At 73.6% G+C, this 56,702-nt stretch carries 52 protein-coding genes (2 of these 52 running past the window's edge); 25 read left to right on the forward strand and 27 right to left on the reverse strand.

Going from position 1 to position 56,702, the window contains the following annotated elements:
• From AB8735_RS06715 to AB8735_RS06740, 6 genes are all read left to right on the forward strand, one after another.
• Window positions 1-78 carry the final stretch of a hypothetical protein gene (locus tag AB8735_RS06715; RefSeq protein WP_372406019.1) on the forward strand. The gene continues 111 nt to the left of window position 1, outside the view, so the window shows 78 of its 189 coding nt (coding positions 112-189); its start codon lies beyond the left edge, outside the window; it ends in the stop codon at window positions 76-78.
• Window positions 72-680 (forward strand): sigma-70 family RNA polymerase sigma factor, encoded by a 609-nt coding sequence (locus AB8735_RS06720; RefSeq protein ID WP_344022488.1) that lies wholly within the window; start codon window positions 72-74, stop codon window positions 678-680. The genes AB8735_RS06715 and AB8735_RS06720 overlap by 7 nt, the downstream gene beginning before the upstream one ends.
• A complete protein-coding gene (locus AB8735_RS06725; protein ID WP_372406022.1) occupies window positions 677-2,617 on the forward strand; it encodes an IclR family transcriptional regulator C-terminal domain-containing protein in 1,941 nt (646 codons plus the stop codon). Before AB8735_RS06720 ends, AB8735_RS06725 begins: the two co-directional genes overlap by 4 nt.
• 130 nt (window positions 2,618-2,747) lie before the next feature.
• Window positions 2,748-3,089 carry a hypothetical protein gene (locus AB8735_RS06730; protein WP_372406023.1) on the forward strand — a complete coding sequence of 114 codons (342 nt, stop codon included), beginning with the start codon at window positions 2,748-2,750 and terminating at the stop codon, window positions 3,087-3,089.
• Window positions 3,090-3,093: 4 nt separating this feature from the next.
• Window positions 3,094-5,709 (forward strand): substrate-binding domain-containing protein, encoded by a 2,616-nt coding sequence (locus tag AB8735_RS06735; protein ID WP_372406025.1) that lies wholly within the window; start codon window positions 3,094-3,096, stop codon window positions 5,707-5,709.
• Between the two features lie 47 nt (window positions 5,710-5,756).
• Window positions 5,757-7,199: an extracellular solute-binding protein gene (locus AB8735_RS06740; protein ID WP_372406027.1), complete on the forward strand. Its 1,443-nt coding sequence runs from the start codon at window positions 5,757-5,759 to the stop codon at window positions 7,197-7,199.
• Window positions 7,200-7,249: 50 nt separating this feature from the next.
• On the opposite strand, the gene AB8735_RS06745 is transcribed toward AB8735_RS06740, so the two are convergent.
• The 4 genes from AB8735_RS06745 to AB8735_RS06760 form a co-directional block, all read right to left on the reverse strand.
• Window positions 7,250-10,813, reverse strand: coding sequence for an ATP-binding protein (locus AB8735_RS06745; RefSeq protein WP_372406030.1), 3,564 nt, complete (start codon window positions 10,811-10,813; stop codon window positions 7,250-7,252).
• Window positions 10,814-11,006: 193 nt separating this feature from the next.
• On the reverse strand, window positions 11,007-11,765 hold the full coding sequence (locus AB8735_RS06750; RefSeq protein ID WP_372406033.1) for a PE-PPE domain-containing protein: 759 nt from the start codon (window positions 11,763-11,765) through the stop codon (window positions 11,007-11,009).
• 121 nt (window positions 11,766-11,886) lie between these two features.
• Window positions 11,887-12,645 carry a DUF6585 family protein gene (locus AB8735_RS06755; RefSeq protein WP_372406036.1) on the reverse strand — a complete coding sequence of 253 codons (759 nt, stop codon included), beginning with the start codon at window positions 12,643-12,645 and terminating at the stop codon, window positions 11,887-11,889.
• Window positions 12,642-13,742: a BTAD domain-containing putative transcriptional regulator gene (locus AB8735_RS06760; protein ID WP_372406038.1), complete on the reverse strand. Its 1,101-nt coding sequence runs from the start codon at window positions 13,740-13,742 to the stop codon at window positions 12,642-12,644. Before AB8735_RS06760 ends, AB8735_RS06755 begins: the two co-directional genes overlap by 4 nt.
• Window positions 13,743-13,904: 162 nt before the next feature.
• Between AB8735_RS06760 and AB8735_RS06765 the strand changes: the two genes are divergently transcribed.
• Window positions 13,905-16,304: an NACHT domain-containing NTPase gene (locus tag AB8735_RS06765; RefSeq protein WP_372406040.1), complete on the forward strand. Its 2,400-nt coding sequence runs from the start codon at window positions 13,905-13,907 to the stop codon at window positions 16,302-16,304.
• Between the two features lie 44 nt (window positions 16,305-16,348).
• Here the strand turns inward: AB8735_RS06765 and AB8735_RS06770 are convergent, their stop codons facing one another.
• The gene (locus AB8735_RS06770) at window positions 16,349-17,062 is read right to left on the reverse strand and encodes a ricin-type beta-trefoil lectin domain protein (protein WP_372406042.1); all 714 of its coding nucleotides are present in this window, start codon (window positions 17,060-17,062) and stop codon (window positions 16,349-16,351) included.
• Window positions 17,063-17,224: 162 nt separating this feature from the next.
• Between AB8735_RS06770 and AB8735_RS06775 the strand changes: the two genes are divergently transcribed.
• The 4 genes from AB8735_RS06775 (at window position 17,225) to dhaK (ending at window position 20,332) form a co-directional block, all read left to right on the forward strand.
• Window positions 17,225-17,650, forward strand: coding sequence for an XRE family transcriptional regulator (locus tag AB8735_RS06775; protein ID WP_344022466.1), 426 nt, complete (start codon window positions 17,225-17,227; stop codon window positions 17,648-17,650).
• Entirely contained in the window at window positions 17,647-18,126 is a 480-nt protein-coding gene (locus tag AB8735_RS06780; protein ID WP_372406044.1) for a ParH-like protein, read from the forward strand. Before AB8735_RS06775 ends, AB8735_RS06780 begins: the two co-directional genes overlap by 4 nt.
• Entirely contained in the window at window positions 18,123-19,241 is a 1,119-nt protein-coding gene (locus AB8735_RS06785) for an MAB_1171c family putative transporter (RefSeq protein WP_372406045.1), read from the forward strand. Before AB8735_RS06780 ends, AB8735_RS06785 begins: the two co-directional genes overlap by 4 nt.
• A gap of 98 nt (window positions 19,242-19,339) precedes the next feature.
• The gene (dhaK, locus tag AB8735_RS06790) at window positions 19,340-20,332 is read left to right on the forward strand and encodes a dihydroxyacetone kinase subunit DhaK (protein ID WP_372406047.1); all 993 of its coding nucleotides are present in this window, start codon (window positions 19,340-19,342) and stop codon (window positions 20,330-20,332) included.
• A gap of 4 nt (window positions 20,333-20,336) precedes the next feature.
• Here the strand turns inward: dhaK and AB8735_RS06795 are convergent, their stop codons facing one another.
• The 4 genes from AB8735_RS06795 to AB8735_RS06810 form a co-directional block, all read right to left on the reverse strand.
• Window positions 20,337-21,737: an NADP-dependent succinic semialdehyde dehydrogenase gene (locus tag AB8735_RS06795; RefSeq protein ID WP_372406048.1), complete on the reverse strand. Its 1,401-nt coding sequence runs from the start codon at window positions 21,735-21,737 to the stop codon at window positions 20,337-20,339.
• A gap of 143 nt (window positions 21,738-21,880) precedes the next feature.
• Window positions 21,881-23,314: an MFS transporter gene (locus tag AB8735_RS06800; protein WP_372406050.1), complete on the reverse strand. Its 1,434-nt coding sequence runs from the start codon at window positions 23,312-23,314 to the stop codon at window positions 21,881-21,883.
• A 542-nt stretch (window positions 23,315-23,856) separates the two neighbouring features.
• Window positions 23,857-24,444: a hypothetical protein gene (locus tag AB8735_RS06805; RefSeq protein ID WP_344022453.1), complete on the reverse strand. Its 588-nt coding sequence runs from the start codon at window positions 24,442-24,444 to the stop codon at window positions 23,857-23,859.
• Between the two features lie 53 nt (window positions 24,445-24,497).
• Window positions 24,498-25,286 (reverse strand): glutamate racemase, encoded by a 789-nt coding sequence (locus AB8735_RS06810; protein WP_372406051.1) that lies wholly within the window; start codon window positions 25,284-25,286, stop codon window positions 24,498-24,500.
• Between the two features lie 131 nt (window positions 25,287-25,417).
• On the opposite strand from AB8735_RS06810, the gene AB8735_RS06815 reads away from it, so the two are divergent.
• Window positions 25,418-26,590 (forward strand): glycosyltransferase, encoded by a 1,173-nt coding sequence (locus AB8735_RS06815; protein ID WP_372411784.1) that lies wholly within the window; start codon window positions 25,418-25,420, stop codon window positions 26,588-26,590.
• Between the two features lie 7 nt (window positions 26,591-26,597).
• Here the strand turns inward: AB8735_RS06815 and AB8735_RS06820 are convergent, their stop codons facing one another.
• Window positions 26,598-27,929, reverse strand: a complete 1,332-nt coding sequence (locus AB8735_RS06820) for a TerD family protein (RefSeq protein ID WP_372411785.1) — start codon at window positions 27,927-27,929, stop codon at window positions 26,598-26,600.
• Between the two features lie 260 nt (window positions 27,930-28,189).
• Between AB8735_RS06820 and AB8735_RS06825 the strand changes: the two genes are divergently transcribed.
• From AB8735_RS06825 to AB8735_RS06840, 4 genes are all read left to right on the forward strand, one after another.
• Window positions 28,190-28,684, forward strand: coding sequence for a DUF6643 family protein (locus AB8735_RS06825; protein WP_372406052.1), 495 nt, complete (start codon window positions 28,190-28,192; stop codon window positions 28,682-28,684).
• 65 nt (window positions 28,685-28,749) lie between these two features.
• Window positions 28,750-29,580 (forward strand): MOSC domain-containing protein, encoded by an 831-nt coding sequence (locus AB8735_RS06830; RefSeq protein ID WP_372406054.1) that lies wholly within the window; start codon window positions 28,750-28,752, stop codon window positions 29,578-29,580.
• A 199-nt stretch (window positions 29,581-29,779) separates the two neighbouring features.
• A complete protein-coding gene (locus tag AB8735_RS06835; protein ID WP_372406056.1) occupies window positions 29,780-30,391 on the forward strand; it encodes a hypothetical protein in 612 nt (203 codons plus the stop codon).
• 155 nt (window positions 30,392-30,546) lie between these two features.
• A complete protein-coding gene (locus AB8735_RS06840; RefSeq protein ID WP_372406059.1) occupies window positions 30,547-32,916 on the forward strand; it encodes a right-handed parallel beta-helix repeat-containing protein in 2,370 nt (789 codons plus the stop codon).
• Window positions 32,917-34,393: 1,477 nt separating this feature from the next.
• On the opposite strand, the gene AB8735_RS06845 is transcribed toward AB8735_RS06840, so the two are convergent.
• Entirely contained in the window at window positions 34,394-35,287 is an 894-nt protein-coding gene (locus AB8735_RS06845) for a DUF2797 domain-containing protein (protein ID WP_372406061.1), read from the reverse strand.
• Window positions 35,288-35,301: 14 nt separating this feature from the next.
• The gene (locus tag AB8735_RS06850) at window positions 35,302-36,522 is read right to left on the reverse strand and encodes an MFS transporter (protein WP_372406064.1); all 1,221 of its coding nucleotides are present in this window, start codon (window positions 36,520-36,522) and stop codon (window positions 35,302-35,304) included.
• Between the two features lie 17 nt (window positions 36,523-36,539).
• Between AB8735_RS06850 and AB8735_RS06855 the strand changes: the two genes are divergently transcribed.
• Window positions 36,540-37,748: an ROK family protein gene (locus AB8735_RS06855; RefSeq protein ID WP_344022433.1), complete on the forward strand. Its 1,209-nt coding sequence runs from the start codon at window positions 36,540-36,542 to the stop codon at window positions 37,746-37,748.
• Between the two features lie 16 nt (window positions 37,749-37,764).
• Here the strand turns inward: AB8735_RS06855 and AB8735_RS06860 are convergent, their stop codons facing one another.
• The 4 genes from AB8735_RS06860 to AB8735_RS06875 all read right to left on the reverse strand — a co-directional run bounded on the left by AB8735_RS06860 (window position 37,765) and on the right by AB8735_RS06875 (window position 39,547).
• The gene (locus AB8735_RS06860) at window positions 37,765-38,163 is read right to left on the reverse strand and encodes a hypothetical protein (RefSeq protein WP_372406066.1); all 399 of its coding nucleotides are present in this window, start codon (window positions 38,161-38,163) and stop codon (window positions 37,765-37,767) included.
• Window positions 38,160-38,444: a hypothetical protein gene (locus AB8735_RS06865; protein WP_372406069.1), complete on the reverse strand. Its 285-nt coding sequence runs from the start codon at window positions 38,442-38,444 to the stop codon at window positions 38,160-38,162. Before AB8735_RS06865 ends, AB8735_RS06860 begins: the two co-directional genes overlap by 4 nt.
• A gap of 70 nt (window positions 38,445-38,514) precedes the next feature.
• A complete protein-coding gene (locus AB8735_RS06870) occupies window positions 38,515-39,012 on the reverse strand; it encodes an ATP-binding protein (protein ID WP_344022427.1) in 498 nt (165 codons plus the stop codon).
• A 205-nt stretch (window positions 39,013-39,217) separates the two neighbouring features.
• Complete coding sequence (locus tag AB8735_RS06875; RefSeq protein ID WP_372406072.1) at window positions 39,218-39,547, reverse strand: hypothetical protein; 330 nt, start codon at window positions 39,545-39,547, stop codon at window positions 39,218-39,220.
• Window positions 39,548-39,713: 166 nt separating this feature from the next.
• Between AB8735_RS06875 and AB8735_RS06880 the strand changes: the two genes are divergently transcribed.
• On the forward strand, window positions 39,714-40,841 hold the full coding sequence (locus tag AB8735_RS06880; protein WP_372406074.1) for a PLP-dependent cysteine synthase family protein: 1,128 nt from the start codon (window positions 39,714-39,716) through the stop codon (window positions 40,839-40,841).
• On the opposite strand, the gene AB8735_RS06885 is transcribed toward AB8735_RS06880, so the two are convergent.
• From AB8735_RS06885 to AB8735_RS06895, 3 genes are all read right to left on the reverse strand, one after another.
• Window positions 40,804-41,346 carry an SRPBCC family protein gene (locus AB8735_RS06885; protein ID WP_372406076.1) on the reverse strand — a complete coding sequence of 181 codons (543 nt, stop codon included), beginning with the start codon at window positions 41,344-41,346 and terminating at the stop codon, window positions 40,804-40,806. The two genes, AB8735_RS06880 and AB8735_RS06885, sit on opposite strands and share 38 nt — an antisense overlap.
• Window positions 41,347-41,697: 351 nt before the next feature.
• Window positions 41,698-41,889, reverse strand: coding sequence for a hypothetical protein (locus tag AB8735_RS06890; RefSeq protein ID WP_372406078.1), 192 nt, complete (start codon window positions 41,887-41,889; stop codon window positions 41,698-41,700).
• A gap of 858 nt (window positions 41,890-42,747) precedes the next feature.
• Entirely contained in the window at window positions 42,748-43,899 is a 1,152-nt protein-coding gene (locus AB8735_RS06895; protein WP_372406080.1) for a helix-turn-helix transcriptional regulator, read from the reverse strand.
• A gap of 237 nt (window positions 43,900-44,136) precedes the next feature.
• Here AB8735_RS06895 and AB8735_RS06900 point away from each other — a divergent pair, with 237 nt between their 5' ends.
• From AB8735_RS06900 to AB8735_RS06915, 4 genes are all read left to right on the forward strand, one after another.
• Entirely contained in the window at window positions 44,137-44,304 is a 168-nt protein-coding gene (locus AB8735_RS06900; protein ID WP_372406081.1) for a hypothetical protein, read from the forward strand.
• A complete protein-coding gene (locus tag AB8735_RS06905; protein ID WP_344022413.1) occupies window positions 44,301-44,486 on the forward strand; it encodes a hypothetical protein in 186 nt (61 codons plus the stop codon). The genes AB8735_RS06900 and AB8735_RS06905 overlap by 4 nt, the downstream gene beginning before the upstream one ends.
• The gene (locus AB8735_RS06910; RefSeq protein WP_372406083.1) at window positions 44,483-44,605 is read left to right on the forward strand and encodes a hypothetical protein; all 123 of its coding nucleotides are present in this window, start codon (window positions 44,483-44,485) and stop codon (window positions 44,603-44,605) included. The genes AB8735_RS06905 and AB8735_RS06910 overlap by 4 nt, the downstream gene beginning before the upstream one ends.
• A 360-nt stretch (window positions 44,606-44,965) precedes the next feature.
• Window positions 44,966-45,550: a hypothetical protein gene (locus tag AB8735_RS06915; protein WP_372406086.1), complete on the forward strand. Its 585-nt coding sequence runs from the start codon at window positions 44,966-44,968 to the stop codon at window positions 45,548-45,550.
• Window positions 45,551-45,554: 4 nt separating this feature from the next.
• Here AB8735_RS06915 and AB8735_RS06920 read toward each other — a convergent pair whose 3' ends face one another.
• From AB8735_RS06920 to AB8735_RS06935, 4 genes are all read right to left on the reverse strand, one after another.
• Complete coding sequence (locus tag AB8735_RS06920; protein ID WP_372406088.1) at window positions 45,555-45,959, reverse strand: hypothetical protein; 405 nt, start codon at window positions 45,957-45,959, stop codon at window positions 45,555-45,557.
• A 41-nt stretch (window positions 45,960-46,000) separates the two neighbouring features.
• On the reverse strand, window positions 46,001-46,156 hold the full coding sequence (locus AB8735_RS06925; RefSeq protein ID WP_372406091.1) for a hypothetical protein: 156 nt from the start codon (window positions 46,154-46,156) through the stop codon (window positions 46,001-46,003).
• Window positions 46,157-46,333: 177 nt separating this feature from the next.
• On the reverse strand, window positions 46,334-46,492 hold the full coding sequence (locus AB8735_RS06930; protein ID WP_372406093.1) for a hypothetical protein: 159 nt from the start codon (window positions 46,490-46,492) through the stop codon (window positions 46,334-46,336).
• A 349-nt stretch (window positions 46,493-46,841) separates the two neighbouring features.
• Entirely contained in the window at window positions 46,842-48,086 is a 1,245-nt protein-coding gene (locus AB8735_RS06935) for a geranylgeranyl reductase family protein (protein WP_344022402.1), read from the reverse strand.
• A 257-nt stretch (window positions 48,087-48,343) separates the two neighbouring features.
• Here AB8735_RS06935 and AB8735_RS06940 point away from each other — a divergent pair, with 257 nt between their 5' ends.
• Both AB8735_RS06940 and sigJ read left to right on the forward strand, forming a co-directional pair.
• Window positions 48,344-49,723 (forward strand): dipeptidase, encoded by a 1,380-nt coding sequence (locus AB8735_RS06940; RefSeq protein ID WP_372406096.1) that lies wholly within the window; start codon window positions 48,344-48,346, stop codon window positions 49,721-49,723.
• A gap of 84 nt (window positions 49,724-49,807) precedes the next feature.
• Window positions 49,808-50,695: an RNA polymerase sigma factor SigJ gene (sigJ, locus tag AB8735_RS06945; protein ID WP_344022398.1), complete on the forward strand. Its 888-nt coding sequence runs from the start codon at window positions 49,808-49,810 to the stop codon at window positions 50,693-50,695.
• 239 nt (window positions 50,696-50,934) lie between these two features.
• Here the strand turns inward: sigJ and AB8735_RS06950 are convergent, their stop codons facing one another.
• From AB8735_RS06950 to AB8735_RS06960, 3 genes are all read right to left on the reverse strand, one after another.
• Window positions 50,935-51,972 carry an NUDIX domain-containing protein gene (locus AB8735_RS06950; protein ID WP_344022359.1) on the reverse strand — a complete coding sequence of 346 codons (1,038 nt, stop codon included), beginning with the start codon at window positions 51,970-51,972 and terminating at the stop codon, window positions 50,935-50,937.
• A gap of 168 nt (window positions 51,973-52,140) precedes the next feature.
• Complete coding sequence (locus AB8735_RS06955; RefSeq protein ID WP_372406100.1) at window positions 52,141-53,748, reverse strand: APC family permease; 1,608 nt, start codon at window positions 53,746-53,748, stop codon at window positions 52,141-52,143.
• A 271-nt stretch (window positions 53,749-54,019) separates the two neighbouring features.
• Complete coding sequence (locus AB8735_RS06960) at window positions 54,020-54,985, reverse strand: ROK family protein (RefSeq protein WP_372406101.1); 966 nt, start codon at window positions 54,983-54,985, stop codon at window positions 54,020-54,022.
• A 205-nt stretch (window positions 54,986-55,190) separates the two neighbouring features.
• Here AB8735_RS06960 and AB8735_RS06965 point away from each other — a divergent pair, with 205 nt between their 5' ends.
• Window positions 55,191-56,192: a LacI family DNA-binding transcriptional regulator gene (locus AB8735_RS06965; RefSeq protein WP_372411786.1), complete on the forward strand. Its 1,002-nt coding sequence runs from the start codon at window positions 55,191-55,193 to the stop codon at window positions 56,190-56,192.
• Between the two features lie 79 nt (window positions 56,193-56,271).
• Here AB8735_RS06965 and AB8735_RS06970 read toward each other — a convergent pair whose 3' ends face one another.
• Window positions 56,272-56,702: the 3' portion of a dihydrofolate reductase family protein gene (locus AB8735_RS06970; protein ID WP_372406104.1), read on the reverse strand. The gene runs 160 nt beyond the window's last position; only the last 431 of its 591 coding nucleotides appear in the window; its start codon lies off the right edge, out of view — the gene reads right to left on this strand; the stop codon is at window positions 56,272-56,274.

Here is a 56,702-nt window from a genome sequence, read left to right on the forward strand (position 1 = left end):
GGCATCGCGACCCCGGGCGGTACCGCGCGCCGCGCCCCGGCCGGGCGGGAGGACGACCGCCCCGAGGTGAAATGGTGAAGGACGCCGGGCCGGAGGAGACCGGCGGAGCGGTGGGAGGCCTGCCCAGCCCCCGGCAGCCCACGCCCATGCGCGAGTGGAAGCCCGCCGACCAGGTCTCCTTCACGGCCTTCTACACCGACCGGCACCGGCCGTATCTGCGGTTCGCCTATCTGCAGTTGGGGTCCGACGCGGACGCGGAGGAGGCCGTGGACCGGACCTTCGACGCGGTCATGGATGCCTGGCAGCGCATGCTGGAGATGGACCACCCGGAGAAGTACGCCTGGACCATCCTCAAGCACCGGATCGTCGACCAGCGGCGCAAACGGAAGCTGCGCCCCCGGCCGATGGACCTCATGGCCTTCGAGGCCGCCGTGCGGAACTCCGGTGCCGATCCGTACGAGGTCCTCACCGACACCATCCAGTTCTGCGCCGCCGTGCGGGGGCTCACCGAGCGGCAGCGCGACGCGGTGGTCCACGTCTACGGCCTCGACTTCACCGTCCGCCAGACGGCGGCGGTCATGGGCATCGAGGAGTCCTCGGTCCGCTCCCTCCTCCGCCTGGCCCGCAACCGCCTGACCCGGCGGCTCAACCTTCCCCGTGGGGACAAGAAAGCAGGATGATGAGGGACCCCCAGCTCTCCCGGCGCCGGGACGGCTTCGCGGCCCGGGCCGCGGCCGAGGGCCGGTGCCTGGACGACTTCGCGGCCCGGGCGAAGGTCGCGGAGCGGTACGCCCCCGACGACGCGTCCGCCGACGCGTCCGCCGCCCGGCGCCGCCCGGACACCCGCCCCGCGCGCACCGCCGCCCGGACCGGCCGGCAGCCGGACCCCGGACCGGACCGCGCGTCCGGACCGCGGGAGTGGCTCGACCCGCGACGGGACCCCCTCGTCGACGCCGAGGACGCCTGGCGCAACCTGAACGCGGTCGCGCTGCTCGTCCTGCGCTCCCCCGACGCCGCGGACGGGCTCGGCCGCCTCGCCGCGCACGGGCCGGTGGACGAGGCCGGCGTCCTCGTCCTGGCCTGTCTGCTCTATCTGCTCGGGGAGCACGAGGGCGCCCGCTTCTGGTGGCAGCTCGCCGCCGGGGCCGGCTGCGACCGGGCCGTCTACTGCCTCTTCCTCGACCACGCCCGCGAAGGCGCCTACGACGACGCCGAGTTGTGGGCCCGGCGCCTGGCCCCGTCCGGCGCCTCCCCCGGGGACCTCTTCGGCGAGCAGCCCCCCGCCCCGGCCGCGACGGCCCTCCCGCCGGACCTGCTCGGCCACCTCGCCCCGCACGACCACGAGGACCTCGGAGCGGTCCCCGTCCCCGGCGACGGCCTCCCGGCCGCCGTCCGGGAGCTCACCCGGGGCCCGTCCGCCCCCGGACGGCCCTGGCCCGCCCTGCCCCTCGACTCCCCCGGCGCGCCGTCCCCCTGGTCCGCGCTCCCGCTCCGGCACCCCGGTCTGACCGCCGCCGGCCGGCAGGGCGCCGCCCCGGCCGCCGGGAGCGAAGCCCTGGACCGGGCCCGCCGCGCCCTCGACGTCCTCACCGTCCTCCAGCGCCACCGCCGGGGTGTCGGCGGCGGCCAGCTCGCCCGCGAAGCGGGGCTCACCCCTCACCAACTCGCGCCCTTCCTGGACATGTTGTGCGAGGAGGAGTTCGCCCGTCCGCTCTCCGACGACGTCTACGCCCCCGGCGCCGCCGTCGACAGACTCGCCTCCGCCGACGGGACCGCCCGCCAGCTCCGGCGCACCCTCGCCCTGGCCCGCGACACCCTCGGCGCCGCCGTCTACCTCGGCCGCTACGCCGACGGCGACGTGCACATCACCCAGGCGGTCGGCGGACCGCTCACCCCGGCCGTCCGCCCGTGGGTCGACCTCCGCCTGGCCGCGCACGCCAGCGCCGTCGGCAAGTGCCTGCTCGCCCAGCTCGGCCCCGAGCGGCGGACCGACCACCTCGCCCGGTACGGACCCGCCCCCCTCACCCCCCGTACGGTGACCGATCCCCGGGTCCTCTTCGACGCCCTCGACCGCCTCTCCCCCGGCGAGCCCGTCCTCGACCTGCGCGAGTACTCCCGCCACGTCGTCTGCTCCGCCGTCCCGCTCCCCCTCGGCACCGGGGCCGGCAGCCTCGCCCTGTCCCTGCCCGCCGCCCGCGCCGGACGGCTCGGGGCCTCGGCCGGGGCCCTGGCCCGCCGGTCCGTGCCGGTCCTGCTCACCCTGCTGCTGGCCGGGGCGATCCCGGCCGAGGGCCCGGCCGGGGGCGCCGGAGGGCTCCTCGACCCGGTCGGCAGCGGCACCGTGCCGGGCGTCGGCTCCCTGCTCCGGGCCCCGTTCGCCACCGCGGAAGCCGTCCGGCGGACGCCCCGGCCGCCGGCCCCGGCCGCCCATCTGGCGGCCGATGTGTCCGGCTCGGCCCTGTACCTCTTCGAGGTGCCGCCCACGGACGAACCGGCGCTCGCGCTCCCCCGCGCCTACCCCGCCGTCCCGCCGACGCCGGCGGAACTCCCTTGCCCGTCAAGGGGGTTCCCCTCCGGCGCGGCGGACGCCGCGAGGCTCCTCGTCTACCGGATCTGAGCGCCCCGCCCGGCGGCGGACGCGGGGACGGACACGAGGCCGGACACGAGGCCGGACACGACCGGCGCCCGGAAGGAAAGACCCGTCGAACTCTCCTCGAACGCCGACGTCCGTGCCACCATGTCGAGTTATGGCGCAGGGCGAGGACGAGGACGACATACGGCACGGTGTGCGCGTCACGGCCCCCGGGGACGTCCGCGAGGAGGACCTCACCTCCCTGGAGGCCTGGCTGCGGGACGAGCCGGAGCTGACGCACCGGGTGCGGGTCGGACGGATCGCCCGGCGGGCGGGGCCCGGCGTCGCCATGGGCCCCCAGCTGGAGGTCCTCCTCGAATGGCTCGGCGGCGCCGCGACCTCCGAAATCGTGCGGCTCGCCACGGAGTCCATCAAGGAATGGCGCACGAGCCGGCGGGCCCTCGGGGATCCGGATCCACCCGATTTCCGGGCACGGCCGGACGACGAACGGGACTAGTCCCGTGTCCGGACCCGAGCGGCCCCGGCCGGTCAACCGCGCCCTGCTCGTCTGTGTGTCGCGCTACGCCCGGGAAGGGCCGCACGAATGGGCCGACGTCCTGGGGGACATCGCGGCCGCCGAACGCAACCTCACCGTTCTGGAAGGGGTGTTGCGCGCGGGCGGGGTCTTCGCCGAGGTCGTCCTCCTCTCCTCGCCCGACATCAGGGAGTTCGAGCAACGGCTGGGCGAGGTGCGGGACTCCACCGACGGGCTGCTCCTGGTCTATTTCGCCGGGCACGGCATCGTCGACACCTGCACCGGCGAACACAGCCGGCTGCTCCTCGGACTGGGAGGAGCCAAGGTCGAACACGGTCCCGCGTTCCCGGGCTGGATCCACTGGGAGGACAAGGTCCTCCACCGGCTGCGCGCCGGCGAGCACCGGCCCCGCCACACCGTGGTCGTGCTCGACTGCTGCTACGCGGGGAACGCGGCCGCCGCCTGGGACCGGCTCGAACCCCATGACCAGCGGAGGATCTCCCTGCTGCTGGCGGTGCAGCGGAACCAGCGCATCGACGCGGGCGACCCCGCGACGCCGACGCCGTACACGGCGCTGCTGGCTGAGGCCCTGACGCCGGGGCGGGGGGCGCCCGAGGGGGACGTGACCGTCGAGGTGCTGCACCGGCGCCTGGTGGACGGGCTGAGGGCCGCCCGGACCGTGGCCGGCAAGGAGTGGCTGCCCCAGCGCCGTTGGCAGGACACGGGCGAGAAGGTCGTCCTCCTCCCGGAGCGGGCCCCCGTGCCGGATCCCGCCCCGGACCCCGGCCCCGTCCCCCCGTGGTGGCACCGCCCGCTCCCGCCCGGGCCCCGCCGCCGTCTGATCGCCGCGGCGCTGGCGGTGCCGGCCGCCCTCGCCCTCCTCCTGTGGTGGATCGCCTCCGGCGCCTCCGACGGCCCCGGCCCCTCGCCCTCCTGCGCGCACCACCCCCCGCTGGAACTGCGCCTGCTCACCGACCCGGATCTGGCACCGGCCGTCCGCAGGGCCGCGGATGGCTTCGTCGCCTCCGGGGCGAACCGGGACGGGGACGGCTGCCGCCGCACCGGCGTCACCGTCTACAGCGCCGGGTCCGCCGACACCGTGGAGGCGTTCCGCACCCAGTACGGCGAGTGGGCCCGCGGCAGTTCGTCCGGTTTCAACCCGGTCGGCAGCGTCGGGCCGCAGCCGGACGTCTGGATCCCCGCGTCCTCGGCGAGCGCCCGCCGGGCCCAGGACGAGACGAGCAACCAGCAGTCCGTCCTGTCCCTGGAGTTCGACGACGGACGGCCGCTGGCCCGGACGCCCCTGGCCCTGCTGGTGCCGGAACCGCTCGCCGAGCCGGAGGGCGACCGCGCCGGGCGCAGGCTCGCCGAGCTGACGAAGGCGATCACGGGGAAGGCCAAGGGGGCGGAGTTCCGCCGGGCCGACCCCCGGTACACCGACGCGGGGCTCGCCGCGACGGCCGGGCTCTACCGGGTGGACGCCCCGCGCGCCGTCGAGGAGCGGCAGCGGTCGGCGGCCCGGTCGTCCGGCCGGGTGGGCGGCAGGGATCTCGTGTGCGGGCTGGCCCGGGGCGACCGGGACGCCGACCGGCGCACCGCGGTCCTCGTCGCGGCGCCGGTCCTCGGCCAGTACCGCGGCTGCGCCGGGCGGACCGGGGTGGCGCGGGTGGCCGAGTACCCGGACGACGTGCCCGCGCTGGACCCGGTGTTCGTCCACATCCGCTGGAACGACGCGCGCCGGGACGAGGACGAGCGGGACCGGGCCGTCCGGCGCTTCGGGGACTGGCTGGCGTCGGAGGACGGCCGGGCGGTGTTCCGGGAGGAGGGGCTCCGGCCGGTGGCGGCCCCCTCGTCGTCATCCGGCCCCTCGCCGTCACCCGGACCGTCGGCGGAGACCGGACCGTCGGCGGAGACCGGACCGCTGCCCCGTCCGCTCTCCGCGGGCGAGGCGGCCGACACGCTGGAGAAGTACCGGCAGGCCAACGCCGCCGGCCGGGTGCGGTTCCTGCTCGACAGCTCCGGCTCCATGAACCGGTGGTGGGACGGGGCGAACGGCGCCCGCGAGATCGTCGAGCGGGCCATGACGCGCTTCGGCCCGGAGGACAGCTACGGCGTGTGGGGCGTCGCCTCGGAGGGGACGGGCCCGCCCTACCGCGAACTGCTCCCGTTCGGCACCCATGGCTCCTCGTCGAGGACGGCCGGGAAGGACGACCGGGACAAGGCCGCGGCCGCGGCGGGGAAGGTGGACGCCGCCGTGCCCGCGCCGTCCCTGGAGGCCGACGTCGGGGGCGCGCTGCGGGCGGCGCTGGACGGCATGCCGCACGGCACCGAGGACGACGGGCACCCCCAGCTCGTCGTCCTCCTCACCGACGACGAGGACAACGACCGGCTGGACGCGGCCCGCCGGGACGAGCTGGTGAAGTTCGTGGCGGACCGCAAGGTGCCCGTGGTGATGGTCTCGTTCGACTCCGGCGGCTGTCTGGAGGGCCGGCTGGACCTGCGGGTGGCCGAGGCGAGCGGCGGCAGGTGCCTCGACTCCCGCGGCGACCTGGCGGGGGACCTGGCCGGCGAGGTCGCCAAGGTCGCGCAGGGGCACGGATAACGGATGACGGGCAGCGGGGCGGGCAACGGTACGACGGGGGCGACGGGATGGAACGTTCGCTGTGGGCACGGTCGCTGGTCTGGTGCGCCGCCCTGCTGCTGGGCGCGGCCGCCTGCACGAGCCGGGGCGGGTCCGGGCCGCGGGCCACGGAACGCCCGGTCACCGGAACACAGTTGGTGATCGCCACCGGCCTGGACGTGACTGGCAAATACGGCATCCGCAAGCGGCTGGTCGACGCGTGGAACGCGCTCCAGGAGAAGCAGGGCTCGCCCTGGCGGGCGCGGGCCGTCCTCCTGCCCGGCTCCGCCGACCTGCAGCGCAGCCAGCTCCTGGCGGCGCTGCAGTCGGGCAGCGCGGCCTACGATGTCGTGAACCTCGACGTCACCTGGGTCCCGGAGTTCGCCGCGGCCGGTCTCGTCGGGGAACTGCCCGCGGAGTACGCCGACGACGGCGACGTCCTCCCCGGGGTCGCCGCGACCGCCCGCTGGAAGGGGAAGGTCTACGCCGCCCCCTACAACAGCGACGTCGGCCTGCTCTACTACCGCCGCGACTACCTGGTCCCCGGCGCGGGGATCGACGAGGAGAAGATCAAGGCGCTGTCCCGCCGGGGCACCCCGTGGGACGAGCTGGCGGGGCTGATGGACACGGCGGACGCCTGGGCGCGCGCCGAGAAGTCGGACCGCAAGGGCAACTACCGCAACGCGTGGACGAGTCAGCTCGCCGCCTACGAGGGGCTCACCGTCAACGCCGTCGAGGCGTTCGCCTCCGCCGGCGTCCGGCTGACCGACGACGGCGGCGTCTACCGCGCCACGCCCGGGGAACTGGCCAAGGGCGTGGCGGAGTTCCGGCGGCGCACGGAGAGCGCGCACACGCTCGACGGCGCCTTCGAGTCCGACGAGGCGGGCACGCTCAAGGACTTCGCGGAGGGCCGCACCGCCTTCCTCCGCCACTGGCCCTACGCGTACCGCACGCTCCACGCGGCGCTGGGCGAGGAGAGGCTCGGCGTCGTGCCGCTCCCCGGCACCGCCGTGCTGGGCGGCCAGGACCTCGCGGTGGCCGCCGGTCCGGCGATGCCCGGGGCGCGGGTGGAGAAGGCCCGGGAGCTGGTCCGGTTCCTCACCGGCCCGGCCAGTGAACGCTGTCTGCTGGACGCCGGCTTCGCCGCGACCCGCCGGTCCGCCTACACCGACCCGGGCGTCGTGTGCGACGACCGTCGCGCGGCCCCCGCCGCGGGCGCGCCCTCGGAGGGCGGCGAGCGCGACATGCCGCGCGACGCGGACCACCGTCCGCGGTACGCCCGGACCACCTTGCTGCCGGCCCTGGAGTCGGCGGCCCTGCGCCCGCGCACCCCGCTCTACGGCGCGTTCACCCAGGCGTTCACCGGGGTGCTGAGCCGGCTGCACTCCTCCGCGGCGGCCCGGCGGGAGGCGGACGGGGAGGTGGCGGAGGAGCTGGACGCGGCGTTGCGGGGGGTGCTGCCCGGGGGTTGAGGGAGCGCGGGGCCGAGGAGGCGCGCGGCCAAGGCGGCCCGGGGCCCGCCTCACCCCCGGAGGCGCTGGGCCATCTTGTCCCAGAAGTCGTCCAGTTCGGTGACGCGCATGCCCACCCAGTTGGGCGTCTTGCGGTGGCGGCCCCGTGGCAGATGGCGCGTCAGGCGTCCCGGCAGCAGGGCCTGTTGCTGGCGACAGAAGGGTTCGCGGAGTTCGGCGCGGAGCCGGGCGCCCCGGGGCGGGTAGGGGCAGAGCTGGAACCGGCAGCTGGGCAGACAGCCGCTGCCCGGCATGGGCGGGACCGACGTACCGGTCCTGAGCCGGGGGGCCAGCGGGGTGCGGTCGGTGGTCATGCAGGGCGGGAGCTGGGCGTTCGCCTGCTGGGAGCGGCCCAGCCGGTCCTGGACCTCGTCCGGCTGCCCGTCGCGCTCGATGAGGTTCAGCATCACCAGCACGTCGGCGGCCAGCCGTTGGGCGCGGGCGTCGAGGGTGCTCCAGCCGACCGAGGGCGGAATCCACAGATGGTGCTTGCGGTGGAGCTGGGGGCCGCTGTTGCGCGAGCCGATGTTGTCGGCGACGCCCTTCTCGTCGATCCACAGGAAGCGCTCCGGCCTCCTGGTCTCCAGGGCGAGGGCCGCCAGGTCGCCGGCCTCGGCGACGAACGGGTGCAGCGGCGTGCGCGGCCCGGCACCGTTCCCCGCGACGCGGACGGCCGACGCGTGCTCCGTTCCGGCCGTGGACAGCCAGCGCCGGACGGTCTGCACCGCGTTCGCCGGGCGGGTGCGCGTACCGTCGTCCCCCCGGTCCGCCGCGGCGGTGTCGGGCAGTTCCCACAGGCACAGGGCCTGGAGCAGGATCAGCTGCGTGTACCAGCAGCGGCTCCGGCGGAGCATGGTCTCCGCGTGCCGGATCAGCTCCTTCCGCCCGCCCGGGACGGCGAGGGGGTGGCGTTCACGGCGGTTGGCCGCGTACTTGAACCCCTGGGCCAGGGCGTTCTCCAGGGACAGCGGCAGGTCGACGGGTTCGGCCGGGTCGAGGTGACGCAGCCACAGCGTCAGACGGACGCGGGCGTCCTCGCGGAGCTCGTCGCTCACGGAGCCGAGCAGCATGGGGATCATCCAGGCCCGCATGATGAACTCGGTCAGGAGCTTGACCTGTTCGTCCCGGTATTCCTGGAAGATGTCCGGGCGCTCGCGGGGTCTCCGGCCTCCCTCGCCGGAACGCCGCGCCGGCCGGGGCATCGTCGCCCGGCGCCGCTGCTCCCTCTCCCACTCGTCCAGCTCCGCCCTCTTCCTGCCGACCAGTCCGGCCTTCCGCGTCTCGTACTCCTCGACCGGGTCGCGGTCGACGTCGATGATCTGCCGCCGGATCACGGCGAACGCCGAGTCGCCGCCGTCGCCGATCTCCTGGGCGGCCGCGAGGCGGACGGAGTAGGAGGGTTCCGCTATGCCGAGCTCGAAGAGCTTCTGGTACAGCGACGTGACGTCGATCCCCTTGGGATGCTTGCTGTCGGCAGTGCGCAGGGCCTCGCCCAGTTGTCTGACGACGCGGAGCTTCGCGTCCTCGAGGGTGCGTGGATCACCGTCGATGCCGGCCCAGCGGGCCCTGATCCCGGAGACGATCGCGCCCAGTTCCTCCGGCACGTCCCGGGCGCTCTCTACCTCCAGGGCGGCCGCGTAGAGTTCGAGGGCCTTGGGGTCCTCGCGCTGCTCCGCCGCACGGTTGAGCGCATGGGCGAGCGGTCTCTGCCCCAGGGCGGTCCGCCGCCACGTCCGGAGGTCTTCCTTCAGCCCGGCCCGCACGCCGGGTTCCGGTGCTGCGGTGCGGACCGAGACGTCGCGGGAGAGCAGGACGAGGGCGATGAGCAACTCACGGCTGGGGCCGGGTGGTTGGAGTGCGGTCCGGACGAGTTCGCGCGTGGGGTCCGCGCCGAGGTGACGGAGCATGCGGAAGCCCAGGTACGCCTGGAGGATGCTGTGCGGGAAGCGGACCTTCTTCTCGAATCCCTCGACCAGTTTCAGGGCACCCGCGTGGGCCACGCACCGGGCGAGCACGGCGTGGCGCTCCTCCGGGGTCCCCGTCCGCAGCCGGCGCCCCGCCCCGGAGCCGAGGTTCTCGCACAGCTCGTCCCAGATCCGGCCGCGATGCCACTGGGGCAGGGCTCCCGTACGGGCGCCGTCGAAGGGCGTGCGGGTGCTCCACAGATACCCGGCCTTGATCTTCGCCCGCCGTGCGGAGTCGGCGTCGAGGTGCTCGCCCTGGAGATCCTCGAACTCGACCTCCAGCTTATCCTGGAGCAGACCGACGCAGGCCAGGGCGGAGACCACCTCGACCGCGTCGCGGCGCTCCTCCTCGGAGAGCAGGACGTCCTCGCCCAGCCGGCCGGCCACCAGCGCGTCCAGCCAGGTTTCCAGCAGCCAGAGCCGCAGTTCGGAGCGGTCGCGGCTGCGGGTGTTGAGCGGCCGGGCGTCACGCTCCGGTCCGCCGTGGCCGAGCAGGCCGTGCCTGCTGAGCTCCCGGGCCACCTGCAGATAGATGGGCGATTCGGTCACCTGGGCCGTCTCGACGATCCAGTCGAGCCGTCGCTCGTCCGCCTCCGATGCCTTTTCCTGCACGAAGTCGAGCGCCGACTCCTCGCTCAGGGGCTCCAGTTCGATGATCGCGGCACAGGTCGTCTCCAGGGGCGTGTGCGGCCGGGAGGCGATGACCAGGGGCAGTTTCTCCTCCTCGGCCCGCTCGATGGCCCGGCGGATGATGTTGTCCCGGTCCTCCTGGAGGCCGGGGGCCAGCACCGCCTCCTCCAGCCCGTCGGCGATGACGACCGGTTTGTCGTCCGCGAGCAGTTGCTGCCAGACCCGCTCGGTCTTGCCGCGCGCCAGGATGCCCTGGGGAGCCTCCTCGCAGAACCGCCGCTTGGCCATCTGCTCGAAGTTCAGATCGGACAGGCCGGCGGCGTCCCGCAGCCGGATGGGCACGGGCACGGCGCCCTGCTGGGCCAGCAGTTCGGTGAGCCGCACCAGCACGGCGGTCTTTCCGGTCCCCACCCCGCCGACCAGTATGTACGGCCTGCGGGTGGCGCGGTCCCGCAGCCGCTGGGCGATCACCTGCGCGATCTCCTGCCGCCCGACGACCTCCTTGGTCTGCGGCCCCGCGGTGAGGACCAGATCGTGGGGCTCCCTGCACGCTTTCGTCAGGTACCGCCGCTTCGTCCAGCCGTACCAGAAGAAGAGGAAGATCGCGGTGATGAGCCCGCCGAAGAGGACGGGACCGATGAAACGGAGGGTGTCGTCGAACCCGGGGTGATTCTTGTCCCACTCCTCGAGCCCTGTCTTCGATCCCACGGTCATGTTGTAGATCGCCTGGCCGAACCAGTAGAGCAGGGCGATCGTGGCGACCGTGCAGAACGCACGGATCCAGCCGGAGTAGGAGAACCAGCGCCGCCACTTCTTCGGCCGCGTGATCCCGCCCCGGGCCTCCCGCCTGACCGTCAGCCCGTGCCAGAAACCCAGCACGGCCCCCCTGGCCTTCGTCCACAGCCACCGCGGGAACAGACTCGCCATGGGGGCGTTGCCCGGCCGCTTCTTCCCGGGCGGGCGCCGTACCAACTTGGTCATCGCCCTTCCCTCCTCCGAGAAGAACCGCACTCGGCACGGGGACGGGACCGTGCGCGCACAACGGGCCCGTGCCACACGTACTTCCATCGAACCACTCCCGCGTCCCGCCGCAACCCGCGCCCACGGCGTGCGGCCCCGCCCCTCCCGGAGTTGGACGGTCCCCCGGGGAGTCGGACGGTCAGGAGTCGAACGGTCAGGAGTCGTACCAGACGACGCCCTCGCCGCCGTCGTGGCCGATGGTCCGCGTCATGATGCCGCCGTCCCGCCCGTACGTGGGGTGCTCGGTCAGGAAGCCCGCGACGGACCGCAGCGAGGTCGCGTCGCACACCCCGTCGGTGCGGATGCAGAACCGCTGCACCGGAACGCCCTCGAACTTCTCCGGGCCGGCGCCGGGAGAGGTGATCCCCAGAGCGCTCCACCCCTTGGGCAGCAGGGACCAGATGCCGGTGCCGGGCTGCATGGGGTCGGCGTAGAGCATGCCGTTCACCTGCGAGCGGGGGATGCCGGTGCCACCGTCGGAGATCGTCCGGAGCACCTGGTCGGCCACCTGCGCGCCCTGGGAGTAGCCGACGATCGTCAGCCGGGCCCCCGGATCGCGCCGGTGGGTGTCCTCGGCGGTGGCCAGCAGCCTGCGGTACCCCTCGCGCACGCTGGCGTCGAGGCTCGGTGCCGTCAGGTCCGGGACGTTGCGGCCGTTGAGCAGGGGTCCGATGCTCGCCGGGTAGCAGACCGGTATCGGAATGCCCCCGTCCAAGTGCTTGTTGGCGAACGTATAGCTGTGGGTGCAGTCGGGTGCGGGCTCCGCGGCGCCCGTACCGCCGACCTCCAGGTAGTAGTGGTGCTGCACCGGATCGGCGTGGGCGACGGTGGGGGCGACGGCCGTCATGGCCATCATCGCCACGGCCGCACCGGCGGCGCCGAGCGCCTTCTTCCCTCTGCCGGCCAGAATCATCGCTCTTCTTCTCCCCGAGTCGAGTGGATGCGTCGAGTGCATGCGTCGAGTGGACGCGCAACTTCCGTGCCGGGCCGTGACCTTAGCCACGGCCGGTGACACGGCGATGAAACGATCGCCGTCAGGGGGCCGCGCCGTCCGTCCCGAGGTGCCGGACGAGCGCGCGGAGGACGAAGGGGTTCGGGATCCCGGACACCGCGCGGCCCCACACGTGCCGTTCCCCGGCGATGTCGACCTCGACGGCCCCGTTCCGGATGTCCACCCGCCGCACCTGCGACCACCGCGCGGACACCTTCCCGGTCCCGGCCCCGGTCCCGATCCCCTCCCCGGTCAGCCAGACGTCCCCGAAGGCGAGGCGCCCGCCCTCGTCGAGAGCGGCCAGGGCCCGGGGCAACTGGGCCCGGGTGACGGCCCGTTCGATCTCGGCCCCCCACTCCTCCGCCCCGCCGTGCCCCGGCCGGTCCCGCAGCGCGATCCGTTCCCCGTCGACGTCGGTGAGCGTGCAGACCGTCCCGGAGCGGGCCGGGCCGTCCGGGCCGTCCGGGCCGTCCGGGAAGACGGAGGTGGTGTCGTAACGGACGACGTGGATCCGCCCCTTGACCGCCACCGTCAGTCCGCGCTCGTACAGGTCCAGCCGCGCCGCGGCCGCCCTCTTCACGGCGAACCTCCGCACGGAGCACCTCCTCGCCGAGATCCGGACGTACCGGGCGAAGGCCGGCAGGCCGCGGATCCCCCCGGCCGGGCGGGAGTCGGCGGGGACCGCGTGCGCGGCCGCTTCGTATGTGGCGCACCGCCTGCCGATGCGCTCGCGGCCGGCCGCCGCCGAGACCTTCGCCAGCAGCAGTTCCTCGCTCCGCCTGCGTGGCACCGGTCCGCTCACGACGTGGTTCCGGTTCCGACGATGCCGAGGCCGGCGTCGTCCCCCCGCAGGATCATCTGGTGCGTCCGCCGGAGCGCCGGGCCGGGGGTCACCCCCAGGTCCTCGTCCAGGCGGCGGCGGGCCCGGCCGTACACGGCCAGCGCGTCGGCCTGCCGGCCGCTCAGGTAGAGCGCGCGCATCAGCGTCGCGGCGACCGGTTCGTTCAGGGGCTGCGCCACGGCCAGGGCCGACAGCTCGGCGATCGCCTCGGCGTGCCGGCCCAGCCTCAGCTGCCAGTCCAGCATCCGCTGGGCGAGGACGGTCCTGCGCTCGGAGAGCCGCAGCCGTTCCAGCTCGGCCGCGGGTCCGGGGAGACCGGCCAGGGGTTCGCCGCGGAACAGGTCCAGCGCCCGGGAGGCGAGCCGCACGCCCTCGTCCGGTTCGCCGGCCCGCTCGGCCCGGACGGCCGCGTCGGCCAGTTCCTCCATGCGCGTCACGTCCACCTCCACCGCGCCGGGGAGCAGCCGGTAGCCGCATCGGTGGCGCCCGATCACCTGGTCGGGGCCGTCCTCGTCGTGCAGGATCTTCCGCAATCGGTAGATGTACACCGGCACCACATTGGTGAGCGGCGGCTCCATCCCCCAGACGCCGTCGAGGAGTTCGTGCTGGCAGACCGCCCGGTCCGGGGACAGCACCAGCGCCGCCAGGACGGCCTGCTGGCGGAGGTGCCCCAGGTCCACGGGCTGTCCGTCGCGCCATGCCTGCAGCGGTCCGAGCACGGAGATCCGCAGCCGCGGTGCGGGCGTCCGGCGGACGGCGGTCCGCGGCTGCGGGTCCGCCGCCGGGCGGCGGGGGCCGCGGCCGGGGGTGACCAGCCCGCTGTCGAAGGCGTGGACGATGGCGGCGGCCCGGTCGCGCAGGCCGAGGGCGGCGAGGATCCGTACGAGGTGTCCGGCCACGACGGCCTCGGGGAGGGCGAGGGCGGCGGCGATCTCGTCGTTCCTCAGGCCGCAGCCGACCGCGTACAGCACGTCGCGCTCCTGCTGTCCGAGTGTGGTGACGGGCGGCCGGACGGTGGTCGCGGTCACGGTCGTGGTCGCGGTCGCGGTGGGCGGCATGGTGACTCCCCGGGTCGTGGCCGGACGGGTCCGGCGGATGCCGTCGATGCTGGTCCGGGCACCGGACGGCCGACAGGCCAGGAGACCGGCCGTTTGCGGCCGGTGGCCGCGCTAGAGTCCCTCACCTGGGGCGATGACACGTTCGGGGGGAGACCGTGACCTGTGGCCAGTGAGTTCAGCGTGCTGTTACGGCGGCTGCGGCACGAAGCGGGGATGACCCAGGAGGCGCTGGCGGAGCGCGCCCGCGTGGGCGTGCGCACCATCCGCGGACTGGAGACCGGCGAGCGGGCCGACCCCAGGGTGACCACGGTGCGGCTGCTGGCCGACGCCCTCGGGCTGGTGCCGGAGCAGCGCGAGGAGCTGCTGGCGGCCGCCGTCCACCGGACCGCACCGGGGGAACGGCCGGACGGCCCGGGCGACTTGGGCAACTCGGCCGACTCGGGCGACTCGGGCGACCGCCCCGGACCCGGACCCGTGGCCACCGCACATCCGCCGGATTCACCGGACTTGCCGGACTCGCCGGACTCGCCGCTGAACGAGGCCCTCGCCCGCATCGCCGAGCAGCTCGCCCACTCGGTCGCCACCCGCTGGCAGCGCGAGGAGGAGCACCGGCAGATCCACGACCCGTACCCGCTGCCGGTGCGCTGGCGGCCGGCGCCCGAGGAGTTGACCGACCACTGGGCCAACATCCGCCGTCTGCCCGCCGGGGGGACCCACGGCCCGCTGGACCTGTGCGGGCGGCTGGACGACATCGTGGGCGTGTACCGGCGAATCCCGTCCGGGCGGCTGGTGGTGCTGGGCCGGCCCGGTTCCGGGAAGACGATCCTCACCGCCCGGTTCGTCCTGGACCACCTGAAGTCGAGGGCCCGCGCCGAGGCCGTACCGGTGATCTTCAGCATCGGCTCGTGGGATCCCACGGCCCTCACGTTCCGGGACTGGCTGACCGCCCAGTTGACGCGGGACCACCCGGGTCTCGCCGTCCCGGGGGCCGGCGGGGCGAGCCTGGCCTCCGCCCTGGTCGAGACCGGCCGGGTGCTCCCGGTACTGGACGGCTTCGACGAGATCGCCCGCGGTCTGCGCCGTCCCGCGCTGGAGGCGCTCAACGCCACGACCCTGCCCCTGCTGCTGACGAGCCGTCCCGCGGAGTACGCGGCCGCCGTGGCGGAGACCGACGTGCTCACCTCCGCCGCCGCGGTGGAGCTGACCGATCTCACCCTGGACGACCTGGCCGACTACCTGCCGCGCACCACGCGCAAGGGCCACGGCGGGGACCCCTCGGGCACCTGCTGGGACGCCGTGCTGGCCGAGCTGGCCGAGCAGCCGCGGAGCCGGGCCGGTGACAGCCTCGCCGCGGTGCTGACCACTCCGCTGATGGTCACGCTCGCCCGCGCCGTCTACAGCGACTCCGCCGGCCAGGACCCGTCCTCGCTGCTGGACACCCGGCGCTTCGACGGCCCCGAGGAGTTGGAGGAGCACCTCCTGGAGAACTTCACCACCACCGTCTACCGGCCCCGGCCGGATCACCTCCCGGGCGGCGGGCCGCGCCCCGGCGTCGACGTCGATCCGGAACGCGCCCGCTACTGGCTCGGCTACCTCGCCGACCACCTGACCCGGCTCGACACCCCCAACCTGGAGTGGTGGCGCCTGGGTTCGGGGCTGCGCCGCCCGGTGCGCGCCCTGGTGACCGCACTGGCGGTCTGCCTGACGATGGGGGTCGTCGACCTGGCGGTCGGGGCCTTCACCGATCCCCTCCGGTACCAACTGGCGGACGGGGCGGCCGCGGGACTCTTCTCCGGGCTCGTCTTCGGGACCGCGTACTGGTTCGTGTTCGCGGCCAGGGACGCCGCGGTGCCGCCCGCCGGTGTGCGGGTGAACCTGAAGGTGTTCGGCAGGGCGGGGAGGGCGGGGCGGAGCGCCTCCCCCCGGCTGGTGATCGGGCTGGTGTGCGGGCTCGCCTACGGCTTCGGCTACGGCTTCGCCCACGGAATGCTCAACTGGGGCCTCTGGCGCACCGGCTTCCCGTACGCCCTGGAGAGGGGCCTCAAGGACGGCGTCATCTTCGGAGTCGTCTTCTCCCTGGGAACCGGCCCCGCCTTCGGCCTCCGGGCCCTCCTCGAAACCCCGCTCGACATCCGGTCGGCCGTCAGTCCGACGGGCCTGCTGCGCACCAACCGCCGGACGATCACCGCCCAGTTCCTCCTCTGGGCCCCCGTCTTCGGGCTTCTGGTCGGCTTCGGGGCCGACCTGCTGATGGGCCCCCTGTCGGCGCTCCTGGGCCCGCTCGCCTGGACCCTCACGGCCGCGGTCAAGCTGGGCGTCACCAGCGGGCTCGGCGGCGTCCTCGGCTACGGACTGGCCCTGACCGCCTGGGGCCAGTGGCTGGTCCTCGCCCGCGTCTGGCTGCCGCTGACCGGCCGGCTGCCCTGGCACGTCGTCGCCTTCCTGGAGGACGCCTACCGGCGCGGCGTCCTCCGCCAGGCCGGCGCGGTCTACCAGTTCCGCCACGCCCGCCTCCAGGAACACCTGGCGCGGGCGTACCGGGCGTCGCGCCCACCGCGGTAGGACGTCAGGGCGTCAGAACGTCAGGGCGTCAGAACGTCAGGGCGTCAGGGCGTCAGGACCCACTTCTGGTTGGGCAGGCCGTTGCAGTCCCAAATGCCCAGCTGCGTACCGTTCGTGGTGTCGAAGCCCAGGTCGTCGAGGCACTTGCCGGTGAGGACGTTCTTCAGCGAACCGTCGGCCTGCGGGACCCACTGCTCGCCCTGGCTGGAGGGGATGCAGTCGTAGATCTCCACCTTCGTCCCGTTCTCGCTCCGCCCCCAGACGACGTTGAGGCACATGCCCAGGGCGCGGACCGTGCGGTCCGAGCCGAGGGTCCACCATTGCGCCCCGGTGCCGTTGCAGTCGTAGATCTGCACCGGGGTGGCGATCGTGGTGCTGCCGTGGCGGATGTCGACGCACTTGTTGCCGTAGCCGACGAGGCGGCCCTGCTGTCCCGTCACGCCCACGACCACGGGGCGGATCGTCTTGGTCGCCCAGGACCGGGGGCGGTTGCACAGGGCCGACGAAGTGCCGTCGCCGGTGACGACGTTGCCCGTCACCCAGTAGGTGACCGGCTGGTCGCCGATGAGGTAGAAGCAGGCGACCTCGGCGCGCCACATGGTGCCCGGCGACACTCCGGTACAGCTCGCGAAGCCGGCCGGGCCGTCGTGGTGGGTCGTGCAGTTGCCGGGGGCGTCGGCCTGCGCCGCGGAGGGCAGGGCGAGGGCGGCGAGCAGGGCCAGCAGGGCCGTCACCAGGGTTGCGGCGGTGCGTCTCACGGTGGTGCTCCTTCCGTTCGGGGGAGTCGACCGGTCGGTCTCCCGGACCGAGCCGAAGCCTGCTCGCCCCCACCGGGACTGTCAACTGCTGTGAAGAGAAAGGCCGGTTCATTCATCTCAGCTGTGTTCGGTTACCATGCCCGTGCGAACGGAGGTGGGGCCGTGTCCGAGGCCGTGGAGCAGTCGCTGGCGGAACGCATAGAACGCCTTTTCCGGACGGTCCGCCGCCCGGACCGCACCCCGTACAGCAACGAGGAAGTGGCCAGGGCCTGCCGCGAGTCGACGGGCGAGACCTTCTCCGCCACCTATCTGTGGCAGCTGCGCACCGGCCGCCGGGACAATCCGACCAAACGTCATCTCGAGGCCCTGGCCGCGTTCTTCGAGGTGCCGGTCGCGTACTTCTTCGACGACGCGCGGAGCGCACCGGTCGCCGAGGAGGTCGCCCTCCTCTCCGCCATGCGCGACGCCGGGGTGCGCGACGTCGCCCTGCGCGCGGTCAATCTGTCCCCCGACGGGCTGGGCACGGTGCGGGACCTGATCGACGCCATCGCGCGCCGCGAGGCCGAGCGGCGGCGGTCCGCCCCGTGACACCGCGGATGTGGAGCGCGCTGCGGACCCGCCGCCGCTGCCGGGCCATCGCCGCCGGGCTGGACCTGCCCGTACCGTTCGACGCGGCCGAGCTGGCCGCGACGGTCGCACGGCGGCGCGGCAGACCCCTCGAACTGATGCCGACCGACTGGCGGTCCGGCCTGCCGTGCGGCCTGCTGGTCACCGCCGAACAGGCCGACTACATCGTCTACGTGGCCGACATCCCGCCGCTGCACCGCGAGCACATCCTCGTCCACGAACTGGCCCATCTGCTGTGCGCGCACCACGGCACGGCGTCCGGGGAACTGCTGCCCCACCTTCCGCCGGGACTGGCGGGCCGCGTCCTGGGCCGGACCGTCTACTCCGAACCGCAGGAGCGGGAGGCGGAGTTGCTCGCCTCGCTGATCCTCCAGCGCGCGGTGTGGACGGGCGCCTCCGCGGGGCGGCGGCCGGACCCCTTCCTCGGCCCGTCATGACCGACGTCCCCCTCATGACCGACGTCCTCGCCTGCCTCGGCGGACTGGCCCTGATCGCCCTCGGCCTCTACCGCAGGGCGGCGCTGCGCGGTCTGCGGACCGGGCCCGCCCTGCGCCAGGCGCACCGCTTCGCCCTCTGCCTGGGCACCGCCCTCCTCGTGCTCGCCCCGGCGAGCGCCCTGGCCGTCGAACGGGCGGTCGACCTGCCGGGACTTCCCATGCTGCTGGGGGACGTCCTGCGGATGCTCGCGGTCTCCTGCCTCGGCCTGCTGACCGCCGGGCCCGTCCGGCGCCAGGGGGCGGCCGCGACGCTGGTCCTCCTGGCACTGCCACTGCTCTTCGCCGCCGCGCACCTCCGCCACGCGGACGGTCTGCTCCTCGTCGACGACCGGCACCGCCCGGCCCTGGCCGCCTACGACGCGACGCTGGTGCTCTATCCCGCCTGGCAGTTGACGGCGCTGTACCGCACGATCACGCGACGGGCACGCCGGACGAAAACGCACCGCGCCGGCCTGCGCCTGCTCACCGCCGCCACGGCCATGGGCCTGGCCTGGACGCTCTGGGGCCTCGACGACGTCCGGCTGGCCCTGGCCACCGGCCGGCAGACGGACGGCGACGACACCGTCTCCATGGCCCTGGGCCTGCTGTGCGCGGCCCTGGTGGCCGGCGGGGGCGGCGCGGCCGCGTGGCCCGCCGTGCGGCACTGGTGGTGGTGCCGCCGCACGTACCGCGCGCTGGCCCCGCTGTGGTCGGCGCTGCACCGCGCCTTCCCGGAGACGGCCCTCCCGGGAAGCCGCCGCGCCCTCTCCCCGCACCGGCTCCGCTTCGCCCTCTACCGCCGGGTCATCGAGATCCACGACGGCCTGCTGCTGCTCCGCCCCCGCCTCCCGGCGGCCGCCCCGGGCGACGACGCGCCGCACACCGCGGCCGCCCGGATCGCCGGGGCCCTGCGCACCCCCGCGTACACCCCCGCCCCGGCGACCGGCCCCCCGCCCGCCGGGATCGCCCTGGAGCCCGCCGTCGGCCCCGACGCCGCGGCGGCCCAACTGGCCGCCGTCTCCCGCGCCTTCGCCCGCCTGCCCGCCGTATCCCGGCCGGAGGCGGCCGACAGGTGACGCCCCCCGTACCCCCGCCTGCGGCCGGCCGCGCCGCCGATGGGTCAGCATGAGGTCAGCAGCAGTCCCGCACGGAACCGTCGCCCGAGGAGCCCCGCATGAAAATGCTCATCAATGTCCCCGAGACCGTCGTCCCCGACGCCCTCCGCGGCATGGCCGCCGCGCACCCCGAGCTGACCGTCGACGTCGAGCGGCGGGTGATCGTACGGCGGGACGCGCCCGTCGCCGGGAAGGTGGGGCTGGTGTCCGGGGGCGGATCGGGGCATGAGCCGTTGCACGGGGGGTTCGTGGGGCCGGGGATGCTGGATGCGGCGTGTCCCGGGGAGATCTTCACCTCGCCCGTTCCGGACCAGATGGTGCGGGCGGCGGCCGCCGTGGACAGCGGGGCGGGGGTGCTGTTCGTGGTGAAGAACTACACGGGGGACGTGCTCAACTTCAACATGGCCGCCGAGCTGGCGGAGGACGAGGGGATCCAGGTCGCCAGCGTGCTCGTCAACGACGATGTCGCGGTGACGGACAGCACGCACACCGCCGGGCGGCGTGGGACGGGGGCCACGCTGCTCGTGGAGAAGATCGCGGGGGCGGCGGCCGAGGCGGGGGCGCCGCTGGAGCGGGTGGAGTCCCTCGCGCGGCGGGTGAACGCGGCCTCGCGGAGCTTCGGGGTCGCGCTGTCGGCCTGCGCGACCCCCGCCAAGGGCGGCCCGACCTTCGATCTCCCGCCGGGCGAGCTGGAGTTGGGGGTGGGCATCCACGGCGAGCCGGGCCGGGAGCGGCGGGCGATGATGACGTCCGGGGAGATCGCCGACTACGCCGTGCACGCCGTGCTGGAGGACCTCCGGCCGGGCGGGCCGGTGCTGGTGCTGGTCAACGGCGCGGGCGGGACGCCGCTGCTGGAGCTGTACGGGTTCGCGGGCGAGGTCCACCGGGTGCTGCGGGAGCGCGGGGTGGCCGTGGCGCGGACGCTGGTGGGCAACTACGTCACCTCGCTGGACATGGCGGGCGCCTCGGTGACGCTGTGCCGGGCCGACGACGAGCTGCTGCGGTGGTGGGACGCCCCGGTGCGGACGCCCGCGCTGCGCTGGGGGTGCTGACCGGCTACTTCGCGTGCCAGACCGTCGTCACGTTGCAGAACTCCCGGATGCCGTGGCCGGACAGCTCCCGGCCGTAGCCGGAGCGCTTGACGCCGCCGAAGGGGAAGGCCGGGTGGGAGGCGGTCATGCCGTTGAAGAAGACGCCGCCCGCCTCCAGGTCCCGGGCGAAGCGCCGCTGTTCGTCCTCGTCGCGGGTCCACACGTTGGAACTCAGGCCGAAGGGCGTGTCGTTGGCGAGCCCGACGGCCTCGTCGAGGCTCGCGACGGGGTAGACGGTGGCCACCGGGCCGAACGCCTCCTCGTGGTGGATGCGCATCTCGGGGGTGACGTCGGTGAGGACGGTCGGTTCATAGAACCAGCCGTGGGCCAGCGGCCCGGGCAGGGCCGGCCGGCCGCCGCCGCAGCGGGCGAGGGCGCCCAGGCGCACGGCGTCGTCGACGAGTTCCTCCACGTCGGCCCGGCCCTGCGCGGTGGCGAGCGGGCCGACATCGGTGGCCTCGTCCAGCGGGTCGCCGACGGCGAGGCCGTCCATCAGGGCGGTGAAGCGCTCGGTGAAGGTCTCGTACACGTCGCGGTGGGCGATGAAGCGCTTGGCGGCGATGCAGGACTGGCCGTTGTTCTGGACGCGGGCGGTCACGGCGGTCCGTACGGCGCGGTCGAGGTCGGCGGAGGGCATCACGATGTACGGGTCGCTGCCGCCGAGTTCGAGGACGGTCTTCTTCACCTCGTCGCCGGCGACAGAGGCGACGGCGCGGCCGGCGGGCTCGCTGCCGGTGAGTGTGGCGGCGGCGACGCGGGGGTCGCGCAGGACGGCCTCGACGGCGCCGGAGCCGATCAGCAGGGTCTGGAAGCAGCCCTCGGGGTAGCCGGCCCGGAGGAAGAGGTCCTCCAGGTAGAGCGCGGTCTGCGGGACGTTGGAGGCGTGCTTGAGCAGCCCGGTGTTGCCGGCCATGAGGGCCGGGGCGGCGAAGCGGACGACCTGCCAGAGCGGGAAGTTCCACGGCATGACGGCGAGGACGGGTCCCAGCGGGCGGTAGCGGACGCGGACGGCGGCGGCCCCGGAGTCCTCGACCGCGGCGGGCGCGGGGTGCTCGTCGGCGAGCAGGGCCTCGGCGTGCTCCGCGTACCAGCGCATGGCCTTGGCGCACTTGGCCGCCTCGGCGCGGGCGGCGGCGAGCGGCTTGCCCATCTCCAGGGTCATGGTGCGGGCGATGTCGTCCCGGTCCTCGTCCAGCAGGTCCGCGGCGCGGCCCAGCAGCCGGGCCCGTTCGGCGAAGTCCGTGGTGCGGTGCCGACGGAACGCGGCGGCGGACGCGGCGATCCGGCGCCCGACCTCCTCGGGCGTCAGCGCGTCGAAGGTCTTGAGGGTCTCGCCGGTCGCGGGGTTCACCGTGGCGATGGGCATGGGCGTCCTTCCTCGACGGGCCCGTCCTTCCCCGACGGGCCGGAGCGGGGCCGCGGGGCCCGGGGCCTCCAGACGACCTTGCGGCGCGTCGCCCGCCCGCGCAAGACGGACGGGCGACGTTCCCCCTCCCCCGGCCCCCGGCTTCAGCGCGGGGGCTGGTCCGTGGCGTCGTCGGCGGCGCGTACGGGGCCGGGCAGCCGGGCCCGGTCCCGGTGGCCGACCTCCCACGGGCCGACGGCCTCCGCTCCCGGGCCGGCCGGCCCGGGGGCGGCCTCGGCGGTGGCGTGCGTCCGCTCCGGCGGGCCCGGCCGGATGACCGTGCCCTCCACCACCGGCACCCCGCCCCGCTCGGGCAGCAGCCGGGTGCGGTGCAGCACGGCGACGGCCAGGGCGGAGGAGAGTCCGAAGGCCACGCAGCCGGTCCAGGGCAGCCAGGGGCAGTCGAAGCGCTTGGCCGTGTCCATGGTCCAGCCGACGACGGCGTTGCCGCCGGCGGCCGTCAGGCCCGCGAAGACGTAGAAGAGGCCGAAATAGGTGCCGGCCAGCGTCTCGCGGCCGAACCGGGGGATCATCTCCAGCACGGCGGGGTGGGCGACCATGGTGCCGAGGTACAGCAGCAGCGAGCCGGCGAGCATGACCAGCATCCTCGGCACGACCTCCCGCATCCCCTCGGGCGGGCCGTCGGCGCAGATCAGCAGCGGGGGCAGGAAGCCCAGGCCCATGACGACGAGTCCGGCGCCGACCCAGCGCTGGCCGCCGCCGTGCCGTTCCAGGGCCCGGGTGACGGGCATCTGGAAGAGGTTGGCCACGGCCCCGGCGCCCAGCAGCACCCCGGCCGCGCCCTCCCAGCCGGACGCCTGCCGGGCACCGGCCGGCAGCAGCAGGCACAGCTGGTTCTCGACGGTGAACATCCCGGTCGTCGCCAGGGAGAACAGCAGGAACCGGCGGTTCCCGAAGACCTCCAGCCAGTCGCCGAGGACGGTGGTGCTCCGGACGGCGGCGGGCGGCTCCCGCTCCGGGAGGACGAGGGCCTGGCCCACGGTCATCAGCCCGTAGACGCCCGCGGCGGCCACGGCGCACACCCGGAAGTCGGTGCGGATCAGCACGCTGCCCAGCAGCAGACCGATCAGCGAGCCGATGGTGGCGTAGGCGTTGAGCAGCGCGAACACCTCGGCCTTGCGGTCCTTGGCCTCCAGGGCGGCGTAGGCGCGGGCCGCGGGGTAGAAGAGGCCCGCCGCCAGCCCGTTGAGCAGGGACGCGCCGAGGACGACCGGGAGGGTGCTGCCGAAGGCGAAGAGGGAGAACCCCAGGGTGCGCAGGGCGCACCCGGCGATGATCACGGCGCGCGGGCCCAGCCGGTCCGCGGCGGAGCCGCCGAGGAGGAAGAGTCCCTGCTGGCCCAGGTTGCGCACGCCCAGCACCAGGCCGACGAGCGCGTCCGACATTCCGAGTTCCTGCCCCAGATATGCCGCCAGAAATGGCACCAGGATATAGAACCCGATGTCGATCCCAAACTGGTTGATCAATAGCAGTCGCAATGCGAGAGGAAACTCGCGAGTGACCCGAAAGGCTTTCATGCGCATCCCTGCATTTAGCTCGGGCAGGAGGACATCAACTCCCGGCACCGAGGTGGGCAGCTGGCCCGAGGGGTTGACAGTGCGCAGAGCGATACGGACGGCTACCTTGCCTGACCTCGCACTTATTCCTGATCAACAGAGGTGATCAGGGGTCGGGGGCACCCCCGCCGTCCGGTGCGCCGACCCGCCGCCCGCCCGGGCAAAACCCGGGAAGGGGAAACCGCCGGCCGACGCGGAACGAGCGGTCGATCATATGCTTTTGCGGTGCATCCTCAATGACTCCCGACTGCGTTCGGAAGAATACGCACCCCATACGTTAGCAAAGCACTTGGATTCCGGATAGAGCGGAGTACGGGCCTTTCAAGTGACACGGCCGAAGAATGGCCGAATTTGTTTCCGCCTTTTCCTTCGAGTGCTGGAACTCGCGTACTGGGAACTGGCCTTTGGCGGCCGTGGCACGCGGCGGCAGCGGGCCCGCGGACCGCGGGGACGTCACACGCAGGGGGCATTCAGGACCGCGCGGCGGCCCGGGTGCATCGGCGTCAGGCGGAGGCCGGGCGTCCCGCGCCGAGCGCCAGCCGGTCGCGGATCACCCGCACGGCCGCCTCGGCGTCGTCCACGGTGACCGTGAAGGACCGCCCGTCGCCGAGCCGCACCACGAAGCCCTCGCCGCGGCGCACGACGACACCGGTGCCCTGGTCGGGCCGCCAGCGGTAGCCCCAGCCGCCCCACTGGCGGGGGGTGACACCGGGGACGAAGTCGGCCCCCACCACATGGGCCAGCGGGATACGGGTCCGGGGCAGGCCGATGTGGCCGCAGCGGATCTCCAGCGTCTCCTTGTTGATCCGCACGGCGACGTGGACGAAGGCGACCGTGCCGTAGAGCATCAGCAGGCCGGCGGCGACACAGCCGACCACCGACATCATCAGCGGGATGGCCCCGGAGGTCCAGGGATTGGCCACGGCCAGCTCGATGCCGAGCGCCATGCACGCGGCTCCGGCACCGGCCAGCAGCCACTGCACACGATTGGTCGCGCGACCCGTCCAGACCTCGGACTCGCCGTCCTTGTGTCCGGCGTCCTTGCGACCGCTGTCCTCGTGACCCTGCGGGGCCTGGGGCTGGTCCCTCATACCAGGCAGCGTACAGAGCTTCCGCCGGGGCGGCAGGGTTCCCGGGCCCGCCGTTACGGGCGGGCCGCGCCCACCGCCACCAGCGAACGGCCCTCGGGATAGGAGAGCGCCGCCTGTCCCAGGGCTCCCTCCCGGCCGCTGAGCAGCACGGTGAGCCGGCCGGCCGGTGCGGCGTCCGGGGCCGGGGACACCCCGATCCGGCGCAGGGCCTGCGCGGCCACCGCGCCCGCCGAGCCGTGCAGCGCCACGGGCGGCGCGGAGGGCCGCCGCACCGCGGCCCGGATCCGCTCGGCGACCAGTTCGTAGTGGGTGCAGCCCAGGACGACGGCACGGACGTCGTACGGGGTGAGCGCGGCCGCGGCGGCGATCGCGGCGTCCACGGCCGCGTCGTCGGCCCGCTCGACCGCGTCGGCCAGACCGGGGCAGGGCACCTCGGTCACCTCGACGCCGGTGGCGAAGTCACGGATGAGCCCGCGCTGGTAGGGACTGCCGGTGGTGGCGGGGGTGGCCCAGATGGCCACCGGGCCGCCGCCGGCCGCGGCGGGCTTGATCGCCGGGACGGTGCCGATCACCGGGAGGCCGGGCTCCAGTTCGGCCCGGATGGCGGCCAGCGCGTGCACGGAGGCGGTGTTGCAGGCGACGATCAGCGCGTCCGGGCGGTGCGCGGCCGCGGCGCGGGCACAGCCGAGGGCACGCGCGGTGACGTCCTCGGGGGTGCGGGGGCCCCAGGGCATGCTGGCGGGGTCGGAGGAGAGGACCAGCTCGGCGTCGGGCCGCAGCCGGTGCACGGCGGCGGCAGCCGCCAAAAGGCCGTTGCCGGAGTCCATGAGCGCGATCTTCACCCGGTCACTTTAATGGACGGCCATGGACCGGAGCCGCCGGGCGGGGGCCTTTGTGACACTCTCCGTACCGTTCTGGCCAGTGTTGGCCCCGCCCCCGGCGCCCGTGCGGCAGACTGCGGCGGGTGAACGCGATGACGTGGATCTCCGTCGGTTCGCTGGCCGCGTGGCTGTGGCTGCTGCTGGGCCAGGGCTTCTTCTGGCGCACGGACGTACGGCTGCCACCGCGCACGCCGCCCGCCGTGTGGCCGGCGGTGGCGATCGTGGTCCCCGCCCGGGACGAGGCCGAGGTGCTCCCGCTGAGCCTGCCGTCGCTCCTCGCCCAGGACTATCCGGGCCGGGCCGAGGTCTTCCTCGTCGACGACGGCAGTACGGACGGCACGGGCGAGGTGGCCCGCGCGCTGGCGGCGGAGCACGGCGGGCTCCCGTTGACCGTGGACTCCCCCGGCGAACCGGGCCCCGGCTGGACCGGCAAGCTGTGGGCGGTGCGCCACGGCATGGCGCTGGCCCGCGCCCGCACCGACGCCGAGTACCTGCTGCTGACCGACGCCGACATCGCGCACGCCCCCGACAGCCTGCGGGAGCTGGTCGCCGCCGCCCGCTCGGGCGGGCTCGACCTGGTCTCGCAGATGGCCCGGCTGCGGGTGGCGACGGGCTGGGAGCGGCTGGTCGTCCCCGCCTTCGTCCAGCTCTTCGCCCTCCTCTATCCCTTCCGGTGGGTCAACCGCCCGGGCGCGCGGACGGCCGCGGCCGCCGGCGGCTGCGTCCTGCTGCGCCGGGAGGCCGCCGAGCGGGCCGGGATCCCGGACGCCGTCCGGCACGCGGTGATCGACGACGTGGCGGTCGCCCGCGCGGTCAAGCGCTCCGGCGGCCGGATCTGGCTGGGTCTGGCCGACCGGGTGGACAGCGTCCGCCCCTACTCCGGGCTCGCCCCGCTGTGGCGGATGGTCTCGCGCAGCGCCTACGCCCAACTGCTCCACAACCCGCTGCTGCTGGCCGGGACGGTGGCCGGGCTCGCGCTGGTCTATCTGGCCCCGCCCGCGGCAGTGGTCGTGGGGGCCGTCACGGGCGCGCCCGTGACCCTGGCCGCGGGGGCGGCGGCGTGGGCGCTGATGGCGGGGACGTACGTCCCGATGCTGCGCCACTACCGCCAGCCGCTGTGGCTCGCGCCGCTGTTCCCCTTCATCGCCCTGCTCTACCTGCTGATGACCGTGGACTCGGCGGTGCAGCACTACCGGGGCCGGGGGGCGGCCTGGAAGGGACGGACGTACGCCCGTCCCGAACCCGCGCCCCGGCCCGGCGAATGACCCACCCCTACTTACGGCCGGGCGTCCAGTTCATGCCCCAGCCGTAGGCGTGGTCGAGGGTGCGCTGCGGGCTGACGCCGCGCTCGGGCACCAGGTAGCGGGCCTCGCGCCGGACGACGAGGTCGCCGCCCTCGTTGGTGATGAGGGCGAGGGCGCAGACGTTGGAGGCGACCGTGCACTCGTCGAGCGAGAAGTCGACGGGCGCGCCGTGCTGCGGCTGGAGGGTGACGGTCGCGTGGAGGCCCGCGAAGCTGCTGGCCCCCTCGTAGACGGTGACGAAGACGAGGATGCGCCGGAAGTCGCTGCTGCGGTCGAGGTTGATGGTGAGGTTCTCACCGGCCGCGGCCGCGCCGGTGCGGTCGTCGCCGTCGAGGTGGATGTAGGGCGGCCGGTGCAGCGAGCCGAAGGAGTTGCCGAGGGCCTGGACGACGCCCTTGGTGCCGTCGTTGAGCTCGAACAGCGCCCCGAGGTCGAGGTCCAGGTCCGCGCCGCCGCCCTGCAGGGCCTTGCCGATCCGCCGTCCCCAGCCGCCGCCCTTGGCGGGTTCCTGGTGCCGCATCTGCCAGTTGAGGTTGACGCGCATCGTGCCGGAGGTGCCGCCCTGCTTGGTGAGGGAGACGGCGGGGGCCTCCTTGGTCAGCGTGACCTTGCTCAGGCTGACGGGGGCGGGGGCTGGGGCTGGCGGGACGGCCGCGGCGGGCCGGGACACGGGTGCGCCGGGTGCGGCCTGCGGGGCCGGGGCCGGCGGCGCGGCGGGCGGGACCGGGGCGGCGGCCTGCGCGGCCCCGGCCGTCACGGGCGGCCCGGCCGGGGCCGGTTCGTCGACCGAGATGCCGAAGTCCGTCGCCAGGCCCGCCAGTCCTCTGTCGTAACCCTGGCCCACCGCCCGGAACTTCCACTCCCCCTGCCGCCGGTACAGCTCGCCGAGCACGAACGCCGTCTCCACCGTGGCGTCCTGGCTGTCGAAGCGGGCCAGCTCCGCGCCGCCCGCGGCGTCCAGGACGCGCACATACAGCCCGGGCACCTGCCCGAAGGCCCCGCCGTCGGCGGAGGCCGCGAGCACCACCGTCTCCACCTCGGGCTCGACGGCCGCGAGGTCGACGGCGAGGGCGTCGGTCACCGCGTCCCCCGCCGGGACCTTGCCCTCGTGCCGCACCGCGCCCGAGGGGTGCGCCGCCTGGTTGTAGAAGACGAAGTCGGCGTCGGACCGGACCCGGCCCCCGGTGAGCAGCAGCGCGGAGGCGTCGACGTCCGGCACGCCGGGGCCGGTGCGCCAGCCCAGTTCTATCCGCACCGCCGGTGCGGCGATCCGGACGTTGGTGCCCTTGAGCATCCCCATCTTCTCTTCCACCTCTGCTGACGCCTCCGCCGGCGCTTCACCGGCGCTTTCGCTGAACGATCTTGTACGGTCCCTCGGACGGGCCGCGAACGATCCGTTCATCCAGCCGAACGAACCGGTCCTTTACACCGTTCCAACACAACGCGACCACCGAATTCTCCGACTTCGCCCCGATTGGTCGCGCCCGGCCGCCAAGCCCCCGTAATCAACCCAGGTACCTGACTCCCCAACCGGCACAGCGTGGGCTTAACTTAAGGGCTATGACCTCCCCCCGCAGTGCCTACGGCAGCGGCTATTACGCCGCGTCGTCCTTCCCGGACACCCCCATTTACGACAGCCTCGTCGCCGAGCGGGGCACCCCGCAGATCGCCCCCATCCGGGTGTCGGCGCCGTTCGACGGCGGCAGCAATCTGCCGGCGCTGCCCGCCCTGCCCTCGGGCCAGGGCATGACGCCGGCCGCGGCCCCGCAGATGCCGCAGCACCCGCAGGGCGGGTATGTGCCGCAGCCCCCGCAGTACGGCCAGCCGGCCGCCGCGCAGCCCGGCGGGCTGCAGCAGGCGCCCGCCCCGTACATCCCGCAGCAGGCGTCCGCGCCGCGCGGCTACCCGGGGGCGCAGCAGCCGTACCAGCAGCGTCCGGGGACGGCGGGCCCCGGCCCGGCGGGCTACGACGCGATGCGCCCGGTCGCGCCGCGTCCGGCCGCGCCGTACGAGGATCCGTACCAGCGCCCGTACCAGGGCCAGGGAGGGTACTGAGCCGACGCGCCGAACACCCGGTCCGGCGGGGCGACTTGCCGGACCGGGCTGGCAGGATGGGGCGCATGCCCATCCCTGTGCTCACGGCGGTCCGCCGCTACCCGGTCAAGTCGATGGCGGGGGACGCTCCCGGGGAGGCGGCCGTCGAGCCGTGGGGGCTCGCCGGGGACCGCCGGTGGATGGCCGTCCGGCCGGACGGCCGGTTCCTGACCCAACGGCAGCTGCCCCGGCTCGCGTTGGCCTCGGCGCGGCTCCTGCCCGGCGGCGGCGTGCGGATCACCGGCCCCGGGGCGGGGGCGCTGGAGGTGCCGGTGCCGGACCCGGCGGAGCGGGGCACGGTCCGGGTCACGCTGTTCCGGGACGGGGCCGAGGCAGTGCCCGCGGGGCCGGACGCCGACTCCTGGCTGAGCGACTACCTCGGCACCTCGGCCCGTCTGGTGCACATGGACGACCCGGCCGTCCGGCGTCCGGTCGATCCCGACTACGCACGCCCGGGGGACCGGGTGAGCTTCGCCGACGGCTTCCCCCTGCTGCTCACCGCCCAGTCCTCGCTGGACGCCCTCAACGCCCTGATCTCCGCAGGGGATTACGCGCCGGAGGGGCCGCTGCCGATGAACCGCTTCCGCCCCAACGTGGTCGTCGACGGCACCGACCCCTGGGCCGAGGACGGCTGGCGGCGGATCCGGCTGGGCGAGGTCGCCTTCCGGGTCGCCAAGCCCTGCGGCCGGTGCGTGGTCACCACCACCGACCAGCGCACGGGCGTCCGCGGCCGGGAGCCGCTGCACACGCTCGGCCGCCACCGGCACCGGGACGGGGGCGTGGTCTTCGGGCAGAACCTGGTGCCGGAGCACACGGGAGTGCTGCGGGTCGGCGACCCCTTCGAGATCCTGGACTGACGGCCGCCCCTGGACTGACGGCCGCGGACTCCGGTCCGGGCTCCCCCGTTCCCGCCCCGCACGCCCCCGCGCACGTCAACGCGCCGCAACCGGACGCCCTTCGGAGGTGCCGTCCTCCGGAGTGATGGCGCTCTCTCCTCCGCACCGTCCCGCATACGGGGCCCCTTGTGAGGTAATGGGACGCAAGGGGGTGAGCACCATGGGCGCTACGTCCTGGGTACGGCGGTCCACCTGGCGCTGGCGGCGCAATCCACTGCGCCGTCCCACCGATGTCCTGGAGTCCTGGGTGTGGGCGGCGGCCGTGGTGGTGATGCTGGCGGCCGCTTCACTGGCCGGCTGGCTGACCGGTTCCGCGGCCCATGCCGCGCTGCGGCAGACCGTGCGCGAACAGGCGCTGCACCGGCACCTGGTGAGCGCCACGGCACTGCGCACGGCGGGCCGCGGCACCGGTGCGGACCGGGAGGCCACCACCGGGCGCGAGGGGTACCACCGGGTGCTCGCCCGCTGGCCGTCCCCGGACGGCACCTGGCGCACCGGCCTGGTCCCGCTGCCCGCCGCCGCGGTCCCGGGCCACCGCTTCCCGCTGTGGACCGACGACCACGGGCGGCTCGCGGGCCGTCCGCTGGACGCCGCCACCGCCTCCGTGCACGCGGCACTGGCCGGCGCCGCGGCCGCGGCGGCCGCCGCGGGGGCGGTTCAGGGGCTGCGCGTGCTGGCCGTCCGGCGCATCATGCGCTGGCGCCACGGGCAGTGGGACCGCGCCTGGGAGCGGGCCGGGCAGACCTGGGGCCGGGCGGACGCCGGCAACTGACGCGGACGGGCCCGGTCCGAGGGGTGTGAGCTGCGGCGGACGGTCAACTGCCGTGTCCCGCGCACGCTACGGTGGAGCGGCCGGGCAACGCACCGGTCCCGGACGGCCCGTTCGTCCGGGCGGGCACACGCACGAGGTGGGGGCGCAGCAGCACCATGGCACAGGGCTCGGTCCAGGTGACCCACAGCGGCCCGTCGCGCTGGCGGCGGCGCACCGGGGAGTACGACTGTCTCGCCGCGGCGCTGGAGGCGGCCACGGACGGGGACGTGCTGTCCGTCGCCCCGGGCACGTACCGGGAGAACCTGGTGGTGGCCCGCGCCGTCACCCTGCGCGGCGCCGACGGGGCGCCCGGCTCGGTGCGGATCGCCCCGGCCGAGGGCGTCGCGGTGACCGTCCGGGCCTCGGCGGCCCTGCTCGACCTGCACGTGGAGGGCCACGACGCGGCCGCCCCCGCGCTGCTGGTGGAGGACGGCGCCCCGGAGCTGGCCGGGCTGCGGGTGGTGACGCGCTCCTCGGCGGGCATCGAGGTCCGCGGCGGCGCCCGGCCGACGGTGCGCCGGTGCACGGTCGACAACGTGGCGGGCACCGGCATCAGCGTGCTCGACGGCGCGGGCGGCGTCTTCGAGGAGTGCGAGGTGGTCGCCGCCGGCCAGTCCGGCATCGCCGTGCACGACGGCGGCGCGCCCCGCCTGGAGCGCTGCCGCGTCCACCACGCGCGCGGCGCCGGGCTGTCGGTGACGGGCGAGGGCAGCACGCTGGAGGCCGTGGGCTGCGAGGTGTACGAGATCAAGGGCGCCGGGGTGCGGCTGGCCGCCCGCGCGGCCGGGCGGCTGACCGAGTGCCGGGTGCACCGGGTCGCGGCGGACGGCGTGACCCTGGACGGGGAGGCCGTGCTCGACCTCGCCGACTGCGACATCCACGACGTCCCGGAGAACGGCGTCGACCTGCGGGCCCGTTCGGTGCTGACGATGGCCCGCACCACGGTGCGGCACTTCGGCCGCAACGGCCTGTCGGTATGGGACCCGGGCACCCGCGCCGAGGCCGACCGCTGCGAGATCCAGGACAGCACCGGCGACTACCCGGCGGTGTGGGTGAGCGACGGCTCGACGGCCGTCCTCACCGCGTGCCGGGTGCACGACGTGCCGGACGCGCTCTTCGTCCTCGACCGCGGCTCGTGCGCGGAGGTCGCCGACAGCGATCTGTCCCGCATCCGGGGCACGGCGGTCTCGGTCAGCGGCGGCGCCGTCGCGAAGCTCGACGACTGCCGCATCCGGGAGGCCACCACCGGCGCCTGGTTCCGCGACCACGGCAGCGGCGGCACGCTGACCGGCTGCTCCGTCGACGCGACGGCGACCGGCGTGATCGTCACCAAGGGCGCGGACCCCATCTTCGAGCAGTGCTCGGTGAGTTCGCCGCTGGAGGCCGGCTTCTACGTCTCGGCGGAGGGCCGCGGCACCTTCCGGAACTGCCGGGTGACCGGCAGCGGCGGCTACGGCTTCCACGTCATCGACGGCTGCCGGGCCACGCTCAGCCACTGCCGCACCGAGCGCTGCGCCCGCGGCGGTTACGAGTTCGCGGACGGCGGGGCGCAGGGGCCGGTGAGCGAGGGCTGCACGAGCGACGAGTCCGTCGTCCTGCCCGCCGTGGAACGGGCCCCGCTGCCGGCCCCGGCCGCGCCGCCGCCCGTCGTGCCGCCGCAGCCGGCAGGTTCCGGCCGCCCGGCCACGGCCGTCCTCGGCGAACTCGACAGGCTGGTGGGCCTGGACAGCGTCAAACGGGAGGTGCGGGCGCTCACCGACATGATCGAGGTGGGCCGCCGCCGCATGGAGGCCGGCCTCAAGGCCGCCTCCGTCCGCCGCCACCTCGTCTTCACCGGCTCCCCCGGCACCGGCAAGACCACCGTCGCCCGCCTCTACGGCGAGATCCTCGCCTCCCTCGGCGTCCTGGAGCGCGGCCATCTGGTCGAGGTCTCCCGGGTGGACCTGGTGGGCGAGCACATCGGCTCCACCGCCATCCGCACCCAGGAGGCGTTCGAACGGGCCCGCGGCGGCGTCCTGTTCATCGACGAGGCCTACGCGCTGGCCCCCGAGGACTCCGGCCGGGACTTCGGCCGGGAGGCGATCGACACCCTGGTGAAGCTGATGGAGGACCACCGGGACGCGGTCGTCGTGATCGTCGCCGGCTACACCGCCGAGATGGAACGCTTCCTGACCGTCAACCCCGGTATCGCGTCCCGCTTCTCCCGCACCATCACCTTCGGCGACTACACCCCCGAGGAGCTGCTGCGGATCGTGGAACAGCAGGCGGAGGAGCACGAGTACCGCATCGGCGAGGGCGCGGCCGAGGCGCTCCTCGGCCACTTCCGGGCCGTGCCGCGGGGCCCGGCGTTCGGCAACGGCCGCACGGCGCGCCAGACGTTCGAGGCGATGGTGGAGCGGCATGCGGGGCGGGTGGCGCAGATGTCGCATCCGAGTACGGATGATCTGACGCTGCTGTATGCGGAGGATTTGCCGGCGTTGTCGTGAGGGGTGGGGTGGTGGGCAGCCCCGGTCCCGCCCTTTTCCCGAAGCTCCGGACCAGGTCTCGGCGTCGAAGATCAGCCCGTTCGACCGGGCCATCCGGTCCATGGCGGACATGCACGAGCTTGCGAAGCGGGCCCGCGCCCACCGCAAGATCCTCGGGTTCGCCGAAGGGGTCGGCGGGGGTCAGGCTCCGTACGGCTACATGCCCGCTCCGATGCCGAAGGAGCACGGCAGCGTATGCCCCGTGCGGACAACAGAATGCCCCGGCCCATGCGAAATGGGGCCGGGGCTTCCTGATGATGCGCGGGCTCCTCTTTGGCCGGAGCGGCCCGTGCACCTTTGTTCTCACCGGATGGTTCGCGCTGGAAGCGCATGTCCACCGATGCGCCGCACCCCGGCGGAGCGTGCGGTTCGACTTCAACCAGGCAGCAAGTAGGCGTAGTTCCCTGCCTATTCCCAGTTCATCAGTCCACTCGCGCGGTTACTGCCCGCCGAGTCATAGAGCCGCTGCGACGGCGCTGACCAGCGGACTGAACAGGACGCCGAAGGCGTGCACGGCGTGTACCACGAGTCCCAGAGGGGTCGTAACGAGCATCAGCATGATCTCTCCCTGAGCGCCGGCGGATTGGTGTCGGTCAGGCTGCCACGAGCCTCGTCACTCCACACGCCACCTCCCTCGTGTGGGGTGTGCTGTATCGATCCCCCGCCCTCTTGTTCGGAGGTACCCCCATGCCGCGCAGACCCCGCCCGCGTGCTCGATCTGTACGCGCATCCGTGGTGTGTACTATGCGGCAGGCAGGCGACGGTTGCTGATCATTTCCCGGTGAGCCGACGGCAGTTGGTTGCCGATGGCGTTCCGGATCCGGATGCGTGGTCAAGGGCTGCGCCCGCTGTGCGCGACGTGCCACAACCGGGAGACGGCGCGGCTTCGGCCTGGCGCGCAGGAGGCCGGCGAGCCCCTCGCATCGGAGGACCGGGCGGGTCCCCCTCGTCGGGCGCAGACAGCCGGCAGGGGGTAGAAGTGAACGGCTCGCAGAAGGGACGCCGCCATGGGTTCAACGCCCTGTTCGACCTGTAACGGGACTGGGTACACGACCACTGCCGAAGGGTTGGTAAACCAGTGCTCCGACTGCAATGGGACCGGACGTGTAGAGCACAGCCAGCCGGACTCGCAGAGCACAACCAGGAGGGCGAGATGTGCAACAAGTGCAACGGGGTTGGCTACACCAACGAGTATCTGCAGAACGGCACGAAGCTGGTTCACGCGTGCCCTTCATGCGACGGCACCGGTAGGGCGGGCGCGCCGGACAGTCGGCGCGAGGAACCGCGCAGGATGCCCCGGTGGATGCGCCGGGAAGGGAACTCGGCGAGCCTGACGTCCAGCCAGGACGAGAGATAACAGGGTCCAGGCCCCGGGGCCCGCACCGCGCTTCGCGCGGTAGGGGCGGGGATGCGCCCCCTCCACCCCTGCTTCCGGGGCTCAGAACAACACCGGCGGCTCACCCGCCGGCTCCTCCCCCCACTCCACCTCCACCGTCATCCCCGCACCTTCCCCCACCGCCCCCAACTCCCACCCCGCCAGCCGCCGCACATCGACGACAACCAGCCGGTCCTCCCCCTCCAGATACACATCCGGCCCGGCCACGGCCGTCACCCGCCCCGCGACGACCCGTCCCGCCGCCGGCACGGCCGCCCCCGCCCGGGACCGGATCCCCTCCAGGTGGAAGACCTCGTCGTGGTGGACGGGCGCGAAGGCCCGTACGGACAGCGACTCGGGCAGTCCGGGCACGGCGCACGCCCGCGCGTGGAGCGCCGCGAGCTCGGCCGTGCGCAGATCGACCGGCGGCACCGGACACCGCGCGGCCCGCTTCGCCGCGTACGGGAAGCGGTCCGGGACCGACAGCGCGACCCCCAGCACCGCCTCCGCCCGCCGCGCCGCCATCAACGGCCCGCGTCCGAGCGGCGCGTACGACAGCGCCGCCTGTTCGAGGAGCCGCACACCGCCCCGTTCGGCGGCGGTGATGCCCGCCTTCACCAGCCCGGGGGCGAACCAGGCGAGATAGACGTCGTAGGGGCGCGGGTCGTCGGCCATCGTGTCGGCCGCGACGGACCGCGAGCGGTCCAGCCGGGCGCACTCGGCGCACTGCGCGGAGACGGCCGCGGCGGGCACCGTCGCACCCGTGGGGCACGGGGTGCGCCGTCCGCCCCGCCGCACCCCGACGCAGTGCCGCGCGGACTCGTTGGAGGACCCGATGGCGAAGCCCAGCCGCCGCCCCGGGGACAGCGGCGAGAGCCGCTCCCCGTGCCGCGGGTGGTGCCAGACCGCCGAGGGCCCGGCGGCGCTCCAGCGCAGACCGGTGCAGAGCCACTCCACAGGGCCCTCCTCGCTCAGCGGGTCATCTTCCGTGTGCTCCAGGCTATGCACGCGCCGCCCGCGGCGAGCAGGGCCACCGTGGTCAGCGCCGTGGACAGCGTGAAGCGGTCCGCGAGCAGCCCGATCGCGGGCGGGCCGAGCAGCATGCCGCCGTAGCCGAACGTGGACGCGGTCGCGACGCCGGACGGCCCGGCGAGCTCGCCCGCGCGGCCGATCGCGACGGGGAAGGAGTTGGCCAGGCCGAAGCCGGTGATCGCGTACCCGGCGAAGGCCATCCACGGCGCGGGGGCCAGCGAGCCGAGCAGCATGCCGGCCGCGGCGATGGCCCCGCCGGCCACCAAGGTGCCGGTGCGGCCGAGGCGTTCGAGGAGCAGGGTGCCGCAGAGGCGGCCGAAGGTCATGAAGAGGGCGAAGAGCGAGTAGCCGATGGCGGCGGCGCCCGCGCCGGTGCCGAGGTCCTGCTGGAGGTGGAGCGCTCCCCAGTCGGCGAGCGCCCCCTCGCCGTAGGAGGAGCAGAGCGCGATCAGGCCGAAGACGGCGACCAGGCCGGTGCGGCGCGCGGTGGACGGCGCCGCGGCCGGGTCGCCGGCGGCGGCGCGTTCGGCCCGCGGTGCCGGGTGGGCGAGCAGCACCCGCCCGGCGGCGACGCCGACCACCAGACCGATCGCGGTGAGCAGCAGCAGGTGGCGGGTGGCCGAGAGGTGCCCGGCGAGCAGTCCGCCGAGCCCGGCGCCGAGCATGCCGCCGACGCTGTACGCGGCGTGGAAGCTGGGCATCACGGGCCGCCGCAGGGCGGTGACGAGGTCGACGGCGGCGCTGTTCATGGCGACGTTGATCGCGCCGTAGGCCGCGCCGAAGACGAGCAGGACCAGGCCGAGCGCGAGCGCCGAGTGGGTCAGCGGGGGCAGGGCGATGCCCAGGGCCAGGCAGATGCCGGCGACGACGGTCACCGGGTGGCTGCCGAAGCGCCGGCACAGGCGCCCGGTGAGCATCATGACCGCGACGGAGCCGGCGGACACCCCGAGCAGGGCGAGCCCGAGCGCGCTCGGGGAGGCCCCGGTCTGGTGTTTGATGGCGGGGATGCGGACCACCCAGCCCGCGAAGAGGAAGCCGTCGAGGGCGAAGAAGACGGTGAGCGCGGCGCGGAGGCGGCGGAGTACGGGGTCGGCGGGGGGAGAAGCGGGAGGGGGACTCTGCCGGCGAACGGCCGTCCTTATTTTGTTTAGCGTCGGCACAAAGTCAGAATAGGGGCGTGACCCAGACTCGGACAACACGTTTGGAGCGCGGCCGCTCCGCCCTCGGCCCCGCCTTGGAGCTCGTCCACACCGGCCGCGCCCCCACGCGCGCCGTGCTCACCGCCGAACTCGGCGTGACCCGGGCGACGGCCGGCGCCGTGGCCGCGGAGCTGGAGGCGCTCGGCCTGATCACGGTCGACGCGCACCCGGCCGCCGCCGCGGGGTCGCAGGGCCGCCCCTCGCACCGGCTGTCCGTCGCCCCCGACGGGCCCGTGGTGCTGGCCGCGCAGATCCACGCGGACGGCTTCCGGGCCGCCCTGGTGGGCCTCGGCGGACGGCTGGTCGCCACCGCGCCCGGCTGCATGACCGTACCCGCCGACCCGGCGCACATCATCGGCACCGTCGTGGAGGCGGGCGCGCGGCTGCTGCGCGAGACCGGCCGGCAGTGCCTGGGCGCGGGCCTGGCCGTGCCGTCCGCCGTCGCCGAACCGGAGGGAACGGCCCTCAACCCGCTCCACCTCTCCTGGCCGGCGGGCGCCCCGGTGCGCACGCTCTTCGCCGAGGCGCTGGCCGGGGCGGGCCTGTCCGTCACCGGCGTGGCCGGCAACGACGTCAACCTCGCCGCCCTCGCCGAGCACCGGCACGGCGCCGGGCGCGGCGCCCGCCACCTGCTGTGCGTGGCCACCGGGCACCGCGGCGTCGGCGGCGCGCTGGTGCTGGACGGCCGCCTGCACAGCGGGAGTTCGGGCCTGGCCATGGAGGTCGGCCACCTCACCGTCAACCCGGCAGGGCTGCCCTGCCACTGCGGCTCCCGCGGCTGCCTGGACGTCGAGGCCGACCCGCAGGCTTTCCTCACCGCGGCGGGCCGCGAACCGGGACCCGCGGGCTCCCTGCTCCACCAGGCCACGGAACTGATCCGCACCGCCCACGAGAACGACCCCGCCGTCCACTCGGCAGTGGAACTCCTCATCGACCGGCTGGGGTTGGGCCTCGCCGGCCTCGTCAACATCCTCAACCCCGACCGCGTCGTCCTCGGCGGCCTCCACCGCGAACTCCTGGCCGCGGACCCGGACCGCCTGCGCGCCGTCGTGGCGGACCGCAGCCTGTGGGGCCGCAGCGGCAGCGTCCCCATCCTGCCCGGGACGCTGGACCACGGCAGCCTGGTCGGCGCGGCGGAGGCGGCGTGGCAGCCGGTGCTGGACGATCCGCTGGGGGTGCTGGGGTAGGGAGCACCCCCAGGCGTCAGTAGAAGCCGAGCATGCCGGGCGAGTCGATGTCGACGGTGACCGTGCCGGGCGGGTAGGCGTCCTCCTCGGCCGTCAGCAGAATCGACTTCCCGGAGAAGTCAGGGCGCGGTAGAGCGCAGTACAGGGCATGACAGGTATCCGGTCCGCCATAACCGTCTCGGATCATTTTGCCGACAGAGATCGCTGCACCCATGTTGAGATCGTCGATGTCGACGGACGAGAAGCGCAGCACGTGCCGGGAGGCCCCCTCGTCCGCCGACTCGGCCTGCATCAGGCAGAGAGCGGGGACGATCAGCCGGTCGCCCGGGGTCAGGGCCATGTTTCCGGCGAGCAGGCTCAGCGTCTTATGACTCTGGGCGAGCGCCATGACAGCACTGGTGTCAAGGATGATCACGCGGCGGAGCTCCGGGCGGCGAGGGCCTTCTCGGCGGCAATCCGGTAAATGTTGCCGAGCACGTCGGGCGCCTGGTCGAACTCCTCATCACTGATGTCCAGACCGATCACTTGACGCACCACTTCCCGGTCCGCCGCGAGGCGCTCCGCCCGCTGCGCAGCGGTCAGCTGCTCGGCCGCGAGCGCCTCCACCAACTGCCCGATGTTCAGCCCCCGTTCCTTCGCGAGCTCCGCCAGATGATCACGAGTCGCCTTGGAAACCTGAATCGTTGTCGTCGCCATGTGGACAATGTAGCGCCGCTACAGCGCAGAGGCTCGACCCATAGGATCAACCGTTCGTTCCGGCGACCCCTCAAACAGGCGTCCGCTCCCGGACCACCGGCACCGGCGCCACCACCGCCGGCTCGAACGCCACCGCCGTCCCGCCCGCCCGCTCCCCCCAGACGTCCGCCGCCGCCGGCACCCGCAGCGTGAACCACACCGCCTTCCCCCCGTCCGCCCGCCGCTGCACCCCCCAGCTCGCGCTCAGCGCCGCGACCAGCGCCAGCCCCCGGCCGTGGAGACTGCCTCCGTCGGCCGCGCCCACGCACGGCACCCGCGGATCGTGGTCCCGGACGGACACCGTCAGCCGGTCGAGCACCAGGGTGATCTCGACCGTGCACCGCTTGTCGGGCCCCGTGTGCTGATGGACGTTGGTCAGCAGTTCGGTGACGCCGAGCGCGGCCGGGTCGATGAGCGGATCGAGATGCCAGTAGCGAAGCTGCGCAGATACGATTCTGCGGACCTGGCCGATCCGCTGCGGAAGGGCCTGGAGCTCGACGGAGCAGTGCTTGTTCACTCGGCTGATCACGGCTGCGACTCCCCGGAGAAGTAGGGCTGGCCTGACGCAGATACGTGCCGCGGTGCGCGTCCGTCCCGGCCTCCGTCCGGGCGGCGGCGACCCGCAGCCCGTACGCGACGAAGGCGCCGATCCGGAACGCGACCGCCGATGAACCCTCGGTGAGGCGGTACGCACAAGAGTCCGCCCTGTGCGCCGCCCCCGCAACTCGTACCCCTCAGTCCGGCCCGGCCTCCCGGGCCACCCGTACCGCCTCCAGGAAGCGGCGGACCTCGTCCTCGGAAGCGGGGCCGCCCTCCCCCAGCGCGAGGACGTAGCGCGTGCCGTTCACCGTCGCCGTCGCCCGCGCCCGGTCCCGGCCGGCGAACCACGGCCGCCGGGCCTCCACCGAGTCCACCGGAGCACTGTCGATCTCCGCCCCATAGCTGGTGAGGAGCTCCAGCCGGCCGTCGCGGATCTTCACCTGACCGGCCCGCGTGAGCGAGCGCAGGGAACGGTCGATCCGTACCCCCTTCGCGCTGAACTCCGGGAACTCCGGTTCCGCCACGGCGCACCGCCTCTCGGACGCAGGAAGCAGGAAGGTGTGCAGTTCGTCTGCTGCGCAGTGTGCCCGTGCACCGCCGCCCGCACCAGGGGCCGTTTCCGAGCGCACAGGCGAAAATGCCGGTGAGGCCGGTGCCCCCGTGCGCCGGTGCCGTAAGGAGTGGTGCGCCGTGAACAGCCCAGGAGACCCCGGCGGTCCCACCGCCACCCTCGACGTGGACCGCAGCGATCCGGCATACCGCGCGTGGCTCAAGGACGCCGTCCGCAAAGTACAGGCCGACGCCAACCGCTCCGCCGACACCCATCTGCTGCACTTCCCGCTGCCCGCCGAATGGGACGTCGATCTCTATCTCAAGGACGAGTCGACCCACCCGACCGGCAGCCTCAAACACCGGCTCGCCCGCTCGCTGTTCCTGCACGCCCTGTGCAACGGGTGGATCCGGCCCGAGGCCCCGGTGGTCGAGGCGTCCAGCGGCTCGACCGCGATCTCCGAGGCGTACTTCGCCCGCCTCGTCGGGGTGCCGTTCATCGCCGTCATGCCGCGCTCCACGAGCCCGGAGAAGTGCCGGCTCATCCAATTCCACGGCGCGCGCTGCCACTTCGTGGACGACCCGCACACCGTGTACGAGGAGGCGGCCGCGCTAGCGGAGCGGACCGGCGGCCACTACATGGACCAGTTCACCCACGCCGAACGCGCCACCGACTGGCGCGGCAACAACAACATCGCCGAATCCGTCTACCACCAACTGCTCCGCGAACGCCACCCGGAGCCCACCTGGATCGTGGCCACCGCGGGCACCGGCGGCACCTCCGCGACCTTCGCCCGCTACGTCCGCTACCTCCAGTACGACACCCGGATCTGCGTGGCCGACCCGGAGAACTCCTGCTTCTTCGACGGCTGGTACGACCACGACCCGCTCGCGCGCAGCCCACGCGGCTCGCGCATCGAGGGGATCGGCCGCCCGCGCATGGAACCCAGCTTCCTGCCCGGCGCGATCGACCGGATGATGAAGGTCCCGGACGCGGCGAGCGTCGCCGCCCTGCACACCCTGGAGGAGGCCCTCGGCCGCAAGGCGGGCGGTTCCACCGGCACCGGCCTGTGGAGCGCACTGAAGATCGTCGCGGAGATGGTCTCCGAGGGCACCCCCGGCAGCGTCGTCACGCTGCTGTGCGACCCGGGCGAGCGCTACCTCGACAAGTACTACTCCGATACCTGGCTCGCGGCGGAGGGGCTGGACGTCGCGCCCTACGACGCCGTGCTCAGCGAGTTCCTGTCGACAGGCCGCTGGCGGGGCTGACGGGGCCGACGGGCCGCTCGGCGAGGTACCGGTCGAGGCCCCGCATCGCGTCCCGGAAGCCCGCGCTGAACACCGGCCGGGCGAGCCGCAGGGCCCGGCGCACGGGCGCGGGCGCGTCGACGGCGACCGTCCAGCGGACCACGGTGCCGCGGCCGGCCGGCGACAGCCGCCAGTCCTCCAACAGGGCGCGCGGGCCCGGGACGTTGGTGACGTCCACGCGGTACGCGTAGCGGCACGGCGCCTCCACCGCCATCACCGTCTCCACGAACCGGGCCCCGCCCACGAGCCGGATCTCCCGCCGGCTCCGCCCCGCGCCCGCCACCGGCCGGGCCAGCGTCACCGCCCGGAACCAGCGGGACCAGCCCGCCACGTCCTCGGCGAGCGCGCGGTGGACCCGCTCGGGGTCGGCCGCGGTCCGCGCGGCGAACGTCATCCGCAGCGGTGCGCCGGCGCGGGCCGGTCCGTCGGCGAAGTCGGCGCCCACGGGGCGGAGTCTGCGTGGCATCTGTGCCCCCAGGCGGTCGGTCGATCGGGCGGGCGGGCGGGCCGCGGTGCGCGTGTCGGCGGGAAGGGCAACTTTAGCCCGTGGGGCGGGGGGTGTCTCCGGGGTCGGGCTCGGGTGCGAGTGCGGGGCCGGAGGGTTGTGCCCCGGCCCCGCCCTTTTCCCGAAGCTCCGGACCAGGTGTTCTGGAGTGATCACACGTGGCGGCATCGCCGCAGGTCATAGAGGCGCGGAACGCCTCCCCCTCGCGGGCCGCGAGATGGTGCGCCAACTCGGCGGCAGGTACGGGGTGTTCGGTGCGTCTGGGGACCGAACACCCCGTGGTACGGGCGGCCGATGGAGTCAGGCCCGTCGTTAGTCGAGATCCTTGATGATCTTCAAGGCCGCTACGGGTACTTGGCTGACGGTCTGCCCCGCGCCGACGACCGCATTGTCCAGAAGACCGGAGTCGGGGTCGGGGGCTGCGCTGGCTGCGGAAGTCACGAGCCCGATGATTGCGACGATTCCGATGACGACGGAGGCTGCTCGGCCTGCATTGCGACGCATGAACTACCCCTTCGATTTGGGGAGTTGGACTGGTGCGTGCTCCTGTTTGTGCCCCGGTTGTGCGCGAGCATGCGGCCCACCACTCGAATGGGTACGACGAAACGATTACCCCCCTGTTTGTTCGGAGGTCCCCCATGCCGAGTAGAACCCCACCCCCGTGCTCGATCCCCAGGTGTCCGGAGATACCCCGGGCCGGCGGACGCTGCCCGACCCACGAGCGGCAGGCGGATCAGCAGCGGGGAACGAGCACTCGTCGGGGGCTACGACACGCGGTGGCAGCGCATCCGCAAGCGCTACCTGTACGCGCATCCGTGGTGTGTGCTGTGTGGTCGGCAGGCGACGGTGGCTGATCATTTCCCGGTGTCCCGACGGCAGTTGGTTGCCGATGGCGCGCCGGATCCGGATGCGTGGTCGCGGCTGCGTCCGCTGTGCGCGACGTGCCACGACCGGGAGACGGCGCGGCTTCAACCGGGCGGCAGCCCCAACGAAAGGCTTCATGACATGAAGAGGAGGTTGCATGGCCGACAGGCACCGGCCGACACCTGCATTTCAGCAGGTCCGCGAGGGTAATTCCTCAAAGGTTGCGATCAAAGAAGGCGTGATCATGCCGCGCGCAGTCCTTGCTGAACCGAACTGGTCCGAGGTGTTCAAGTCCTCGCCCGATCCTGCTGTTGAAACAGCGAACATCCAGTGCCGGGAAGTGGCTCCGGAGGAGTGGCGACGAGTCGTCCCTGTCCTGGAGGTCACGGCCGGTACGCGAGTTGGGGCTGTCTCCAAGCCCCCACACCGCTATCCCTGCGCCAGACACCGAGGACGAAGAGTCGGATATATGGGACTGAGCACCAGGGGCCTTCGCTGTCATGAGATTTCGCACGGGTCTTCCTCTAGTACGGATTCAATGTGAGCCAGCGCGTCCCGTAGGTTATCCGGGGCCGCATGCATGGACTTCCCGTTTTGCGCAGCATTGCTGAGCAATCCAAGCGTGCGGGCAGACGATGTCTCACCAATAATGGGGATGATCGACACGGCCAAGTCTTCAGCATCCCGCCACGCATGCACCCCCAGGAAGCATTGAAGAAGGCGAACAGCAGAGATGGCTCTATACCCTACTTCCGCCCCCGCTTCCTGGCGCGCAGCCCTTTGAAGGTAGGGGATCCCCTTCTTCCACTGTCCAGATTCCTGGAAAGCAAATCCCTGATGTCCGTCAATCTCATCTGCCGTAACCCACCATGCCCAAGCCGGATCACTGCTACGCTCGCCGTCCTGGAGGAGGGAGCGGGCGAGACCGAAGGACCGGACGGATTCCGATTCTTGTCCCGACCCGGCCAGTCCTTTCGCTTCGCGAACCCTAAAAATGGCTTCAACGCGGGGGGAGATTCGCCCCCGTTCGATAACGGACCGAGCAATCGCTAATTCTTCACGGGGGCGCCCTACCCACCCCGCCTGCATTGCCATGTTCTGCATGACCAGTAACTCAATGGCTCGATCCCCTGAAAGCTTCGCCAGGAACAGGGCTTCTTGATTGAATCTGCGAGCAGCGCTCTGCTTCTCGGCGTCGAACAGCGCCCATCCTGCAACTTCGGCCAACTCGGCTGCCGCTGCCTGGATATCGTGTTCCACTTTCCGATCGTAGTCACCTTCCCCTAGACGGCGGTGAACCTTCTTGAAGGAACGTGCAGCCGCGTCTGCAATTGGTAAGCCGTTCATTTCGTTGTCCAGCACGATAAGGCTCTGCGACATTCCACGGATGGCGAGCGTAAAGCCGTCTCCCCTGTCGCTGTTGAGAGCGGGTAGCGCCAGGGTGTCAGGCGTCAGCAGTGTTTCCAGCTCTTCGGGCTCAACTTGCAGAAGTCTCGCCACCCTTGGCCGCTGGTGCGGTTGGGGTTCAACCTCCCCACGCTCCCAGCGCTGCACCGTGCTGCGATCTACCCGCAGAGCTTCAGCAAACGACTCCTGTGTGTAGCCGCACGTCTTCCGACGCTGTGCTAGGCGCTTCCGCCTGCCTGCCATGCCCGCACTCCGTCCGGCTGCTGTCTTCCCTGGTCAGGGTACTCCGTGCAGCCAACGTGCTGCCCAGGTGCGGCAGTTCTGCCGTGGTCCTGCTCACCGCGCTCCGGTTAGGTGGCCAGACGCAAGCGCCCCCCGCGACGCAGCGAACGTCCGGGGGCATGGACCACCTGAAAGAGGCAGGCAGCCATGACAAAGCAAAGGCAAGAGCCGCCCAGAACTGGGCACTGGGGCACGCCCATGACTGACCTACGCCCCGTCTACCAGTACCCCCGCCCCTTGGTCGGGGTCACCCGCCCGCCGGACACCAACCGCACGTGCCCGACGTGCCATCGCACCCACCGTGACACCGATCCCGCCGACTGCCCGTCGCCGGACACCGGCCAGCGCAAGGGGAACGCCCCGTGATCCCTCTGCCGCACAGCAGCGGACCCCCGGCCATGCCGACCCCGGTCAAGGGCTGCGCCCCCTGCGTACGGCTCGACGCCACGTGGCGAACGGCGCGAGCGAACGGCGACGAAACGAAGGCGCAGAAGTTCTCGGGCACCTACATCAAGCACCACACGACCCGGCACCCGGGGGCGTGGTGACCACCGGAACGAGTGACCGGTACGCCCGGCGCACCGTCGCCCCGGCGCTCATCGTCGTCGGGGTCACCGCCGTGGTGACACCGCTCGCGCTCATCCAGACCCCCGCCGCTGCTGGCTGATGCAGGGCTTTGCCCAGAGCCCCTGTGTCGGTGCCGCCAGCAGAGGCGGGCGCCTGGTCGGCCATTGCCCCTGCGCGGCCGGCCGGGCTTCAGGGGACAGCCAGAAGGCTCCCAAGGCTCCGTCCCGTCGGGTGGCAACCAGGCCTCGGCGGGACGAGAACGCCCCCTCCCGGTTGGGCTCGTGGATGAACGTCAGCCGGGCGGGTCACGCCGCACCTTGTTGGACGTGACGAGGGGCCCAGTTCCACGCTCCCGGGCTTCCCGGCAAGGTGCCAGGCACACTGCCCCGACCATGAACCCGAACAAGCCGTGGCCTGGGCGGGTCAAACAAGAACGCACATCCCGAAGAAGGAGAGTGCAGTGGAACGATCCCCCAACCTCCCCGACCCGACACGGGTTGCAGAGCGTTCCAAGGAGATCCTGTCGGCAATCAAGGCCGACGTCGAGTTCCCCGCCTTCGAGGCGGCGTCTCTGAAGTACGACGAGGACTGGTCATGCTTCGCCGGCGCCCCGGTCATCAGCAAGTACGACCAGGAGGCCGACAAGACGCCGCTCCTGGAGGAAGGGCTCCGCGCCCTGTCCCTCAAAGCGGCCGTCTACGAGATGACCGACGACGAACGGGTATCGGAAATCCCGGTCGCGATCCCGGTGGACGAGATGACCCACGCCATGATCGCTCAACCGCAGTTGCTCGCACGGATCACGGCACGGACCGGGGTGCAGGTCATCCACCAGACCGACCAGGAGCACACGGACTACCGGACGGGCGACTACACGCACCAGGTGTACACCCTCGCTTGGGGTGCCCCGCCGGAGCGCTACTGGATCGATCACACCGAGGCACAACGCCGACTCGATATCCTCCGCGCGAAGTACGAGGAGGCGGGCTTCCTCAAGATGGGGCAGGCCCACGTGATCGACTTCGGCGAGCCTGTAGCCGTCTGACCGGCTAGCCGAGAGCGCGGCGCAGCGTCGCCACCACATCCACGGCCGGGAAGACCCGGGGAATCTCGGCCGTGGCCTGCGCGATCAAATCATCGAGCAGGACGGGCGCTGCGCCGTACAGCACATCGTGCAAGTATGGGACCAATTCCGCCTCGCTGTTGGGGAGTTGGAGCTTCACTTGCAGCGCCGTGCCGTCGGTCTTGTACTTGCCGACGGGGAGTCCGACCTTGTGCGGATGGACGCAGACCGGGACCCCGTCGGCCGTGTAGCGGTAGCCGTCCGCAGGGTTGAACGGGCAGTCCCGGGTCGGTCGCTCGTTGACGTCGAACTCGCCGAGCGGAAGCCGACGCGACGGGCAGACACCGCACGCCAAGTGATGGACGTCGTCAGCAATGAACGCGTCAGCCATGGCGGGAGCCTAGTGCTGCTCGGTGTCCCCGAGCGCCGGCTTTACCGGCAGGTGCACGGGAGCCAGTTCACTTTGGGGGCGTCGCTCTGATTGCGGACGTACGTACCGCGCTGCGGGACCGTGTAGAGGTACCCCTCGTCGAGAAGGAAGCGCACGGCGTTCCTGGCGGTGTTCCGCGCAACCCCGTACGTCTGCATCAAAGACGCCCCTGCCCGCCCCGGTCCCCGTCCCCCCTTGGCGCAAGGGCTGGTCCGGCCCGAGCAGTGTGGACTACCCGGTGAGGTACGAGGGCGACCAGTTCGAGCAGTACGAGCGCATGACGGGGGTATCCGCGTGAGCCTCGCCAACCCATTCCCCGTGACCACCCCGGATGTTCACCCGGCCGTGCGCTGTTCCTCCTGCCCGGCCACCACGACAGTGCCCACCGTCGTGCGTCGCATCGAGCGTGCCAGCGGGCCGACCGTCATCCGGGCAACCACGGCCCCGGCGCCGACGACATCCCGCCCGCCCGGCTTACGAGCTTCGGGATTCACCGTTTCCTTGGGGCTGCGCCCCGGACCCCGTTGTCGCGGCTCCGCCGCTCGTCCTCAAGCGCCGGACGGGCTGGTTTATGCGCCCGGGCCGGATTTCCGGCGTGAGGTTTTCAGGCGCGGGCGCGTACTTCAGCCCGTCCGGCGCTTGAGGACTGGGGGTGCCCCCTCTGGGGGAGCCCGAAGGGCGCTTCGGGGGCCAGGGGGCGAAGCCCCCGGTGGGGCGCAGGGGCGAAGCCCCGCCCACCCGCGCGAAGCGCGGCCCCCGCGCGCGGCAGCGCGCAGCGGGGTGCCGCAGGGGCGCAGCCCCTGCGGGAAACGGCGAAAGGGCGGGCCAGGGGCAAACCCCCGCCTACTCCACCCGCGCCGGCAACCGATCCGCCGCCGACACCACCCGCCGCGCCACCGGATGCGCCCGCACGATCTCCGCCAGCGTCGTCTGCCCCCGCGTCACCTTCGCGAACGCCCGCCACGCCGGCCCGAACCCCGTCACCGCCGCGTGGAAGACGCCGGGCTTCCGGCTGAAGATGGCCAGGACGCGACGGCCGACCCCCATCTCGACGCCGAGCCCGGCCTTGATCGCGAAGGCGTAGTTGAGGGCCTGGCGACGGGCGTCGACCGCGTCCTGCGCCTCGGCGATGCGCACGGCCCACTCCCCGGCCAGCTTCCCGGAACGCAGGGCGAAGGAGATGCCCTCGCGGGTCCAGGGCTCCAGCAGCCCGGCCGCGTCGCCGCAGACGACGACCCGCCCGCGCGACAGCGGGGAGTCGTCGGAGCGGCAGCGCGTCAGGTGCCCGGAGGAGATGCTGGGCTCGAAGCCGGCCAGCCCGAGACGGGCGATGAAGTCGTCGAGGTAGCGCTTCGTCCCGGCGCCCTCGCCCCGTGCGCAGATCACGCCGACGGTGAGGGTGTCGCCCTTGGGGAAGACCCAGCCGTAACTGCCGGGCAGCGGGCCCCAGTCGATGAGCACCCGGCCCTTCCAGTCCTCGGCGACCGACGGCGGGACAGGAATCTCGGCCTCCAGGCCGAGGTCCACCTGGTCGAGCTTCACGCCGACGTGCGCCCCTATCCGCCCGGCGCTGCCGTCCGCGCCGACGACCGCGCGGGCCAGCACCGTCGTCCCGTCCCCCAGGACGACGGCGACCGTGCGCCGGTCGGGCACGGCCGGCCCGTGCTGCTCGACGCGCGAGACGGTCACCCCGGTGCGCACCTCGGCGCCCGCGGCCCGCGCCGCCTCGACCAGGCGGGCGTCGAACTCGGGCCGGTTGATGAGCCCGAAGAGCATCTTCTTCGACCGGCGGGTGCGGGTGAGCTTCCCGTCGAGCGAGAAGGTGACGGCGTGCACCCGGTCGCGCAGCGGCAGTTCGAAGCCGGGCGGCAGGGCGTCGCGGGACGGGCCGATGATGCCGCCGCCGCAGGTCTTGTAGCGCGGGAGCTCGGCCTTCTCCAGGAGCAGCACCCGGCGTCCGGCGCCGGCCGCGGCGAGGGCGGCGGAGGCTCCCGCGGGGCCCGCGCCCACCACCACGACGTCCCAGACCGGCTCGCTCTCCCCCGGCACGTCCCGCCCCGCTTCCCGCGCTGCGTTGTCGCTGCTCACCTGTGCTTCCACTCCCGCTTCGTGACCGACTTCGTGACCGACCTGGGCCTGACGCCCGCATCCTACGGCCCGCCGCGGAGGCCTCCGGGACCGGAAGCCCCGGACCGGAAGCCCCGGACCGGAAGCCCCGGACCGGAAGTCCCGGACCGGAAGCCGCCGGGGGGACACGCGGGGACCGCGGCGAGGGGCCATGAAAGGATCGAGGGCGTCATCGTCCGTACGTACGACCCAACGCCGTGCCCCCGAGGAGCGTTCCCATGGAGACCCGTCCCCGTCCGGATTCCGCCGCGCTCGCGGCGACCGTCGCCGCCCTGCAGCCCCGCGCCAAGGCCGAGCTGACCGAACTGGTCGCGTTCCGTTCCGTGGCGGACGAGGCGCAGTTCCCCAAGAGCGAGTGCGAGGGCGCGGCGAACTGGGTGGCGGACGCGCTGCGCGCCGAGGGCTTCCAGGACGTCGCGCTGCTGGACACCCCGGACGGCACGCAGTCCGTCTACGGCTACCTGCCCGGCCCCGAGGGCGCCCCGACGGTGGTGCTCTACGCGCACTACGATGTGCAGCCGCCGCTGGACGAGGACGCGTGGCTCTCCCCGCCGTTCGAGCTGACGGAGCGTGACGGGCGCTGGTACGGGCGCGGCGCGGCCGACTGCAAGGGCGGCTTCATCATGCATCTGACGGCGCTGCGGGCGCTCAAGGAGCACGGCGGGGTGCCGGTCGGCGTGAAGATGATCGTCGAGGGCTCGGAGGAGCAGGGCACCGGCGGCCTGCAGGACTACGCCGAGGCGCACCCGGAGCTGCTGACCTCCGACGCCATCGTCATCGGCGACGCGGGCAACTTCCGGCTCGGCCTGCCGACGGTGACCGCCACGCTGCGCGGCATGACGCTCGTCCGCGTCCAGGTGGACACCCTGGAGGGCAATCTGCACTCCGGCATGTTCGGCGGCGCCGCGCCGGACGCGCTGGCCGCGCTCATCCGCACCCTCGACTCGCTGCGCGCCCCCGACGGCTCCACCGTCGTCAACGGCCTGGAGCCGGAGGGCACTTGGGAGGGCCTGCAGTACCCGGAGGAGAACTTCCGCTCCGACGCGAAGGTGCTCGACGGCGTCTCGCTCATCGGCGCCGGCACGGTGGCCGACCGCCTCTGGGCGCGCCCGGCCGTCACCGTCCTGGGCATCGACTGCCCGCCGGTGGTCGGCGCCACCCCGTCCGTGCACGCCAGCGCCCGCGCGCTGATCAGCCTGCGGGTGCCGCCGGGCATGGACGCCGCGGAGGCGACGAAGCTGCTGCGCGCGCACCTGGAGTCGGCGGTGCCGTGGAACGCCCGGGTCACCACGGAGCAGATCGGCCAGGGCCAGCCGTTCCAGGCCGACACCAGCAGCCCGGCGTACGCCTCGATGGCCGAGGCCATGGGCGTCGCCTACCCGGGCGAGGAGATGCAGACCGCCGGCATGGGCGGCTCCATCCCGCTGTGCAACACCCTGGCCGCGCTCTACCCGGAGACCGAGATCCTGCTCATCGGCCTGAGCGAGCCGGAGGCCCAGATCCACGCGGTCAACGAGAGCGTCTCGCCGGAGGAGCTGGAGCGGCTGTCGCTGGCGGAGGCCCTGTTCCTGGTGAATTACGCGGAGAGCCGGGCCTGACGGTCACATTCGGCGGACCGGCTTCGTCAGGGTGGTGAGGGGCGCGTCCGCGCCCCCGCCGCACCGAGAACGGAACATGTACGGATGACCAGCGACAGCGACCTCCTCGCCCGGCGTTTCGAGGGCCACCGCCCGCACCTGCGGGCCGTCGCCTACCGCATGCTCGGCTCGCTCAGCGAGGCGGACGACGCGGTGCAGGAGGCGTGGCTCAGGCTCAGCCGGTCGGACGCGGACGCGGTGGAGAACCTGGGCGGGTGGCTGACGACCGTCGTCGGCCGGGTCTGCCTGGACATGCTGCGCTCGCGCACCGCCCGGCGCGAGGAGCCGGTGGACGAACCGGCGCGGCTGCCCGACCCGGTCATCAGCAGCGCCGACGGCGTCGACCCCGAGCAACAGGCGCTGCTGGCCGACTCGGTGGGCCTGGCCCTGCTCGTGGTGCTGGAGGCGCTGGCCCCCGCGGAGCGGCTGGCGTTCGTGCTGCACGACATGTTCGCCGTGCCGTTCGACGAGATCGCGCCCGTCGTGGGGCGCACTCCGGCCGCGGCCCGGCAGCTCGCCAGCCGGGCCCGCCGCCGGGTCCAGGGCGCGGCTCCGGCCGCCGAAACGGACCCGGTCCGTCAGCGCACGGTGGTGGACGCGTTCCTCGCGGCCGCGCGCGGGGGCGACTTCGAGGCGCTGATGGCCGTCCTGGACCCGGACGTCGTGCTCCGCGCGGACGGCGGCGCGCTGCGCCCGTTCAGCGTGGTCCGCGGGGCCGAGGCCGTGGCCTCCGGGGCGATGACCTTCTCCCGCATCGCGGGAGCGGCGCGCCCCGCCCTCGTCAACGGTGCGGCGGGCGTCGTCGCGACGGTGGACGGCGAGCCGTTCTCGGTCCTGGCCTTCACCATCGCGCGGGGCAGGGTCGTCGAGCTCGACATCCTGACCGACCCGGAGCGGCTGGCGCGGCTGGATCTGACGGTGCTGGACCGCTGAGGCCGCCGCCGGCGCGCGTCCGGGGGCCCGCCCCTGCCGTCGGCTCCCGCCCGGTCCGCGCGGCGGCCGGCCCGTCCCCGGACGCGCGCCGGGGCGGGTCCGGCACGCCGCCCCGGTACGGGCGGGAGCCGACGGCGGGGACGCCCCGGGGCCCGACCGGCTGCCGCGCCCCTGCCCTGCCCTGCCGACTCCCCTACTACGTCCGGGGATTCGGGCGGCGGACGACGGACCGGCGCCCGTCAGCCCACCGGCACCCCCGCCTCCAGGTTCAGCGGCCGCCCCCGCTCCCGCGCCCGCAGCGCCCAGCGCAGACGGTTCAGCCGGACCGGCGGCAGCAGGGCGCTCGCCTCGTCCTCCGTGACGAAGCGCCAGCCGCGCAGTTCCGCGCCGGGGAGCAGCAGCCGCCGCGCCTCGGCCTCGGTGAGCCGTCCGCCGTCGAAGAGGAAGCGCAGCCCGCCGAAGCCGGGGGGCCGGGGCGGCTCCCAGTCGACCACCAACAGTCCGGGCACTTCGGGGAGTTCGATGCCGATCTCCTCGGCGACCTCCCGCATCCCGGCCCGGGCCGGTGCCTCCCCCGGCTCGACGACCCCGCCGGGGAACTCCCAGCCGGGCTTGTAGGTGGGGTCCACGAGCAGCACCCGGTCGTGCTCGTCGAAGAGCAGCACCCCGGCGGCGAGCGTCTCGGCCTTCGGCTCGGGCGTCTCGACGATCTGGCACGGTGCCGCCGTGCCGTCGAGGACGGCCTCGGCGACCCGTGCGGCGACCTCGCGCGGGGCGAGCGCACCGGTGTCGACGACGAACGCGTCGCCGCGCAGCCAGGACAACGCCTCCTGGTAGGGCGCGACATGGTCCCGCGCCCACTGCCGGACGGACTCGCTGCGGACGGGGTCGCCGGGATCCTCCACCCGTTCCTCGATCCGCGTCCGCAGTATCGTTTCGTCAACGGTCAGCAGCACATGCCGGACCCGGATCCGGCGCGCGGCCAGGCCCCCGAAGATCTCGTCCCGGTACTCCTGCCGCAGCAGGGTCATGGGGACGACGAGCACCCCGCCCACCTCGGCGAGCAGCGCCGCCGCCGTGTCGACCACCAGCCGCCGCCAGACCGGCAGGTCCTGATAGTCCCCCACCTCCCGCATCCTCCCCGGCGGCAGGAGGTGACGCAGGGCGCCTCCGATGACCTCGGGGTCGTAGAGGTGGCTGTCCGGTATGAGCCCGGTCAGCTCCTTCGCGGTGCTGGTCTTGCCCGCACTGAACGCGCCGTTCAGCCAGACGATCACGGTTCCCCCCTCCTCCGTAAGGCCCCCTTGCGGTGCCCGGAACACCTTGCCACGGGAGTGTCCACGAGCGGGATGGGGCCGTTGGGTGTGCGCGGTCCCGACGTTGTGACTGCCCTGAACCGGCTCCGTCACTCCCGGCCGGAGGACTTCCGGGGCGGCGGAGGAACGTCACTCCGCGGCCGGTGCGGGCTGCCGCGGGGCCGACGTCCGGTGCCGGATGCCCGAGCGCACCGCCCAGAAGAAGACACCCAGGGCGAAGAGCGCGACGGTGAGGGAGTCGTAGGGCGCCGGGAGACGGCCCGAGCCCTTGAAGGTGCCCAGCCACGACAGCAGGGTCAGCCCCGACAGATAGCACAACAGCCATGCACCGTCGCGGAGTTCACCGGCGAGCGGCCCGTCGTGGACGGAGCGCCGCATGCCGAGGAAGATCAGCAGCCCGGCCAGGACGAGGGGCAGCGCCAGCCGCAGGTCGTGCCAGCCCGACCAGTACACGAACTCGCTGGCCACGACGAAGCTGAGCGGAGCGATCCAGTGCAGACCGGGCACCCACCCCGCCATCCGCGTGCCGGGGTCGGCACGGAAGACGGCGACCGCCACGGCCGAGGCCGCGTAGATCAACAGGTACATGTCGCCCATGATGCTGACGATGCTCTGCCACTCCCCGAACGGCAGCAGGAAGACCACGATCACGCCGAGGTTCAGCAGCAGCGCCCGGTGCGGGATGCCGGAACGCCGGTCGACCTTCATCAAGGCCCGCGGCAGGGTGCGGTTCTTGGCCAGCGCATAGGTGTGACGGGCGTTGAGGGCCACCCCGACGTACGCCGAACCGCCCGGCGAGAGCACCGCGTCGGCGTAGAGCAGGCTGGAGAGCCAGTGCAGGTTGAGGATCAGGGCCAGCTGTCCGAACGGCGACTCGAAGTTGACGCCCTTCCAGCCGTCGCCGAGCAGCCCCTCGGGAACGGTGAAGAGGAAGGCCAACTGGAGCCCCAGATACATCAGCAGCGCCAGACCGATGCCCGTGAGCACGGAGGCCGGAATGGTACGGCGGGGATTGCGGGCCTCGCCCGAGAAGTCGAGGGGCGCCTGGAAACCGTTGACCGAGTAGACGATGCCGCCGCCGGCCAGGGCGGACAGACAGGCCGCGTAACCGTACGGCGCGAATCCCCCGTGGTCGGTCAGCCGGCCGGAGTGCCAGCCGGAGGCGAACAGGGCGATGACCGTGACCACCGGCACGGCGACCTTGAAGACGGACACCAGGTTGTTCAGCCGCGCGAACATCCGCACCGCGAACCAGTTCAGGGCCGTCAGCAGGACGCTCAGGCCGACGGCCACCCCCAGGCCCGTGGGGGTGAGCAGGTGCCCGCTGTAGAGGTCCGGCAGATAGTGGTCGGCGTACTGCATGATCGCGCTGATCTCGGCCGCGGTACCGCCCACCGACAGCAGGACCGACCAGCCCACCAGCGTCCCGACCAGACGCCCCGAGGCGTACAGCGGCCAGCGCACCGTACCGCCGCCCTCCGGCCGCGAGGCACCCAGCTCGATCATCACCAGGGCGACCAGCCCGCACAGCACCCCGGCCCCCACCCACGTCAGCAACGACGCGGGCCCCGCCGTCCGGGCCGCGTACATCGCCGCGAACAGCCAGCCCGACCCCACGATGTTGGAGAACCCGATCGCCGTGAGCGCCCAGAACCCCAGGTCCCGCCGGAGCCGCCCCTCCTGAACAGCCGCATCCCCCGCACCGGTGTCCGGCACTGCCGCCTGATCCGCTGACACGTTGTCCCCCTGTCCGAGGCGCCTCGACGGCGCACGCGTGCATGGACCACTCAACCTAGGCGACGGGTGATCACTTCCCGCGGCTTTGCACCTGCGGAGTTGCGGAGGGCGGGACGGACTGATCCCCGCCCGGGGCAGGGCGGAGTCCCGTCCCGGACAGGGCGGAGTCCCGCCCCGGGCACGGGAGTCGCGCGTCCCCGGGACGCCTCCCCGGGGCCTGACGGCACGTGCCGCCGTCCGCCGCTCTGGCGCGATCTTTTCTGACGGTGTGTCAGCTGGCTCGCCTCCTGCCCCACATCCCCACCTGCTCCGCCGCCGCGGCCGCCGCGCCCACCAGGCCGGCGTCGGAGCCCAGCATCGCCGGGACGACCTCGACGTCTGCCGTGAACGACAACGCCGCGTAGTCCCGCAGGTGTCGGCGCAGGGGCGCGAGGAGGACGTCCCCCGCGCCCGCCACACCACCGCCCACCACGGCCACCCCGATCTCGACCAGCGCCGCCGTCGCGGCGATGCCGGCCGCCAGCGCCCGGGCGGCGCGGTCGAAGGAGGCGAGGGCCAGCGGGTCGCCGGCACGGGCCGCCGCCGCGACACCGGCGGCGGTCGCGTCGCCGTCCGGCCCGGGCCGCCAGCCCGCGTCCAGCGCGCGGCGCGCGATGTTCGGCCCGCTGGCGATGCGCTCCACGCATCCGCGGCTCCCGCAGGGGCACGCGTCACCGTCCAGATCGACGCTGATGTGCCCGATGTGCCCGGAGTTGCCCGTGGGACCGGAATGCAGCCTGCCGTCGAGCACCAGGCCGCCCCCCACCCCCGTGGAGACCACCATGCACAGCGCATTGGCCCAGCCGCGCGCCGCCCCCTGCCAGTGCTCGGCCGCCGTCATCGCGACGCCGTCGCCGACGAGGACCACCGGGTGGCCGCCGGTCAGCCGTCGCACCTCGTCGACCAGCGGAAAGTCGCGCCAGCCGGGGATGTTGACCGGGCTGACCGTGCCGCGCGAGGCGTCCACGGGCCCGGCGCTGCCGATGCCTGCGGCCCGTACCCGGGGCCACTCGGGCGCGCCCCTCAGCTCGTCGAGGACCTCGGCCACCGCGCCCGCCACCGCCGCCGCGTCCTTCTCGGCCGGCGTACGGCGCCGCGCGGTCCGCAGGCGCGCGCCACCCGAGTCCACCAGCGCCCCCGCGATCTTCGTACCACCGATGTCCAGGGCGGCGACGAGGTCGCCGGAGAGGCTTCGCATACCGGACGGTTTCTCCCATTCGACTCGGTTCCGACGCCGTCGTTTTCCCGCCAGTCTCCCCACTGTTGACAACGTTGTCCAGGTTCTATGCTCGACGTCACCGCCCACCGAAGGCACACAGAAGGACGCACCGCCCGTGTCCGACCGGACCCGCAGCCCCCTCTCGATTCCCCTCCCCCGCCCGCGCTACGGGGCCCGGCCGACCATGAAGGACGTGGCGGCGCGCGCCGGAGTCGGCCTCAAGACCGTCTCCCGGGTGGTGAACGGCGAGCCGGGAGTGACCGCCGAGACCGAGCACCGGGTCCAGGAGGCGATCACCGCCCTCGGCTTCCGCCGCAACGACAGCGCCCGCGTGCTCCGCAAGGGCCGCACCGCCTCGATCGGCCTGGTCCTGGAGGACCTCGCCGACCCCTTCTACGCCCCGCTCAACCGCGCCGTCGAGGAGGTCGCCCGCGACCACGGCGCCCTGCTCATCAACGGCTCCAGCGCCGAGGACCCGGCGCGGGAGCGGGAGTTGGTCCTGGCGCTGTGCGCCCGCCGCGTCGACGGCCTGGTCGTCGTCCCCGCCGGCGACGACCACCGCTACCTCGAACCGGAGACGGCGGCCGGGCTGGCCACCGTCTTCGTCGACCGCCCCGGCGGACTGACGGCCGCCGACACGGTCCTCTCCGACAACTTCGGCGGCGCCCGCGAAGGGGTCGCCCACCTCATCGCCCACGGCCACCGCCGCATCGGCTTCATCGGCGACCAGCCGCGCATCCACACCGCCACCGAGCGGCTGCGCGGCTACCGCGCGGCGATGGCCGCCGCCGGACTCCCCGTGGACGAGTCCTGGGTCTCGCTCGGCCCCACGTCCCCCGACCGTGTCCGCGCGGAGGCGGAACGCATGCTGACCGGCCGCCCGTCCCCGGTCACCGCCCTCTTCACCGGCAACAACCGCGTGACGGCGACGGCCGTCCGCGTCCTGGCCCGCTTCCCGCGCCCGGTCGCCCTCGTCGGCTTCGACGACCTCGAACTGGCCGACCTGCTCACCCCCGCCGTCACCGTGATCGCCCAGGACGCCGCCCAACTGGGCCGCACCGCGGCCGACTTGCTCTTCCGCCGCCTGGAGGGGGACGACAGCGCACCGCAACGCGTGGAGCTCCCGACGCGGCTGATCGTCCGGGGGTCGGGAGAGCTGCGCCCGGCACCCGGAACGGCCCTCTGATCCGTCGGCGCACTCACGAGCGAGCCGGCTGCACAGCCGTCACCGCCCGGCGAGAGCGGCCACCGACCCTCCGCCCCCGTCAGCGCCGCGCGTACCACGTGATCGTCACGCCGTTCCCGAACGACTTCCGCTCCGTCACCACGAACGCCGTGGGGTCGAACTCCCCGTCGAACGCCGGGATTCCGGCCCCCGCCACCACCGGATAGCTCTTGACGACCATCCGGTCGATCTCCGGCAGCAGCGCGCCCGCGAGCCTGCCTCCGCCGCACAGCCAGATGTCCTTCTCCCCCTCCTCCTTCTTCAACTCCCGGACCAGGGCGAGCGGGTCGCCGTCCACCACCGTCACCGCGGGGTCCGGGCTCGCGCCGAGCGTGCTCGACACCACGTACTGCCGCAGGTGCGCGTACGGGCTGGTGATGCCCGCGTCCAGCGCGGGCCGGTACGCGCCCAGCCCCATCAGCACGGTGTCGACGTGCCGGTTGGGGGCGTCGGCCAGGCCGACGACGGACC

It is taken from the genome of Streptomyces luteireticuli, assembly GCF_041519305.1.
GTDB classification, from domain to species: domain Bacteria; phylum Actinomycetota; class Actinomycetes; order Streptomycetales; family Streptomycetaceae; genus Streptomyces; species Streptomyces luteireticuli.

Bases quoted from the DNA above. Each gene is read 5' to 3' on its own strand.
- AB8735_RS06960 (WP_372406101.1), bottom strand. From the start codon at position 54,985: ATGCGAAGCCTCTCCGGCGACCTCGTCGCCGCCCTGGACATCGGTGGT.
- AB8735_RS06830 (WP_372406054.1), top strand. From the start codon at position 28,750: ATGCCCATCCCTGTGCTCACGGCGGTCCGCCGCTACCCGGTCAAGTCG.
- AB8735_RS06795 (WP_372406048.1), bottom strand. From the start codon at position 21,737: ATGCCCATCGCCACGGTGAACCCCGCGACCGGCGAGACCCTCAAGACC.
- AB8735_RS06800 (WP_372406050.1), bottom strand. From the start codon at position 23,314: ATGAAAGCCTTTCGGGTCACTCGCGAGTTTCCTCTCGCATTGCGACTG.
- AB8735_RS06745 (WP_372406030.1), bottom strand. From the start codon at position 10,813: ATGACCAAGTTGGTACGGCGCCCGCCCGGGAAGAAGCGGCCGGGCAAC.
- AB8735_RS06865 (WP_372406069.1), bottom strand. From the start codon at position 38,444: ATGGCGACGACAACGATTCAGGTTTCCAAGGCGACTCGTGATCATCTG.
- AB8735_RS06895 (WP_372406080.1), bottom strand. From the start codon at position 43,899: ATGGCAGGCAGGCGGAAGCGCCTAGCACAGCGTCGGAAGACGTGCGGC.
- AB8735_RS06820 (WP_372411785.1), bottom strand. From the start codon at position 27,929: ATGGGGATGCTCAAGGGCACCAACGTCCGGATCGCCGCACCGGCGGTG.
- AB8735_RS06815 (WP_372411784.1), top strand. From the start codon at position 25,418: ATGACGTGGATCTCCGTCGGTTCGCTGGCCGCGTGGCTGTGGCTGCTG.
- AB8735_RS06725 (WP_372406022.1), top strand. From the start codon at position 677: ATGATGAGGGACCCCCAGCTCTCCCGGCGCCGGGACGGCTTCGCGGCC.
- AB8735_RS06720 (WP_344022488.1), top strand. From the start codon at position 72: ATGGTGAAGGACGCCGGGCCGGAGGAGACCGGCGGAGCGGTGGGAGGC.
- AB8735_RS06740 (WP_372406027.1), top strand. From the start codon at position 5,757: ATGGAACGTTCGCTGTGGGCACGGTCGCTGGTCTGGTGCGCCGCCCTG.
- AB8735_RS06925 (WP_372406091.1), bottom strand. From the start codon at position 46,156: ATGCAGACGTACGGGGTTGCGCGGAACACCGCCAGGAACGCCGTGCGC.
- AB8735_RS06885 (WP_372406076.1), bottom strand. From the start codon at position 41,346: ATGCCACGCAGACTCCGCCCCGTGGGCGCCGACTTCGCCGACGGACCG.
- AB8735_RS06825 (WP_372406052.1), top strand. From the start codon at position 28,190: ATGACCTCCCCCCGCAGTGCCTACGGCAGCGGCTATTACGCCGCGTCG.
- AB8735_RS06940 (WP_372406096.1), top strand. From the start codon at position 48,344: ATGGAGACCCGTCCCCGTCCGGATTCCGCCGCGCTCGCGGCGACCGTC.
- dhaK (WP_372406047.1), top strand. From the start codon at position 19,340: ATGAAAATGCTCATCAATGTCCCCGAGACCGTCGTCCCCGACGCCCTC.
- AB8735_RS06730 (WP_372406023.1), top strand. From the start codon at position 2,748: ATGGCGCAGGGCGAGGACGAGGACGACATACGGCACGGTGTGCGCGTC.
- AB8735_RS06760 (WP_372406038.1), bottom strand. From the start codon at position 13,742: ATGCCGCCCACCGCGACCGCGACCACGACCGTGACCGCGACCACCGTC.
- AB8735_RS06920 (WP_372406088.1), bottom strand. From the start codon at position 45,959: ATGGCTGACGCGTTCATTGCTGACGACGTCCATCACTTGGCGTGCGGT.
- AB8735_RS06785 (WP_372406045.1), top strand. From the start codon at position 18,123: ATGACCGACGTCCCCCTCATGACCGACGTCCTCGCCTGCCTCGGCGGA.
- AB8735_RS06835 (WP_372406056.1), top strand. From the start codon at position 29,780: ATGGGCGCTACGTCCTGGGTACGGCGGTCCACCTGGCGCTGGCGGCGC.
- AB8735_RS06890 (WP_372406078.1), bottom strand. From the start codon at position 41,889: ATGCGTCGCAATGCAGGCCGAGCAGCCTCCGTCGTCATCGGAATCGTC.
- sigJ (WP_344022398.1), top strand. From the start codon at position 49,808: ATGACCAGCGACAGCGACCTCCTCGCCCGGCGTTTCGAGGGCCACCGC.
- AB8735_RS06965 (WP_372411786.1), top strand. From the start codon at position 55,191: ATGAAGGACGTGGCGGCGCGCGCCGGAGTCGGCCTCAAGACCGTCTCC.
- AB8735_RS06805 (WP_344022453.1), bottom strand. From the start codon at position 24,444: ATGAGGGACCAGCCCCAGGCCCCGCAGGGTCACGAGGACAGCGGTCGC.
- AB8735_RS06840 (WP_372406059.1), top strand. From the start codon at position 30,547: ATGGCACAGGGCTCGGTCCAGGTGACCCACAGCGGCCCGTCGCGCTGG.
- AB8735_RS06750 (WP_372406033.1), bottom strand. From the start codon at position 11,765: ATGATTCTGGCCGGCAGAGGGAAGAAGGCGCTCGGCGCCGCCGGTGCG.
- AB8735_RS06900 (WP_372406081.1), top strand. From the start codon at position 44,137: ATGACTGACCTACGCCCCGTCTACCAGTACCCCCGCCCCTTGGTCGGG.